The 55,830-nt window shown below is 71.8% G+C and carries 54 protein-coding genes and 1 pseudogene (2 of these 55 cut by a window edge); 19 read left to right on the plus strand and 36 right to left on the minus strand.

What is annotated here, in order from left to right; genetic code table 11:
• The 6 genes from cbiE to ACIGYR_RS22605 all read right to left on the minus strand — a co-directional run.
• A protein-coding gene (cbiE, locus tag ACIGYR_RS22580) for a precorrin-6y C5,15-methyltransferase (decarboxylating) subunit CbiE (protein ID WP_391844609.1) crosses the window boundary here: on the minus strand, window positions 1-811 show its 5' portion. 401 nt of this gene lie to the left of the window's left edge; the window shows 811 of its 1,212 coding nt (coding positions 1-811); the start codon lies at window positions 809-811; the stop codon falls past the left edge of the window.
• Window positions 812-912: 101 nt separating this feature from the next.
• Window positions 913-1,551, minus strand: a complete 639-nt coding sequence (locus ACIGYR_RS22585) for a GNAT family N-acetyltransferase (RefSeq protein ID WP_391844607.1) — start codon at window positions 1,549-1,551, stop codon at window positions 913-915.
• A gap of 301 nt (window positions 1,552-1,852) precedes the next feature.
• On the minus strand, window positions 1,853-2,683 hold the full coding sequence (locus ACIGYR_RS22590) for a MetQ/NlpA family ABC transporter substrate-binding protein (RefSeq protein ID WP_391844605.1): 831 nt from the start codon (window positions 2,681-2,683) through the stop codon (window positions 1,853-1,855).
• A gap of 66 nt (window positions 2,684-2,749) precedes the next feature.
• Window positions 2,750-3,487: a methionine ABC transporter permease gene (locus ACIGYR_RS22595; RefSeq protein WP_399600868.1), complete on the minus strand. Its 738-nt coding sequence runs from the start codon at window positions 3,485-3,487 to the stop codon at window positions 2,750-2,752.
• Window positions 3,484-4,518 (minus strand): methionine ABC transporter ATP-binding protein, encoded by a 1,035-nt coding sequence (locus tag ACIGYR_RS22600; protein ID WP_399600870.1) that lies wholly within the window; start codon window positions 4,516-4,518, stop codon window positions 3,484-3,486. The genes ACIGYR_RS22595 and ACIGYR_RS22600 overlap by 4 nt, the downstream gene beginning before the upstream one ends.
• Window positions 4,519-4,915: 397 nt before the next feature.
• Window positions 4,916-5,566 carry an HAD family hydrolase gene (locus tag ACIGYR_RS22605; protein ID WP_399600872.1) on the minus strand — a complete coding sequence of 217 codons (651 nt, stop codon included), beginning with the start codon at window positions 5,564-5,566 and terminating at the stop codon, window positions 4,916-4,918.
• Between the two features lie 69 nt (window positions 5,567-5,635).
• On the opposite strand from ACIGYR_RS22605, the gene ACIGYR_RS22610 reads away from it, so the two are divergent.
• Window positions 5,636-5,995, plus strand: coding sequence for a hypothetical protein (locus ACIGYR_RS22610; protein ID WP_399600874.1), 360 nt, complete (start codon window positions 5,636-5,638; stop codon window positions 5,993-5,995).
• A 1-nt stretch (window position 5,996) separates the two neighbouring features.
• The gene (locus ACIGYR_RS22615) at window positions 5,997-6,416 is read left to right on the plus strand and encodes a hypothetical protein (RefSeq protein ID WP_391844595.1); all 420 of its coding nucleotides are present in this window, start codon (window positions 5,997-5,999) and stop codon (window positions 6,414-6,416) included.
• Between the two features lie 141 nt (window positions 6,417-6,557).
• Here ACIGYR_RS22615 and ACIGYR_RS22620 read toward each other — a convergent pair whose 3' ends face one another.
• The 3 genes from ACIGYR_RS22620 to ACIGYR_RS22630 all read right to left on the minus strand — a co-directional run bounded on the left by ACIGYR_RS22620 (window position 6,558) and on the right by ACIGYR_RS22630 (window position 8,876).
• Entirely contained in the window at window positions 6,558-7,055 is a 498-nt protein-coding gene (locus ACIGYR_RS22620; RefSeq protein ID WP_391844930.1) for a GNAT family N-acetyltransferase, read from the minus strand.
• 45 nt (window positions 7,056-7,100) lie between these two features.
• Complete coding sequence (locus ACIGYR_RS22625) at window positions 7,101-7,607, minus strand: sigma-70 family RNA polymerase sigma factor (RefSeq protein ID WP_399600877.1); 507 nt, start codon at window positions 7,605-7,607, stop codon at window positions 7,101-7,103.
• A 93-nt stretch (window positions 7,608-7,700) separates the two neighbouring features.
• Window positions 7,701-8,876, minus strand: coding sequence for a glycerophosphodiester phosphodiesterase (locus ACIGYR_RS22630; protein WP_399600879.1), 1,176 nt, complete (start codon window positions 8,874-8,876; stop codon window positions 7,701-7,703).
• Window positions 8,877-9,219: 343 nt separating this feature from the next.
• Here ACIGYR_RS22630 and ACIGYR_RS22635 point away from each other — a divergent pair, with 343 nt between their 5' ends.
• Complete coding sequence (locus tag ACIGYR_RS22635) at window positions 9,220-9,891, plus strand: lysophospholipid acyltransferase family protein (protein WP_391844928.1); 672 nt, start codon at window positions 9,220-9,222, stop codon at window positions 9,889-9,891.
• Between the two features lie 125 nt (window positions 9,892-10,016).
• Window positions 10,017-11,645, plus strand: coding sequence for a multicopper oxidase family protein (locus tag ACIGYR_RS22640; protein WP_391844589.1), 1,629 nt, complete (start codon window positions 10,017-10,019; stop codon window positions 11,643-11,645).
• A 107-nt stretch (window positions 11,646-11,752) separates the two neighbouring features.
• Here the strand turns inward: ACIGYR_RS22640 and ACIGYR_RS22645 are convergent, their stop codons facing one another.
• The 5 genes from ACIGYR_RS22645 to ACIGYR_RS22665 all read right to left on the minus strand — a co-directional run bounded on the left by ACIGYR_RS22645 (window position 11,753) and on the right by ACIGYR_RS22665 (window position 17,958).
• The gene (locus ACIGYR_RS22645) at window positions 11,753-13,276 is read right to left on the minus strand and encodes an MFS transporter (protein ID WP_399600883.1); all 1,524 of its coding nucleotides are present in this window, start codon (window positions 13,274-13,276) and stop codon (window positions 11,753-11,755) included.
• Between the two features lie 132 nt (window positions 13,277-13,408).
• A complete protein-coding gene (locus ACIGYR_RS22650) occupies window positions 13,409-13,957 on the minus strand; it encodes a TetR/AcrR family transcriptional regulator (protein ID WP_399600886.1) in 549 nt (182 codons plus the stop codon).
• Between the two features lie 82 nt (window positions 13,958-14,039).
• Entirely contained in the window at window positions 14,040-15,011 is a 972-nt protein-coding gene (locus tag ACIGYR_RS22655) for an aldo/keto reductase (protein ID WP_391844583.1), read from the minus strand.
• 201 nt (window positions 15,012-15,212) lie between these two features.
• Window positions 15,213-16,646 carry an argininosuccinate lyase gene (gene argH / locus ACIGYR_RS22660; protein ID WP_391844581.1) on the minus strand — a complete coding sequence of 478 codons (1,434 nt, stop codon included), beginning with the start codon at window positions 16,644-16,646 and terminating at the stop codon, window positions 15,213-15,215.
• A 118-nt stretch (window positions 16,647-16,764) separates the two neighbouring features.
• The gene (locus ACIGYR_RS22665; protein WP_399600889.1) at window positions 16,765-17,958 is read right to left on the minus strand and encodes an argininosuccinate synthase; all 1,194 of its coding nucleotides are present in this window, start codon (window positions 17,956-17,958) and stop codon (window positions 16,765-16,767) included.
• A 149-nt stretch (window positions 17,959-18,107) separates the two neighbouring features.
• Here ACIGYR_RS22665 and ACIGYR_RS22670 point away from each other — a divergent pair, with 149 nt between their 5' ends.
• The 8 genes from ACIGYR_RS22670 to ACIGYR_RS22705 all read left to right on the plus strand — a co-directional run bounded on the left by ACIGYR_RS22670 (window position 18,108) and on the right by ACIGYR_RS22705 (window position 28,852).
• On the plus strand, window positions 18,108-18,695 hold the full coding sequence (locus tag ACIGYR_RS22670; RefSeq protein ID WP_399600892.1) for a pyridoxamine 5'-phosphate oxidase family protein: 588 nt from the start codon (window positions 18,108-18,110) through the stop codon (window positions 18,693-18,695).
• 3 nt (window positions 18,696-18,698) lie between these two features.
• Complete coding sequence (locus ACIGYR_RS22675; protein ID WP_399600895.1) at window positions 18,699-19,403, plus strand: L,D-transpeptidase; 705 nt, start codon at window positions 18,699-18,701, stop codon at window positions 19,401-19,403.
• Window positions 19,404-19,772: 369 nt separating this feature from the next.
• The gene (locus tag ACIGYR_RS22680; protein ID WP_391844571.1) at window positions 19,773-20,147 is read left to right on the plus strand and encodes a hypothetical protein; all 375 of its coding nucleotides are present in this window, start codon (window positions 19,773-19,775) and stop codon (window positions 20,145-20,147) included.
• Window positions 20,144-20,758, plus strand: a complete 615-nt coding sequence (locus ACIGYR_RS22685) for a hypothetical protein (protein WP_391844569.1) — start codon at window positions 20,144-20,146, stop codon at window positions 20,756-20,758. The genes ACIGYR_RS22680 and ACIGYR_RS22685 overlap by 4 nt, the downstream gene beginning before the upstream one ends.
• 11 nt (window positions 20,759-20,769) lie before the next feature.
• Window positions 20,770-25,752: a caspase family protein gene (locus tag ACIGYR_RS22690; protein WP_399600899.1), complete on the plus strand. Its 4,983-nt coding sequence runs from the start codon at window positions 20,770-20,772 to the stop codon at window positions 25,750-25,752.
• 109 nt (window positions 25,753-25,861) lie between these two features.
• On the plus strand, window positions 25,862-27,244 hold the full coding sequence (locus tag ACIGYR_RS22695; RefSeq protein WP_391844565.1) for a ferric reductase-like transmembrane domain-containing protein: 1,383 nt from the start codon (window positions 25,862-25,864) through the stop codon (window positions 27,242-27,244).
• 17 nt (window positions 27,245-27,261) lie between these two features.
• Window positions 27,262-28,056, plus strand: coding sequence for an FMN-binding protein (locus ACIGYR_RS22700; protein ID WP_399600902.1), 795 nt, complete (start codon window positions 27,262-27,264; stop codon window positions 28,054-28,056).
• Window positions 28,049-28,852, plus strand: coding sequence for an FAD:protein FMN transferase (locus ACIGYR_RS22705; protein WP_391844561.1), 804 nt, complete (start codon window positions 28,049-28,051; stop codon window positions 28,850-28,852). The genes ACIGYR_RS22700 and ACIGYR_RS22705 overlap by 8 nt, the downstream gene beginning before the upstream one ends.
• Window positions 28,853-29,082: 230 nt before the next feature.
• Here the strand turns inward: ACIGYR_RS22705 and ACIGYR_RS22710 are convergent, their stop codons facing one another.
• Genes ACIGYR_RS22710 through ACIGYR_RS22745 form a run of 8 tightly spaced genes read right to left on the minus strand, consistent with a single transcriptional unit; the run spans window position 29,083 to window position 37,878 of the window.
• A complete protein-coding gene (locus ACIGYR_RS22710; protein ID WP_391844559.1) occupies window positions 29,083-29,628 on the minus strand; it encodes an arginine repressor in 546 nt (181 codons plus the stop codon).
• A 7-nt stretch (window positions 29,629-29,635) separates the two neighbouring features.
• Window positions 29,636-30,835 (minus strand): acetylornithine transaminase, encoded by a 1,200-nt coding sequence (locus ACIGYR_RS22715; protein WP_399600907.1) that lies wholly within the window; start codon window positions 30,833-30,835, stop codon window positions 29,636-29,638.
• The gene (argB, locus tag ACIGYR_RS22720) at window positions 30,832-31,758 is read right to left on the minus strand and encodes an acetylglutamate kinase (RefSeq protein ID WP_399600910.1); all 927 of its coding nucleotides are present in this window, start codon (window positions 31,756-31,758) and stop codon (window positions 30,832-30,834) included. The genes ACIGYR_RS22715 and argB overlap by 4 nt, the downstream gene beginning before the upstream one ends.
• Window positions 31,755-32,906, minus strand: coding sequence for a bifunctional glutamate N-acetyltransferase/amino-acid acetyltransferase ArgJ (gene argJ, locus ACIGYR_RS22725; RefSeq protein WP_391844554.1), 1,152 nt, complete (start codon window positions 32,904-32,906; stop codon window positions 31,755-31,757). The genes argB and argJ overlap by 4 nt, the downstream gene beginning before the upstream one ends.
• The gene (argC, locus tag ACIGYR_RS22730; RefSeq protein ID WP_391844552.1) at window positions 32,903-33,931 is read right to left on the minus strand and encodes an N-acetyl-gamma-glutamyl-phosphate reductase; all 1,029 of its coding nucleotides are present in this window, start codon (window positions 33,929-33,931) and stop codon (window positions 32,903-32,905) included. Before argC ends, argJ begins: the two co-directional genes overlap by 4 nt.
• Window positions 33,932-33,976: 45 nt before the next feature.
• Window positions 33,977-34,357, minus strand: a complete 381-nt coding sequence (locus ACIGYR_RS22735; RefSeq protein ID WP_399600913.1) for a GtrA family protein — start codon at window positions 34,355-34,357, stop codon at window positions 33,977-33,979.
• Window positions 34,357-35,307 (minus strand): glycosyltransferase family 2 protein, encoded by a 951-nt coding sequence (locus tag ACIGYR_RS22740; RefSeq protein WP_399600916.1) that lies wholly within the window; start codon window positions 35,305-35,307, stop codon window positions 34,357-34,359. Before ACIGYR_RS22740 ends, ACIGYR_RS22735 begins: the two co-directional genes overlap by 1 nt.
• 21 nt (window positions 35,308-35,328) lie before the next feature.
• Window positions 35,329-37,878 (minus strand): YfhO family protein, encoded by a 2,550-nt coding sequence (locus ACIGYR_RS22745; RefSeq protein ID WP_399600919.1) that lies wholly within the window; start codon window positions 37,876-37,878, stop codon window positions 35,329-35,331.
• Window positions 37,879-38,270: 392 nt separating this feature from the next.
• On the opposite strand from ACIGYR_RS22745, the gene ACIGYR_RS22750 reads away from it, so the two are divergent.
• Both ACIGYR_RS22750 and ACIGYR_RS22755 read left to right on the plus strand, forming a co-directional pair.
• Window positions 38,271-38,717: a carboxymuconolactone decarboxylase family protein gene (locus ACIGYR_RS22750; RefSeq protein ID WP_399600922.1), complete on the plus strand. Its 447-nt coding sequence runs from the start codon at window positions 38,271-38,273 to the stop codon at window positions 38,715-38,717.
• An 83-nt stretch (window positions 38,718-38,800) separates the two neighbouring features.
• Window positions 38,801-39,289, plus strand: coding sequence for a DUF6314 family protein (locus ACIGYR_RS22755; protein ID WP_399600925.1), 489 nt, complete (start codon window positions 38,801-38,803; stop codon window positions 39,287-39,289).
• On the opposite strand, the gene ACIGYR_RS22760 is transcribed toward ACIGYR_RS22755, so the two are convergent.
• On the minus strand, window positions 39,271-39,864 hold the full coding sequence (locus tag ACIGYR_RS22760; protein WP_399600928.1) for a histidine phosphatase family protein: 594 nt from the start codon (window positions 39,862-39,864) through the stop codon (window positions 39,271-39,273). The two genes, ACIGYR_RS22755 and ACIGYR_RS22760, sit on opposite strands and share 19 nt — an antisense overlap.
• A gap of 69 nt (window positions 39,865-39,933) precedes the next feature.
• Complete coding sequence (locus tag ACIGYR_RS22765) at window positions 39,934-40,353, minus strand: GNAT family N-acetyltransferase (RefSeq protein ID WP_399601354.1); 420 nt, start codon at window positions 40,351-40,353, stop codon at window positions 39,934-39,936.
• A gap of 93 nt (window positions 40,354-40,446) precedes the next feature.
• Here ACIGYR_RS22765 and ACIGYR_RS22770 point away from each other — a divergent pair.
• Both ACIGYR_RS22770 and ACIGYR_RS22775 read left to right on the plus strand, forming a co-directional pair.
• Window positions 40,447-40,720: pseudogene (locus ACIGYR_RS22770) on the plus strand (EamA family transporter); the annotation flags it as partial.
• 19 nt (window positions 40,721-40,739) lie between these two features.
• The gene (locus ACIGYR_RS22775; RefSeq protein WP_391844537.1) at window positions 40,740-40,937 is read left to right on the plus strand and encodes a DUF1918 domain-containing protein; all 198 of its coding nucleotides are present in this window, start codon (window positions 40,740-40,742) and stop codon (window positions 40,935-40,937) included.
• Here the strand turns inward: ACIGYR_RS22775 and ACIGYR_RS22780 are convergent, their stop codons facing one another.
• Window positions 40,938-42,242, minus strand: coding sequence for a glycoside hydrolase family 10 protein (locus ACIGYR_RS22780; RefSeq protein ID WP_399600931.1), 1,305 nt, complete (start codon window positions 42,240-42,242; stop codon window positions 40,938-40,940).
• A 170-nt stretch (window positions 42,243-42,412) separates the two neighbouring features.
• On the opposite strand from ACIGYR_RS22780, the gene ACIGYR_RS22785 reads away from it, so the two are divergent.
• Window positions 42,413-43,288 carry a 3-hydroxybutyryl-CoA dehydrogenase gene (locus ACIGYR_RS22785; protein ID WP_391844533.1) on the plus strand — a complete coding sequence of 292 codons (876 nt, stop codon included), beginning with the start codon at window positions 42,413-42,415 and terminating at the stop codon, window positions 43,286-43,288.
• A gap of 192 nt (window positions 43,289-43,480) precedes the next feature.
• Window positions 43,481-43,741, plus strand: coding sequence for a hypothetical protein (locus tag ACIGYR_RS22790; protein WP_399600934.1), 261 nt, complete (start codon window positions 43,481-43,483; stop codon window positions 43,739-43,741).
• Window positions 43,742-43,757: 16 nt separating this feature from the next.
• Here ACIGYR_RS22790 and ACIGYR_RS22795 read toward each other — a convergent pair whose 3' ends face one another.
• The 10 genes from ACIGYR_RS22795 to infC form a co-directional block, all read right to left on the minus strand.
• Window positions 43,758-44,294: an NUDIX hydrolase gene (locus tag ACIGYR_RS22795; RefSeq protein WP_399600937.1), complete on the minus strand. Its 537-nt coding sequence runs from the start codon at window positions 44,292-44,294 to the stop codon at window positions 43,758-43,760.
• 66 nt (window positions 44,295-44,360) lie between these two features.
• Window positions 44,361-45,701, minus strand: a complete 1,341-nt coding sequence (locus tag ACIGYR_RS22800) for a transcriptional regulator (RefSeq protein ID WP_391844529.1) — start codon at window positions 45,699-45,701, stop codon at window positions 44,361-44,363.
• 195 nt (window positions 45,702-45,896) lie between these two features.
• Complete coding sequence (locus ACIGYR_RS22805; protein ID WP_399600941.1) at window positions 45,897-46,964, minus strand: PP2C family protein-serine/threonine phosphatase; 1,068 nt, start codon at window positions 46,962-46,964, stop codon at window positions 45,897-45,899.
• 269 nt (window positions 46,965-47,233) lie between these two features.
• On the minus strand, window positions 47,234-49,747 hold the full coding sequence (pheT, locus tag ACIGYR_RS22810) for a phenylalanine--tRNA ligase subunit beta (protein ID WP_391844525.1): 2,514 nt from the start codon (window positions 49,745-49,747) through the stop codon (window positions 47,234-47,236).
• Window positions 49,747-50,892 carry a phenylalanine--tRNA ligase subunit alpha gene (gene pheS, locus ACIGYR_RS22815; RefSeq protein ID WP_391844524.1) on the minus strand — a complete coding sequence of 382 codons (1,146 nt, stop codon included), beginning with the start codon at window positions 50,890-50,892 and terminating at the stop codon, window positions 49,747-49,749. Before pheS ends, pheT begins: the two co-directional genes overlap by 1 nt.
• A 129-nt stretch (window positions 50,893-51,021) precedes the next feature.
• Entirely contained in the window at window positions 51,022-52,155 is a 1,134-nt protein-coding gene (locus tag ACIGYR_RS22820) for an ATP-binding protein (protein ID WP_399600945.1), read from the minus strand.
• Window positions 52,156-52,205: 50 nt separating this feature from the next.
• The gene (locus ACIGYR_RS22825; RefSeq protein ID WP_399600947.1) at window positions 52,206-53,066 is read right to left on the minus strand and encodes a TrmH family RNA methyltransferase; all 861 of its coding nucleotides are present in this window, start codon (window positions 53,064-53,066) and stop codon (window positions 52,206-52,208) included.
• A gap of 194 nt (window positions 53,067-53,260) precedes the next feature.
• A complete protein-coding gene (gene rplT, locus ACIGYR_RS22830) occupies window positions 53,261-53,644 on the minus strand; it encodes a 50S ribosomal protein L20 (protein WP_006141703.1) in 384 nt (127 codons plus the stop codon).
• 98 nt (window positions 53,645-53,742) lie between these two features.
• A complete protein-coding gene (gene rpmI, locus ACIGYR_RS22835) occupies window positions 53,743-53,937 on the minus strand; it encodes a 50S ribosomal protein L35 (protein WP_004933563.1) in 195 nt (64 codons plus the stop codon).
• A 113-nt stretch (window positions 53,938-54,050) separates the two neighbouring features.
• Window positions 54,051-54,776: a translation initiation factor IF-3 gene (infC, locus tag ACIGYR_RS22840; protein WP_391844519.1), complete on the minus strand. Its 726-nt coding sequence runs from the start codon at window positions 54,774-54,776 to the stop codon at window positions 54,051-54,053.
• A gap of 394 nt (window positions 54,777-55,170) precedes the next feature.
• Between infC and ACIGYR_RS22845 the strand changes: the two genes are divergently transcribed.
• Window positions 55,171-55,527, plus strand: a complete 357-nt coding sequence (locus ACIGYR_RS22845; protein ID WP_391844517.1) for a DUF1844 domain-containing protein — start codon at window positions 55,171-55,173, stop codon at window positions 55,525-55,527.
• Here the strand turns inward: ACIGYR_RS22845 and ACIGYR_RS22850 are convergent.
• Window positions 55,524-55,830: the 3' portion of an SseB family protein gene (locus ACIGYR_RS22850; protein ID WP_399600952.1), read on the minus strand. Its footprint extends 425 nt past the window's final position; the window shows 307 of its 732 coding nt (coding positions 426-732); its start codon lies off the right edge, out of view; the stop codon is at window positions 55,524-55,526. The genes ACIGYR_RS22845 and ACIGYR_RS22850 overlap by 4 nt on opposite strands.

Consider the following 55,830-nt stretch of genomic DNA (forward strand, 5'->3'; position numbering starts at 1 on the left):
CGGCGGCGAACGCGCCCGAGCCGCAGCCGATGTCCCACACGAGGTCGCCGACCCGGGGCCCGAGGCGGGCGAGTTGGGTGGCCCGCAGCAGTTCCGTCTCGCCCTCGCCGAGTCCGCCGCCGTAGGTCCCGTCGGGCTGCACCCAGCCGCGCGGGCCGGTGGCCGGGTCGCGTCCGGCGATCCAGCCGCCGCCCTCGGCCGCTCCGGCCGGCCCGCCGATGACGATCACCACGTTGGGGTCGCGCCAGGTGTGGTCGGCGGCCTTGTCGGAGGTGACGACGGTGACCTGTTCGCGTCCTGTGCCCAGTTCCTCGCAGATGACGAAGGTGCGGTGGACGCCCTCCAGCAGGAGGCCGAGCTCGGCGGGGCCGGCCCCCGGTGCGGTGAGGACGGCGACCTTGGTGTGGGCGCGGCAGACGTTCACGGCCCGGCGCAGGGTGCGCGGGTGGGCGACGACGACGTGGGCGTCGTCCCAGGGCATGCCGGCGCGGGCGAAGGCGGCGGCGACGGCGGAGACGGCGGGGACGACCTCGACCTCCAGGCCGAACTCGGGGGCCCGCAGGGTGCGTACGATGCCGAAGAAGCCGGGATCGCCGTCGGCGAGCACGACCGCGGTGCCGCGGTGGGCCGCGATGCGGCGCGCGGCCAGGGCGAGGCTGCCGAGGCGGATGCGTTCGGCGCGGGGCGGCACCTCGGGCAGTGCCAGGTGGTGGGCGGCACCGGCCACGAGGGTGGCGGCGCCGAGGGCGGCCCGTGCCGCGTCGGTCAGCGGCGAGCCGTCCCAGCCGATCACCGTGACCCGGTCGGCCATCGTCGTCAGTCTCCAGGAGTTTTGCTCAGGTCTTGGGGGAAAAGCCCGGGGCGGGCTCCGTGAGGGTACCTGGTGAGGCTGGGAGGCTCCGCCTCGCGGGCTCAGTCCCAGTCCGAGTACGAGGTGAAACCACCCGTGTCGGCCAGCTGCTCGCCGACCCCGGCCAGGTCCTCCGGCAGCAGGCTCCAGACGATCACGTCCGTACGCACTTCGGTCCAGGTCCCGTCGTCGGGCCTGGCGCGTGCTATCCAGGCGTTGCGCAGCACGCCCTCGCTGATGCAGCCGATCTTCTGGGCCACCTGCTGGGAGGCGGTGTTGTCGGCGGCGGTGCGCAGTTCGAGCCGCTCGAACTTCTGGTCGTGGAAGAGCCATTGGGCGGTGGCCAGGGCCGCTTCCGAGGCGTATCCCTCGCCGCGGGCCCAGGGGGCGATGACGTAGGCGATCTCGCTCGAGCGCACGCGCCAGTCCGTGTTCCGCAGGTGCACGATTCCGACGAGCCGCTGGGTGAGGAACTCGGTGACGGCGAGGACGATGCCGCGGCCCTCGGTGCGTTCGTCCGGGGCGAGCCGGGTGATCCACTGGCGGGCGTCGGCCTCGGTGTAGGGGTGGGGCACGGTGGTCCAGGCGACGACCTGCTCGTCGTTCATCATGTCGGCCAGGGCGGGGACGTCGTCCTCGTCCAGGGGACGCAGCACCAACCGCTCCGTGCTGATGGAGATGTTGGGGAAGGTGCTCGTCATGCGCCGCTCCGTAACCTTCGGGAAGTGCTCGAAAGACCGTCAGGGCCGTGGGGCCTGCTGAACTGCCCAGCATGCAGCATGGAACCACCGAACCGCACGACGGGGTCCACACCCGGTGAGGGCGCGGACCCCGTGCGTCGCGAAACGCCGTGTACGTGCTGTCGGCCGTGGCGGCTTCCGGCCGGTCTTCAGGTGCCGGGCGCCGGCCGTGACGTCCGAGGGGACGCCTCCGGCGCCGGCGGAGAGGTGGTCCCTTGCGCAGGGGAGCACCTCTGCGCAGGGGAGCACCTCGCCGGTCGGATCAGAAGGACGGGATGACCGAGCCCTGGTACTTGTCCTCGATGAACTTCTTGACCTCGGGCGAGGTGAGGAGCTTGGCGAGCTTCTTGACCCGCGGGTCGTTCTCGTTGCCCTTCTTCACGGCGAGGAAGTTGCCGTAGGGGTTGTTCTTCGGGGACTCCAGGACGAGGGCGTCCTTGGCCGGCTTCAGACCCGCGGAGATGGCGTAGTTGCCGTTGACCACGGCCGCGTCCACGTCGTCCAGGGAGCGCGGGGTCTGGGCCGCCTCGACCTCCTTGAACTTGAGGTCCTTGGGGTTCTTGGTGATGTCCTGCGGGGTGGCCTCGTTGCCGACGCCGTCCTTGAGGGTGATGAGCCCGTTGGCGGCGAGCAGCTTCAGGGCGCGGGCCTCGTTGACGGCGTCGTTCGGGACGGCGACGGTCGCACCGCTCTTGAGGGCGTCGGCCTTCTTGACCTTGTGGGAGTACAGGCCGAGCGGCTCCAGGTGCACCGTGACGACGGGCACGATGTGGGTGCCGCGCTTGTTGTTGAAGTCGTCGAGGTACGGCTGGTTCTGGAAGTAGTTGGCACCGACCGAGCCGTCCTCGGTCGCCGTGTTCGGCGTGATGTAGTCGGTGAACTCCTTGACCTCCAGGTCGAGGCCCGCCTTCTTCGCCAGCTTGTCCTTGACGAAGTCGAGGATCTCGGCGTGCGGGGTCGGGCTCGCGGCGACGACCAGCGGGCCGTCGGTGTCCAAGGAGGCGGAGTCCTTGCCGGAGCCGCAGGCGGTCAGCCCGAGGGTGAGGGCTCCGGCGGCGAGGACGGCGGTGGTGAGCTTGGCGGTGTTACGCACGAAAAGTGCCTTTCCTTAAGGGTGGTGCGACCCCGTGTATGGGTGTACGGGGAGTTCGGGGAGTGCTCAGGCGACCTTGCTGACGTCGGCCGCCGCGGGCTCCTTGGCCTTCAGCAGGCGGAGAGCCGGCATGGGGCCGGAGCGCGCGCCGCGGCCGTGCAGGGCGCGGGCGGCGAAGTCGCCGGCGAACTGGATGAGGGAGATGACGACGGCGAGGATCGCCACGGTGATCCACATCAGCTGGGTCTCGAAGCGCTGGTAGCCGTAGCGGACGGCGAGGTCGCCGAGGCCGCCGCCACCGACCGTGCCGGCCATGGCGGAGTAGCCGATGAGGGCGATGATCGTGGTGGTGGTGCTGGCGATCAGCGAGGGCAGGGCCTCGGGGACGAGGACCTTGCGGACGATCGTCCAGGTGTTGCCGCCCATGGACTGCACGGCCTCGACGAGCCCGTGGTCCACTTCGCGGACGGCCGTCTCGACCAGGCGGGCGAAGAAGGGGATGCCGCCGATGGCGAGCGGCACGATCGCCGCGGTGGTGCCGATCGTCGTCCCGGTGACCCAGCGTGTGAAGGTCATCAGCGCGACCATGAGGATGATGAACGGCATGGACCGGCCGATGTTCACGATCTGGCCGATCACCTTGTTGGCGACGACGTTCTGGAGCAGGCCGCCCCGGTCCGTGAGGACGAGGAGGATGCCGAGCGGAAGGCCGACGACGACGGCGATCAGGGTGGACCAGAGCACCATGGTGAACGTCTCGGAACACGCCTGCGACAGCAGTGGCTGCATCTCCGACCAGGTCACTTGGCACCTTCCTTCACCAGCAGGGCCTCCTGGCCCACTACGTCGATCTGCAGGCCCTGTTCGCGCAGGAAGCCGACCGGCACCACGTTGTCCTCGTAGCGGCCCGGCAGTTCGATGCGCATCCGGCCGACCTGCAGGCCGCCGACGGTGTCGATGGCGGCGCCGAGGATCGAGATGTCGATGTTGTAGGTGCGCGCGAGCTGGGAGATGACCGGCTGGGTGGCGGCCTCGCCGTGGAAGGTGACGTCGAGGACGGTCCGGTCGGGGCCGGTCGCCTCGCCGCCCACCGGGAACAGCGCGGCGGCGAGCTCCGAATCCGGGGTGGCCAGCAGCTCGCTGACCGTGCCGGACTCCACGATCCGGCCCCGCTCCATCAGCGCGGCGGAGTCGCAGATCGACTTCACGACGTCCATCTCGTGGGTGATGAGCAGGACGGTCAGGCCCAGCTGCCGGTTCAGGTCGCGCAGCAGCTGGAGGATGGAGCGGGTGGTCTCCGGGTCGAGGGCGCTGGTGGCCTCGTCGGAGAGCAGCACCTTGGGGTCGCCGGCGAGGGCGCGGGCGATGCCGACGCGCTGCTTCTGGCCTCCGGAGAGCTGGGCGGGGTACGCCTTGGCCTTGTCGGCGAGGCCGACGAGGTCGAGCAGTTCCAGCGCCTTGCGGGAGCGCGCCTTGCCGGACTTGCCGAGGATCTCCAGCGGCAGTTCGACGTTGTCCTGGACGGTCCGCGTGGACAGCAGGTTGAAGTGCTGGAAGACCATGCCGATCCGGCTGCGGGCCTGGCGCAGTTCCCGGCCGGCGCGCGGGCCGCGGCCGGCCAGGGCGGTGAGGTCCTGCCCGGCGACGGTCACGGTGCCGGAGGTGGGGCGCTCCAGCAGGTTGACGCAGCGGATGAGGGAGGACTTGCCGGCGCCGGACTGGCCGATGACGCCGTAGACCTCGCCTTCGCGGACGTGGAGGTCGACGCCGTCGAGGGCGGTGACCTCACGGCCGCGGGAGCGGTAGACCTTGGTCAGGCCCGATGTGGTGATCACGTGGGTTTCCGTCACTGTCGAGTGCGCGGGCGTGGGTGTGCCCGGGCACGGTGCGTTTCGTGCGTTCGTTCAGGGACGCGGCACGGTTCTCGGGTGGCGGTGGAACCGGGGAGAACGTCGTGTGCGCGCGGCGGCCTTCGGTCGCGTACGGCCGGAGTCGGACGCCGGGCGGGCCGCGGCTCTCGCTTCGGGGCGCGAGGCTCGGTTGGTGCGGGGGCCCTCTAGAAGGCGCACATTCGACACGGACACATACAACGAGCACCGGGCGTGAGGGTCGCCTCGGTCGCAAGGGTGCGGCAGCTCGTCGTGGTCATGCGATCAGTAAAGCAGACGGGCGGTCCTGACCGGACGCCGCCGTCCGCATAGTGGACAGCGGCGGACAGGGCCGGCCGGGGGCTCAGCCGCGGACGGCTATCTCCACTCCCCCGTCGGTGGCCAGTGCCGACAAGGCCGACAGGTCCGTCACCACCAGGTCGGCGTCCAGCTCGGTCGCCTGGTGGGTTGTGGCCAACGCCACGGTGGTCATGCCGGCCGCGCGGCCGGCCCGCAGTCCGGCGGGGGCGTCCTCGAAGACGACGCAGTGGGCGGGGTCGACGCCGAGCTGCCGGGCGGCGAGCAGGTAGGGCTCGGGGTCGGGCTTGCCACGGGTGACGTCGTCGGCCGAGATCAGGGCCTTCGGGAGGATGCCGACGGCACCCAGGCGGGCCTCGGCCAGGCGCCGGGTGGCGGAGGTGACGACGGCCCAGCGGTCGGCGGGCAGGGAGTCCAGGAACTCCCGGGTCCCGGGCAGCAGGCGCACGCCGCCGTTCGCCACGTCCTCGACCTCCAGCTGCTCGACCCGGGCGACGGCCTCCGGCACCAGGCGGGCGGGCAGCAGGTCGCCGACGATCTCGACGGCCGTGCGTCCGTGCAGTTCCACGCGCCCGAACTCCTCGGCGGTGATCCCGTACTCCCCGGCCCAGCGGGTCCAGCAGCGCTCGACCGAATCGAGGGAGGAGACAAGGGTGCCGTCGTTGTCGAACAGGAGGGCGTGCGCGTGGATCGTCATGGTCTAGACCCTACGGGGTACGGCGGGGGCGGCGGCCGGCGCCCGATTCCGCCGTAATAAGGTCACGGCATGCTCAATGCCCTGACGCTGGTGACCGGCGTCGCCGCGCTGCTGCTCGCCGCCTGGTGCGGCTGGGCCGCCCATCGTGACCAGCCGACGAAGGACTGGCATTTCATCGCCATGGCCGTGGTGTCGCTGCTGGCCGTCGTCCAGCTGGTTTTCGGGGTCGTGCAGCTGGCGCGGGGCGAGAAGCCGGAGCAGGGCACGACGATCTTCGTGGCGTATCTGCTGGGCGCGTTCGCGTGCGTCCCGGCTGCGGGGCTCATGTCGCTGGCCGAGCGGACCCGCTGGGGCTCGGTGACGGTCGCGGCGGGCGGCGTGGTGCTGGCCGTCCTGGAAGTACGGCTCTACGACATCTGGGGAGGCTGAGGTGACGGCGGTGGAGGAGAAGCCCGTCCGGCTGATCAGCGGGCCGGGCGTCCTGCTCGTCTGGCTCTACGGCGTGATGGTGGTCGGCGCGGTGTCGCGTTCGGCGTACCAGATCGCCACGGAGTTCGACCGGGCGCCGCTCGCGTATTCCTTGTCGGCCGTGGCCGGAGTGGTGTACGCGTTCATCACGTACACGCTGGTCCGGGGTGGCGAGACGGCCCGCAGGGCGGCGCTGGTGTGCTGCGCCGCCGAGTTGGCGGGCGTGCTGATCGTCGGCACCTGGACGCTGGTCGAGCCGTCCGCGTTTCCGGATGCGACCGTGTGGTCGAAGTACGGGGCCGGGTACCTCTTCATCCCCGTCCTGTTGCCGCTTTCCGCCATGCGCTGGTTGCGGAAGGCGTCTGCCGGGCGGGCTGCCTGAGGCAGGCTCACGGGCGCGGGTGCGTCGCCGGTACGCAGGTGCGCCCTGTTACGCGGGTACGTCCCGGTCAAGCGGGTGCGCCCGGTGACGCGGGCGCGCCCCGGTCACCCGCGCGGTCGCCCACGCCCTCGGGGCGCTTTCTCACGCCGTGGCCACGAAGGTGCCCGCCGGCTTCTCCAGGATGATCAGTTCCACTCCGTCCGCACCCTTGGAGCGGCCGACCGCCTCGTAGCCGGAGCGGCGGTACAGGCGGAGGTTGCCCTCGCTGCGGTGGCCGGTGAAGAGACGGAACCTGGTGGCGCCGCGCTCCTCGGCCAAGGACGCTTCGGCCGCGCGCAGCAGCCGCGCGCCGATGCCGTGGCCCTGCAGGCGCGGGTGGACGCAGAGCCTGCCGATGGCCGCCGCGCCGTCCTCGGTGAGCTTGCCGCGCACCGCGCCGACCACCTCGTCACCGAGCCGGGCGACGAAGACGCAGTCGGAGGCGACCTCCTGACGGACGGACTCCAGGCTCTGCACGAGCGGGTCGATGCGGTAGTTGCCGTACAGCGCCGCCTCGCCCTGGAAGCACAGGTACTGGAGCCTGAAGATCTGCTCCGCGTCCTGCTCGGTCGCCACCGAGATGGTCACGCTCATGCCCATGTGCGCACGCCTCCCGCTCACCTGATCACCTGTCGTCCCTCACTCCTATCCCCGTGCTTCGCACGGTGCAACCTCCGGTGTGAGCAATCGGCGCAGACATCCCAGACATCTGGAGCGTTCCGGGCCGAGACTGCCCTGTGAGATACCCAACTCCCCCGCGATTTCCCGGTATGTCAGGTCCCGCGGGGAGAGCAGCGCCTCCATGAGACGGGGACAGCGCCCCGGCAGGCGGCGCACCGCCTCCCGCACAGCGCGGTACCGGGCGGCGGTCAGGGCGTGCTGTTCGGGTCCGGGGCGGAGGTCGTCGGCCGGTTCATCGCCGTACGGCCGTTCGAGGCGCGTGGTACGGCGGCTGCGGCGGGCCTCGGCGCGGACGGCCTTGCGCAGCCAGCCGGGCGGGTCCGACGGCGGCCCGTCGGTCTCCAGCCGCTCCAGCAGCCGCAGCCACACGGCCTGTTCCAGGTCGCCCGGCTCACTTCCGAAGGCATGTGCCTCGGCGGAGGCTTCGGCGGTGAGCAGGGGGCGCAGGGCGGCTACCAGGTCGTGCGTCATACGCGGAACGACGCGCCGCCCCGGCGGCCGGTTGCCGGGGCGGCGCACAGTCACCCCGAACGAGGTGCCGGCCGGTGCGGTGGGTTGACGCCGTCAGCCGTTCAGGAAGTCGGCGCGGGCGAGCAGTCCGGTGTCGGCGTTGTCGGTGAAGACGCCGTCGATGCCGGTCGCGAAGTACGTCTTGAAGGCGCCGAAGACATCGCCGTAGGCGTCGGCGCCGCCGCCCTTGCGGTACTCGGCGGGCAGGAAGGGGTTCTCGTTGCGCATGGTGTACGGGTGCAGGACCAGACCGACCTTGTGCGCGTCGGCGACCAGCGTGGTCGGCTCGGCCAGGGTGCCGTCCGCCTTCTTCGGGATGACCAGGTCCAGGGTCGGGCCGATGCCCTGGGCGTAGCCGGCGATCTCACGCAGGCCCCGGGGCGTGATGAGGTCGGCGACCGTACGCGGGTCGTTCGCCTCGACGAAGTCGTAGGGGCGGCTGTCGGCCGAGGAGAGCAGGACGACGAGCGGGTTGTCGACCAGCTGGTTCAGCTTCTGGATGCTGGTGGGCTCGAAGGACTGGAGGATGACCGGGGAGTTCCGGTTGTCCTTGCCGTACTTGCGCAGCAGCTTCGCCACCCGCTCCTCCAGGCCGAGGCCCAGCTTGCGGAAGTAGGTGGGGTGCTTGGTCTCCGGGTAGATCCAGACCTGCTTGCCGCGCTTGCGGGTCTGCTCGTCCTGCCACTTGAGGACTTCCTCGAAGGTGGGGATCTCCCAGCGGCCGTTGTAGAGGGTGTTGTGCGGCCGGTTGGCGGGGATGCGCTCGACCGCGCGCAGCCGCTTCAGCTCGGCGAGCGTGAAGTCCTCGCTGAACCAGCCGGTGGTGGGGACGCCGTCGAGCACCTTGGTGGTCCTGCGGCCGGCGAACTCCGGATGCGCGGCGACGTCCGTCGTGCCGCCGATCTCCGGCTCGTGCCGGCAGACCAGATGGCCGTCCCTGGTGGGCACCAGGTCGCCCGCCTCGACCACGTCGGCGCCCAGGTCCAGGGCCAGGTTGTACGAGCCGAAGGTGTGCTCGGGGCGGTAGCCACTGGCGCCCCGGTGGCCGATGATCGTCGGCACCGGCAGGCTCCTCAGACCGCGGCCCCCGTGCCCGGCCGTCCGCGCGTCGGCGGCCCGGGCCGCGCCGGGCAGTCCGAGGACCGCTCCGCCCGCGCCGAGCACCGCGGCGCCGAGGAGCGCCCGCCGTCCCGTTCCCTGTGTCCGCCCGTTCGCCTGGTCGCTGCCCATGAGCACTCTCCTGCCGCTTTCGCTCCTTCAGTGCGCGCCGATCGTAGGGGCGTACACATGTCCGGAGGGAGGCCCTCGTTCGAACACCCGGATGATGTCGCGTGTCGACGGGGGGCGAGGTGACGGACCGTCTGCGGGCGGGGCCCCTGTCCGCGCGATGTCCGTCACATCCCCGCAAGGCCGTTACCCGCCGTCCTGCGTGCACCACCGCAGGTAAACCCGCGTCAACACTTCGTAAGACCTCGGTGAACCGGGCGTCCCCGATGTGCGCGCGGACCGGCGCCGCGAGTAATGTCCTCACCTGCACAGACTCATATCGCCCCCCTTGACATCGGAGGACCCGTTGTCCCGCTTCGCGCTCATCAAGGCAGTGCTCGCACCGATCATGCGCCTGATGTTCCGCCCACAGGTGGAGGGTGCGGAGCACATCCCGGGAGACGGGCCGGTGATTCTGGCCGGTAATCACCTCACGTTCATCGACTCGATCGTGCTGCCGATCGTCACCAAGCGCCAGGTGTTCTTCATCGGCAAGGACGAGTACGTCACCGGCAAGGGCGTCAAGGGCCGGCTCATGGCGTGGTTCTTCACCGGCGTCGGCATGATCCCGGTGGACCGGGACGGGGCGAACGGCGGCGTCGCCGCCCTGATGACCGGTCGTCGGATCCTGGAGGAGGGCAAAGTCTTCGGGATCTACCCGGAGGGCACGCGCTCGCCCGACGGCCGGCTGTACCGGGGGCGCACCGGCATCGCGCGGCTGACGCTGATGACCGGCGCGCCGGTGGTGCCGTTCGCCATGATCGGCACGGACAAGCTGCAGCCGGGCGGCCGGGGCATCCCGCGTCCCGGCCGGGTCACCGTCCGCTTCGGCGAGGCCATGGAGTTCTCGCGGTACGAGGGCATGGACCGCGACCGGTATGTGCTGCGGGCCGTGACCGACTCCGTCATGGCCGAAGTCATGCGGCTGTCGGGCCAGGAGTACGTGGACATGTACGCCACCAAGGCCAAGGCCGCCTAGAGCCGTCCGACGGACCGGCTCGGGGCCGGTGTCCGTCCGCCTGCCGGTGGAATCTGACGCCGACACATCGGGCATTCGGCTCTATAAAGGGGCCATATGACCACGCAACATGTCTGATTCAGGACATGTACAAACCTTCTCGGCGTACTCTGCTCCGTACCCCGATCGCCGCGGCCGGCGCGGGGTTCCTGGCAGCCTGCACCAGTTCCGATTCCGAGCCCAGCTCCGGACCCCAAGGCGCGCGCGACGGGGAGAGGTTCGTCCCGGCCGGGCCCAAGGGGTACGTCAACCCGTCGGACCCGGAGGTCCTCGCCGCCGAGCGGAAACGTGGGGCCGGCCGCGTGCGCACCTTTAGGTTCACCGCCGAGGAAGCCAAGCTGGACCTGGGTGGGCGGTCGGTCCGCACCTGGGCGTACAACGAGGAGGTGCCGGGCCCGCTGGTGCGGGTCACCGCCGGTGACGTGCTCGACCTGACGCTCGCCAACCGGCTGCCCGCCACGACCACGCTGCACTCCCACGGGGTCCGGCTGCGCTGCGACATGGACGGCGTCCCGGACCTGACCCAGCGCGCCATCCGCTCCGGGGACGACTTCCGCTACCACTTCACCGTCGCCCACCCGGGGACCTACCTGCTGCACTCCCACGTCGGGATGCAGCCCGACCGGGCCCTGTACGCGCCGCTCATCGTCGAGGACCCCAAGGAGCCCCTCTCCTACGACAAGGAGTGGGTCGTGATGCTGGACGACTGGCTCGACGGCGTGGAGGGCTCCACCCCCGACAACGTCCTGAACCAGCTCAAGCCCGGCGGCTCCATGGACATGGGGGGCATGGCCATGGGACCGGACCACCACAGCGCGAGCCCGAGCCGGCCGACGGGCGGGCACGCGTCGCCGTCCAAGAAGTCCTCGGGCCCCGACCGGGTGCTGCACAACTCCCACAGCCGCATGCTCCACGGCGAGGGCGGCAGCGTCGCCTACCCGCACTACCTGGTGAACGGGCGGCTGCCCGGCAATCCGTCGGTGTTCCGCTGCCGTCCCGGCGACCGCGTGCGGCTGCGCATCATCAACGCCGGTTCGGAGACCGCCTTCCGGGTGGCGCTCGGCGGCCACAAGATGACCGTCACGCACACCGACGGCTATCCCGTGAAGCACAAGGAGACCGACGCCCTCCTCGTCGGGATGGCGGAACGGTACGACGTTCTCGTCACCGTCCAGGACGGTGTCTTTCCCCTGGTCGCGCTCCCCGAGGGCAAGAAGGGCAAGGCCCTCGCCGTGCTGCGCACCGACAAGGGGAACAGGAACCTCCCCCCGGCCGACGTCCGCCCGGACGAACTCGACGGGAACACCGTCCCCGCGCGCCGCCTGCTGCCGGCCGACTCCGTGGCCCTCCGTGAGCGTGACCCCGACCGCGAACTGCGCATCAGGATCACCGGCAGCATGGAGAACTTCGACTGGGGTTTCGACCACAAGGCATACTCCGCGCAGCAGCGCCACCCGGTCCGCGCCGGTGAACGGGTGCGGCTCACCCTCATCAACGCCACGAGCATGTGGCACCCGATGCACCTGCACGGCCACACCTTCTCGGTGACCGGCCTGGACTCCGTGGGCGCGCGCAAGGACACCGCCCTCGTGCTGCCGCACCGCAAGCTGGTGATCGACTTCGACGCCGACAACCCGGGACTGTGGATGCTGCACTGTCACAACCAGTACCACTCGGAGAGCGGGATGATGACGGTGCTCGGCTACAAGAAGTGACCCTCGGGGTGGTTCGCCCCGAACGGGGCGCGGGTGCGGCGCGGCTTGTCGAGCCGCCGCGGCACACCCGCCCGGGACACGGTCCCGCGCCCCTAGCGGACGTCACCTCAGCCGGCGCTGTCCAGCTTCTGGTCCCTCAGCAGGACCCACGCCACCGCGGAGGCCGCCAGCAGGACCGCCGCGCCCGCTCCGGAGGCCAGGTGGAGGCCGTGGACGAAGCTGTCCCGGGCCGCGTCGAGAAGTGCCTGCGCCTGGTGCGGTGGCATGTCCGCCGCGGTCTCCACCGCCGCGCCCAGGGACTCGTGGGCCATGGCCGGGGTGCCGGCCGGCCCCGCGAAGTCACGGTAGGCACCGGTCACGATGGAGCCCAGTAGAGCGATGCCCAGGGCCGCGCCCAGCTCGTAGGCCGTCTCGGAGACCGCCGAGGCGGCGCCCGCCTGATCCTTAGGGACGCTGGAGAGGATGACGTCGGCGGTCACCGTGAAGGAGAAGCCCGCGCCGACGCCCACGACCAGCAGGGCGGCACCGAGCAGCGGGTAGCCGGTGGACTGGCCGAGCGTCGTCAGGGCGGCCAGGGCCCCACCGACCGCGGCCAGGCCGCCCGTGACCACCGTACGGACCGAGAAGCGCCGGGCGGCACGGCCCGCGATCAGACCCGCCGCCACCGCGCCCACCGCCGCGGGCAGTTCGGCCAGCCCCGCCTCGAACGGGTGTCGGCCCTGGACGAGTTGCAGGTACTGGGAGAGGAAGAACACCAGCCCGGACATGCCGAGGACCGTCAGCAGGTCGGCGAGGACCGCTCCGCTGAAGCCGCGGCGCCGGAACAGACGCATGTCCAGCAGCGGGACCGGCATGGTGAGCTGGCGGTGGACGAAGCCGTACAGGGCCGCCGCGCCCAGCAGGCCGGTGCCGAGGGTCGTCCAGGTGAAGCCGTGGGTGGCCGCCTCCTTGACCGCGTAGACGAGGGCGATCATGCCGACCAGCGACAGCAGGACGCCGGGCAGGTCCCACGGGCCCGGGTGGGGGTTGCGGGACTCGGGCAGGGTGCGGATGCCGACCAGGACCAGGACCGCCATCACGGGCAGGTTGATCAGGAAGACCGAGCCCCACCAGAAGTGTTCGAGGAGGAATCCGCCGGCGATCGGGCCGACGGCCGTACCGGCGGAGGCGGTGGCTCCCCAGATGCCGACGGCCAGGCTGCGCTCGCGCGGGTCGTGGAAGATGTTGCGGATCAGGGCCAGGGTGGCGGGCATCAGGGTCGCGCCCGCCACACCGAGCAGCGCCCGGGCCAGGATCATCAACTCGGGTGTCGTCGCGTAGGCGTTGAGCACGGAGATCGCGCCGAACACCGTCGCGCCGACGAGCAGGATCCGCTTGCGGCCGATGCGGTCGCCGAGGCTGCCCATGGAGACCAGCAGACCGGCGATGACGAAGGAGTAGACGTCACCGATCCACAGCAGCTGGGTGCCGGAGGGATCGAGGTCTTCGCTGATGTAGGGGGTCGCCAGGCCGAGGACGGTGGCGTCGACGGCCACCAGCAGCACAGCCAGGACGAGGACGGACAGCGCGAGCCAGCGGCCCGGACGCGTCACCGCCTCGGTCGCGTGTGCCGGCTGCAGGGTGCTGGTCATGATTCCTCTCTTCGTCACGCGTCTTCGTCACGCGTCTTCGTCACGCGCGTCAGTTCACGCGTCTTCTTTACGGGTCTTCGTCACGCGTTTTCGGTACGGAGCTTCGGTACGCGCCTTCGTCACGCGCCTTCGTCACGCGTCGGTGCGTCGGACGCCGCCGAGCAGCAGCTCGACGATCATGTAGGTGAAGTCCTTGGCGGCCACCCGGCCCTCGCTCACGGCCCAGGCGCCGGAGGCCAGCAGGCCGTACAGCGCCTCGGTGAGCCAGGCCGGAGTGAGGTCGATCCGGAACTCGCCGGCCTCCTGGCCGCGCCGGAACAGAGCCGTGAGGCGTTCGTCGATGCGGGCCCAGCCCTGGTTCTGCTGCTCGCCCTCGAAAAGCTGGTTCTCGGTGTAGAGGAAGGCGAGCAGTCCGCCGGCGGGTTCGAGCGCGCGGACGAGCCGGTGTACGGCCTCGGCCGCCGGGCCCTCGTCCAGCCGGGCCGTCTCCAGTGCCGTCTCGCACTCGGCGATGCCGAGCGCCTCCAGGGCCCGGACGAGGGCGTCGCGGCCGGCGAAATGGCGGTGCAGCGTGGCCCGGCTGATCCCGGCGGCCTTGGCGACCTCGTCCATGGTCGCGGTGGACTTGCGCGTCAGCAGGGCGGCTGCGCTGCGCAGCACCTGGTCACGATCGAGAGCCATGAGACAAGGATAGCCCATGTGAGACATCTTTGTCTCACCATAGGCATACGTGACTCATCTCTGCTGGTCAGCACGGTGATCGTCAGTGCCAGGGCAGCTGTCCCCGCCGCTCCCAGTAGGCGCCCGGCTCCTCCTTCAGCGTGGCGAGGCGGGTCAGCTGGTCCACGTCGAGGTCGACGGCGGGGGCGTGCAGGTTGGAGAGGAGCTGCGGGACGGTCGCGGCACCGGAGAGGACCACGCCGGCCCACGGCTGGCGCAGGACCCAGGCGAGAGCCACGGCGTCACAGCCGAGGGAGGTCTCCTCGGCCACCGCCCTCAGCATGTCCGGGGCGTGCGACGCGGCCAGCCGGCCGTTCGCCATGCCCTCCTTGACGATCACGGTGAGCCCGGCGTCGTGCGCCTCGGCGAGGGCGGGGCCGGCCGAGGTCTCCAGGACGTTGTACGTCGACTGGACGGTACGGAAGAGGGGCTCGCCGTCGACCGTGACGGCGAGGGCGGCGCGGATCGCGTCGGCCTGCCCCGGACCGCTGGTGGAGAAGCCGACGGTCAGACCGCCGGCGGCGGCTTCGGCCAGCCTGGCGTGGAGATCCCTGTCGGTGAGGGCCGGGCTGTCTGGGGTCACCGAGTGGATCTGGTAGAGGTCGAGCCGGTCACCGAGCAGGGCGTCGGTCTCGGCGCGCTGCCGGTCGTAGGTGTCGAGGCCGTGGTCCTTGACCTCGTGCGTCTCGGCGTCAGCCGACCAGTCGGCGGTGTAGGTGTAGCCCCATTTGCTGCCCACCACGATGTCGTCGATGTCGGGGTGGGCCTTCAGCCAGTCGGCCAGGAACTCCTCGGAACGGCCGTAGGAACGGGCGACGTCGAAGTAGCGGACGCCCTGGGCGTAGGCGGCGTCGAGGAGTTCGTGTGTGCGCTCCCGCAGGACCTCGACCGTGCGGTCCTCGGGGAGGTCGCTCTCGCGGCCGAGATTGATGTAGCCCGGGCGGCCGACGGCGGCGAGGCCCAGTCCGATGTGGCAGGTGGGGGTTGTCGCTGTGGCCAGTCGGGCGAAGGGCATCGCGGGCTCCGTTCGGTCGGCTCCGGTGCGGCTCCGATGCGGCTCCGGCGCGGCTGCTGACCAACGTAACCCGTGATGACCTTCTCCTCAGGGGTTGGTTCGAGCGGCGGTGCGGCGGGTGCGGGTCGGATGCGGGTCGTCGCGCCCACGCGGTGGAGCCGCACACCGACCGGCCTCGCGCCCCTCGCGGGGGCGCCGCCCTCAGCCCTTCTTCTTGGCGTCCGCCCACCGGTGCTGGGCCGCCACGTCCGCCTTCACCTCCGCCAGCTGCACGGCGACCGCGCTCGGTGCCGTACCGCCGCGGCCGTCGCGGGAGGCGAGGGCACCGGGGACGTTGAGGACCGTACGGACCTCGGGGGTCAGGTGGGCGGAGATCTTCGCGAACTGCTCGTCCGTGAGGTCGTCCAGCTCCTTGCCGTCGGCCTCGGCCACCTTGACGCACTCCCCCGCGACCTCGTGCGCCACGCGGAACGGCACGCCCTGCCTGACCAGCCACTCGGCGATGTCGGTGGCGAGCGAGAAGCCGGCCGGGGCCAGCTCCTCCATGCGCTCGCGGTGGACGGTGAGGGTGGCGATCATGCCGGTGAAGGCGGGGAGCAGTACTTCCAGCTGGTCGCAGGAGTCGAAGACCGGCTCCTTGTCCTCCTGGAGGTCGCGGTTGTAGGCGAGGGGCAGGGCCTTCAGGGTCGCCAGCAGGCCCGTCAGGTTGCCGATCAGGCGGCCGGACTTGCCCCGGGCCAGCTCGGCGATGTCCGGGTTCTTCTTCTGCGGCATGATCGACGAGCCCGTGGAGAACGCGTCGTGCAGGGTGACGAAGGAGAACTCCTTCGTGTTCCAGAGAATGATCTCCTCGGCGATCCGGGAGAGGTTCACCCCGATCATCGCGGTGATGAAGGCGAACTCGGCGACGAAGTCGCGGGAGGCCGTGCCGTCGATGGAGTTGCCGACGCTGCCGTGCTCGAAGCCGAGGTCCTCGGCCACCGCCTCCGGGTCCAGACCGAGCGAGGAGCCCGCGAGCGCGCCGGAGCCGTACGGCGACACGGCCGTCCGCTCGTCCCACTGCCGCAGCCGCTCGGCGTCCCGGGCCAGGGACTGCGCATGCGCGAGGACGTGGTGGGCGAAGAGCACCGGCTGGGCGTGCTGGAGGTGGGTGCGGCCGGGCATCGCGACGTCCGGGTGGGCCTCGGCGAGGCCGATCAGGGCGTCCTGGAGGTCGGCGATCAGGCCGCCGATCGTCCGGGCGTGGTCCCGCAGGTACATCCGGAAGAGGGTCGCGACCTGGTCGTTCCTCGACCGGCCCGCGCGCAGCTTGCCCCCGAGATCCGGGCCGAGGCGCTCCAGCAGTCCGCGCTCCAGGGCGGTGTGGACGTCCTCGTCGGCGATCGTGCCGGTGAAGGAGCCGTCGGCGACGTCCGCCTCCAGCCGGTCCAGCCCGGCGATCATCCGCCGCAGCTCGTCCTCGGTGAGGAGCCCCGCCTTGTGCAGCACGCGCGCGTGGGCACGCGAACCGGCGATGTCGTAGGGCGCGAGCCGCCAGTCGAAGTGGACGGACGCGGACAGCTTCGCCAGGGCCTCGGCGGGACCGTCGGCGAAACGGCCGCCCCAGAGCCGTACGTCACCGCTGTTGCTGCTCACTTGCGTTGCTCCTCGGAAGATGTCTTCGTGCCACAGACGTCTGTGTGCGACCGCCTCCCCACCCTTGCAGGCGAGGAGGCGGCTGTCAGGCTGATGCGTGTGAGGTGACCGGGAAGCCTCAGGCCAGGTCCCGCTTGGCGGCGATCTTCGACGACAGGCTGTAGATGTCGATGAAGCCCTTGGCCGCGGCCTGGTCGAAGGTGTCGCCGGTGTCGTAGGTGGCGAGGTTGAAGTCGTACAGGGACGACTCCGAGCGCCGGCCGGTGACGACCGCGCGGCCGCCGTGCAGGGTCATCCGGATGTCGCCGGTGACGTGCTGGTTGGCCTCGTTGATGAAGCCCTCCAGGGCGCGCTTGAGCGGGGAGAACCACTGGCCGTCGTAGACCAGCTCGCCCCAGCGCTGCTCGACCTGCTTCTTGTAGCGGGCCAGCTCGCGTTCGACGGTGACGTTCTCCAGCTCCTGGTGGGCCGTGATGAGCGCGATCGCGCCCGGAGCCTCGTAGACCTCGCGGGACTTGATGCCGACGAGGCGGTCCTCGACCATGTCGATCCGGCCGATGCCCTGGGCGCCGGCGCGCTCGTTGAGCTGCTGGATGGCCTGAAGGACGGTGACGGGCTTGCCGTCGATGGCGACCGGGACGCCCGCCTCGAAGCTGATGATCACCTCGTCGGCCTCGCGCGGGACGGCCGGGTTGGAGGTGTACTCGTAGATGTCCTCGATCGGCGCGTTCCAGATGTCCTCCAGGAAGCCCGTCTCGACCGCGCGCCCGAAGACGTTCTGGTCGATGGAGTAGGGGGACTTCTTGGTGGTGGCGATCGGGAGCTGCTTGGCCTCGCAGAAGGCGATCGCCTTGTCCCGGGTCATCGCGTAGTCACGGACCGGGGCGATGCACTTCAGGTCGGGGGCGAGGGCGACGATGCCGGCCTCGAAGCGGACCTGGTCGTTGCCCTTGCCGGTGCAGCCGTGGGCGACCGTGGTGGCGCCGTGCTTCTTGGCGGCGGCGACGAGGTGCTTGACGATCGTCGGCCGGGAGAGGGCGGAGACCAGCGGGTAACGGTCCATGTACAGGGCGTTGGCCTTGATCGCCGGGAGGCAGTACTCGTCGGCGAACTCGTCCTTGGCGTCGGCGACCTCGGCCTCCACCGCGCCGCACGCGAGGGCGCGCTTGCGGATGACGCCCAGGTCCTCGCCGCCCTGGCCGACGTCGACCGCAACGGCGATGACCTCGGCGCCCGTCTCCTCGGCGATCCAGCCGATGGCGACGGAGGTGTCCAGACCGCCTGAATAGGCGAGTACGACGCGCTCGGTCACGGGTTTCTCCTCACAGTGCATTCGCTGACATGCATGAGTATGCAGGGTTCCGCATGTTTCGTCAATCAGCGCTCCGGGCGACGCGCGTACACCCGTCGATCGGGTGAATTGTTAGACAGGCGAACGAATCACGGCGATACTCGGCAGACATGGGAAAGACCTACGAGCGCATAGACGGCAGACTCCGCTCCTTCATCGAGCGACAGCCCCTCTTCTTCACCGCGACCGCCCCGCTCACCGCCGACGGCACGGTCAACCTCTCCCCCAAGGGCCTGACGGGATCCTTCGTCGTTCTCGACGAACTCACGGTGGCCTACCTGGACTTCGCCGGGTCCAACGCCGAGACCATCGCCCACCTCAGGGAGAACGGGCGGATCACACTGATGTGGTGCGCCTTCCAGGGCCCGCCGAACATCGTGCGCGTGCACGGCCGGGGCGAGCCGGTCTTCCGCGACGATCCGCGCTTCCCGGAACTTCTCTGCCGGTTCCCGGACATCGACCACACCGCGCACGGCCTGCGCGCGATCATCGTGGTGCACGCCGAGCTGGTGCGGGACACCTGCGGATACGCCGTCCCCTACATGGCGTACGAGGAGGACCGCGACCTGCACGCCAAGCGGTTCGCGCGCGAGGACGACGCCTCGCTGGACGCGTACTTCACCAAGAAGGAGCACGTCGCGACAAGCCTGGACGGCCTACCCGGGCTGCCGTTGCCGTTGCCGCCGTCTACCGTCTGAGCCATGCGCCCCGGTGTGGTCCTCGCCCTCGTCTCCGCCTCCTCCCTCGCCCTGCTCGGCGCCGCGCCCGGTACCGGCCCGGCGCCGCTGCCGGCGGAAATGGCGGACACGGGCGGCGGCAGCCAGCTGATCCTCGCCCAGGCCCCGGACACCAGCGCCACCGAGGGCACGGTCAGCTGGTGGGACCTCCGGGACGGGCAGTGGACCCAGGCCGGATCCGCGCCGGCCCGCTTCGGGTCCGGCGGGCTGGTGGACGGCGACACCCGCAAGCAGGGCACGAACACGACGCCGACCGGGCTGTACGACCTCCCCTTCGCCTTCGGGATCAAGACGGCGCCGGACGGGACGGCGGTCGCGTACCGGGCCGTCAAGGACAGCTCCTGGTGGTGCCAGGACAACGACTCCACCTCGTACAACCGCTGGGTCGATCCCCTGCCCGCGGACTGCCGCGCCGCCGAGTCCGAGCACCTCGTCGACTATGCGGCCCAGTACGCGTACGGCCTGGTCATCGGCTTCAACTACGACCGGCCGGTCCGGGGGCGCGGAGCCGGGATCTTCCTTCACGTCAACGGCGAGGCGGCGACGGCCGGGTGCGTGTCGGTGCCGGAGGACGCGATGCGGCGGCTCCTCACCTGGGCCGATCCCAGGGCGAAGCCTCACGTCGCGATCGGGACGGAGAGCGGGGAAACGGCGCTCACCCGCTACTGAAGCCCGCCCGGCAACGCCACGCTCCACGAACTCCGCGGACCCGAACTCCTCGGCCCGCGAACTCCGCGGACCCGAACTCCTCGCTCCCTGGAACGCGGACCTGAACTCCTCGGTCCATGGACTCCGCGGCCTCCGAACTCCCTTTCCCCGCCGCGTTGTCGGTAGCTGATGCCATCATGGTTCCCTGCTGGTGGGAGGGGACATGGCACGAAGGCACGACGCTGCGCCGGCCGGCGCCGGGCGGGCGCCCGCGACGGCGGGTTCCGGGCCGCTCGCGGATCGCCTCCGCAGCCGCTTCGGCAGCGACAGCCGCAGCCGCAGCCGCAGCCGCAGCATCATGCCCGATGCCTTCCGAGTGGACGACGCCGTATGACCCAAGCCCCTGCCCGGGCCCATGACTTCTCCACGGTCTACGCCGAGGAGGACCTGGGCCCGACGACCGCCCCCTTCACCCGCCGCCGCTCCCCCGCCGGGGACGCCATCGTGGTGGAGGGCGCCTGCCCGCGCTGCCACGGCAGTACCCGGACCGAGTACCGGCACGGCCTGCCCGGTACCGGCACCAAGGGCCTGCTGTCGTGGCTCGCCGGCCGCACAGCGCCCCCGGGGGACGACGCGGAGGCCCTCGCCCGCGAGGTGTACTTCTGCGAGTGCGGACACCCCCACCCGAACCTGCCGCCGGACGCCCCCGCCGGCTGCGGTGCCAGCTGGCGGATCACCACGCTCCTGCAAGGCGGGACCGCGTGAGTGCCCAGACCGACCGCCGGTGGGCGCAGCTCGCCCGGGAGCTGGAGTTCACCCAGCTCCCGGAGCTGCGGCGGCAGGCGGAGGGCTGGCGCAACGGGCTCGCCGGTCTCACCGCGCTGCTCACCGTCCTGGTCACGCTGAAGGGCCGCGACGACCTCGCCCAGCTGCCCGGCACCGCGCGGCTGGCGGCGAGCGCCGCCCTCGGGGCCGCGTTCCTGCTCTTCGTCGCCGGCTCGGTGCTCGCGGTGCGCGCCGCGCACGGCCACCCCGGCGACCGGGTGCTGCTCGCGGGCCAGTCGCTGCGCCGCTGGACGGAACGGGAGATCGTCCGGGTCAGCCGGGCCCTGCGGTACGCCTCGCTGTGCTCCGGGGCGGGGCTCGTCCTGGTGGCCGGCGCGGTCGTCGTGGCCTGGGTGACCACCGAGTCGCCACCGGACCACCTGGTTCGGGTCACGACGACGTCCGGCGAGCGCTGCGGGGAGTTCGTCGGCTCCGGCCGGGACGGGGTCGTACTGGAGATCGCGCGGGACGGCGGCCACGAGCGGCTCGTGCTGTCCGCGCGCACGGTGCTGGCGGTGACTCCGGCCGGCACCTGCGGTTCGGCACAGTGACGGGGGACGGGATGACCACCACACGCACCGCCCTGCTGATCGGGGTGGGCAGCACACCGGACGCCGGCCACCGGTTCGACCCGCTGGAGGATCCGGTCCGCGCGGACCAGCGGCTGCTGGCCGCCTCCCTCACGGCCTCCGGGTACGTGGTGGAGACGCTGTACGACGCGACCCGCGCGGAGATCGTCACCCGGATCGACGAGGTCGCCCGCGGCGTCCCGGCCGACGGAACCCTGCTGCTGCACTTCTCCGGGCACGGGCTGCGCATCGGCGCCACCGACTACCTCGTACCGTCCGACGCCCGTGCCCCGCAGGACGGCGACGGCTGGCGGCCCTCGTACCTGGAGTCCCTGCTGCCCGCCGACATCAGCCCGTACCTGGCCGACTGCCCGGCGCGGACGGTGCTGTGGCTGATCGACGCGTGCCGCGACCAGCACGCCGACACCACGACCGTCTTCGGCAGCAGCGTTCTGCGGGGTCAGCCCGAGGGGCGGTTCGCCGTACTGACCGCCGGCCGGGCGGGCCAGCGCGCCGGCTACACCGCGGAGGGCAGCTTCTTCACCACGGGGCTGGCCGAGGCGTTCGGGCCGATGACCGTGGCGCGCACCGTGCAGGAGGTGTTCGACACGGCCCGGCGGCACGCCATGCGCTCGGCCCGCCGGCTGCTGGGCGAGCAGCAGGAGCCGCAGATCTACTACGGCGGTGAACTGGGCGACGAGGCGCGGGCCACGGTCGTCTGCGAGGGGCGCCGGCTGCTGGAGGCGTGGCGGGAGGCGGTGGCGGAGACCACCCTGTGGGAGCGGGTGCCCCCGGAGGAGGCGGGCTGCGTGCCACGGCTCAAGGAGGCGCTGACACGGCTCGTCGAGGACTGCGCGGTCACCGTCCACCGGGTGCAGGAGCGCATGCCGGACCCGTGGGCCGACGACGACTTCCCCGTACGGCTGCTGCGTGACCGGCTGCCGGACCTGCTGCCGAAGACGGTGTCCCTGTCCGCACTGGAGGCGGCGGCACTGGTCGCGGCGCCCTTCCTGCACGAATCCGCCTGGGCCGGGCGGTTCAGTCACGCGGCCGAGATCTCCGCGTACTCGGTGGGGCGGCAGGAGGACGCCGACGCCTGGCGACGGCACTACGAGCAGGTGGCCGCCGGTCACCCGCACATCGCGCGGAAGGTGTCCCGGTGCGTGGACGACGACCGCCTCGACGACGCGCACGGCGTGGCGCTGTGGCTGGTGCACCGCTGGATCGCCGAGCTGTTCGAGACGGCCGAGGAGCCCGTGCCGGAGGCCGGGTCGTCCGGGCTCGCCGCCGTGTTCCTGGGCCGCGGCGAGAGCGAGCACCCTACGGCCGAGCTGTCCCGGGCCCTGTGCGCCATCGCCGCCGGCATCACCCTGGGCGGCCCCGCGGCCGACGGCCAGGATCTGGAGTTCCCCGTGCCCGGCGGCGGGCGGCAGTCGCTGCGGTCGGCCGAGCTGGCCGCGCTGCTGCACCTGGCCTCGTCCCTGGCCCTGGACGCGCGCCGGCTGCCCGAGGTCTTCGCCGAGCATCTCGCGGTCTTCGACCCGGTCCTCCCGCAGGAGGCGGTGCACGCGGCGCGCGCGGTGCACTGGCGCACCGCCGAAGGGGAGCTGCATTTGGACGCGGCCTGCCGGCACCCCGCGCTGCACGCGGCCCTCGCTCAGGTGGCCGAGCGTGCCGACGAACTCGCGCGCGCCCTGCGGGAGTCGGCGCGCCGCCTGCCGCCGTCCCGTTCCGCCGTGCTGTCCGGGGTGCCGTCGCGCGTCACGGACCGGGGCCTGCGTCCCGTGGAGGAGCGGGGCCGCAGGGCGTACGACGTCCCTCTGCTGCGCTTCCAGCTCGCCCAGACGGAGGTGCGCGAGCTGCTGATGGGTGAGCGTCTCTACGACGGCGAGCCGGCCCTGGCACTGCGCGAGCTGTACCAGAACGCCATGGACGCCTGCCGCTACCGCGCGATGCGGGGCCGCTATCTGCAGGCCAGGGGCGACCGGCCCGGCCCCTGGACGGGGCGGATCACGATCGTCGAGGGCGAGGACGAGCGCGGCCGGTACGTGGAGTGCCGGGACAACGGCGTGGGCATGGGCCTGGAGCAGCTCCGGAGCACGTTCACCATGGCGGGGCGCCGGTTCGAGCAGTCCCGTGCGTTCCGCAAGGAGCAGGCGGACTGGCACCGGCAGGACCCCTCGCTGCGGCTGTATCCCAACAGCCGGTTCGGCATCGGGGTGTTCAGCTACTTCATGCTCGCCGAGGAGATGACGGTCGTCACCCGGCCGGTGGGCGTCGACGGGATACCGGGGCCGAAGGCGCTGCGGGTGGAGATCCCCGGCAGCGCGAACCTCTTCCGGATCCAGGTGCACGAGGACGCGGGCGACAGCCACCTGGAGGGCGGCACCCGCATCCGGCTGTACCTGCGGGACTCGGTCCTGCGGGCCGGGCTGTCGGCGGTGGCGACGCTGCGCCGGCTGGTTCTGATGAGCGAGTACGAACTGGAGGTGCGGGACGGCTCCGGGCGGGGGCACCGCTGGGAACCGGGCCTGCTGCAGTACACCTCCGAGGGCGGCGAGAGGGCCTTCGTGGAGGGCGTGCCGGCGGTGCTGTGGTGGGTCGACGGGGAGGGTGCCGTCCTGTGCGACGGCATCGCGACCGACCAGCGGCCCTTCGGCTACGTCCTCAATCTGACCGGTCCGCACGCGGGCGAGCTGAGCCTGAGCCGCAAGCAGCTCAAGGCGTACGACCGGGCCTGGGAGCGGGAGCAGTGGGCGCGCGGCGCGCCGGCGCTCGCCTCGTGGCCGGGGCTGAGCATGCCGTGGCTGTGGCGGCTGGAGCGGGAGAGTCTTGCCACCGCCCGGGTGCTGTGGGGACAGTGGCGCGGCAAGGGGGTCACCGTGCGGCAGGCACCGGGGGACCCGGCCGTGGACCTGGATGCGGTCGGCTGGTACCAGTTGGACGAGGACCTGGGCAGAACCGGTAACTCGTCCCCGAGTGCGGAACTGCGTCGGCTGACGGCGCCGTGGCGCAGAGCGGTTCTGCGACGGCAACAGCCGTCCCGGCCGTCCGCTGCCCCTCCTGCCGCGCTGGCCGGATTCGCGGTCCCGGGGCCAGGGTGGTCGGGCGCCGCGAAGGACGGACCGGAGGGCTGGGACAGCAACTGGCCCTACCCGGTACGGCCCGAGGACTGGCGCTCGCTCGTCGCGGTCGCCCACGAGCTGGACGCGACGGTTCTCGACGTTCTGCGGGTCCGCCGCGCCCTGCGCCTGGCCCACCCCCGGCTGGGTCCTCCGCCCGTACAGGCAGGAGACCTGGACTGGAAGCCGAACGTGTTCGACCTGTACCTCGTGGAAGCGCTGCTGAGCGTCCCCGCGACCAGGGGCGAATGGAGGTTGCGGGGGCACAACGACTACATCCATCCCGCTGACGACCTCGGCGGCATCGTGCGCGCGTCCCTCGGCCGCCTGACGTTGGGGCAGCTCGTCGAGAGGTGCTCGCGCTACCGGCCCTTCCTGACGGCGCCGGTGCCGTCCGTGCCACCGCACCACAAGGACCATGTCTGCGACGGGAACGACCTGGCGCTTCTGTATGTCCAGGACGAGCTGTCGGGGTGGCGTCCGACGCGGCGGCCGTGGGACGTGCTCGCGGTGGCGCGGGCCCTCGGCATCGACCCCGCGGAGGCCATCGACCGGCTCGCGCGTTTCACGTGGCTGGGCTGGACCGTGCCGGACGTGGACGACGTCGGGCGGTGGGCCACTGTGCCGCCCGCCGTCCTGGCAGTGCTGCGGGAGTTCTGCGTGCCCGACACGTCCGGGGGACTCACGGTGCCCTGGGGAGCGGCCTTCGCCCTGGCGGCCGACCTGCACGACTCGCTGGACAGCGCCGAGCGGGAACTGGGCCGTTGGTCGGAGTCACTCGGTCTGACCCACCGACGGCACCACCAGGGTGGCTCGCAGGCGCATCGCCTGGTGCCGAGCCCGTCGACGGCGGCCATCGTCCGCAGGGCGCAGTCGGCGGGCCTGTACCTCGAAGAGGGCCTGAGCCTTCGCGACCTGGCCTACGTCCAACCGCCACAGGGCATCCCTGCTGCCGTCATCGCCGCCGACGAGTTGCGCGGGGCGGGTGTCGACCTGCCTGCCGTGGCGGGCGAGCTGCTCGGGGCCTGGGGCACCATGCCGATGCCCAGCCGTGCCGCGTTCTCCGCTGCCGACCTGTCCTGGCCGGGTGTCGACTACCCGGTCCTGCCCACGGCGGAGGTGCTCTTCGCGTCGAGCGTCAACCTGAAGACATCCCTGGCCGACGTCTGGGCAACCGCCCGGCGAGAGGCGCAGCGGTTCGGTATCGGCGTCCCCGGCCTCCCGGCCGGACTGCGGGACTTCCGTCCGGGGCCGCACGAACGCGACGCGCTGCTCGACCGGGGGGTCGCCTACGAGGACGACGACTGGTTCGAGTCGCCTCGTTGGGCCCCCCTCACGGGTCAGGCCCTCGCGGTCTACGCCCGCTCCCGGCGTTCCGGCGTCGGAGGGGCCTACCAGCGCCTCGCCCCGTTCAGGGAACTCGGCGCCCTCGTCCCCGGCCTGTCGCCGCGGGACGTGGCACGGCTGCCGTCCGCGGTGCCCGACCCGGCGGACGTCCTTGCCCTCGGGGCCGGGCACCGCGTCTCCGAACGCGGGGACCCGCTCTGCCCCCTGGACCTGGTCAGCCTGGCCGGCCGGCTGGGCGAGCCCGTCGCCCGGACCTGGCGGCGCATCGCCCCCTACCTCCCCTTCGAGCCGCCCCCGGACCTCCCGTCGGACGCCGTGCCCGACGTCCTCCCGCTCTGGCAGGACCTCATCCTGCTGTCCCGGGACGTGGACGGCGCGCTCCCGGCGCTCCACGGACGGGTGGAGGCGGAACACCTACGGTTCGCCGCGCATGCGGTCGGTGAGAGCGAGGGCTGGGCGCGGGAGCGGCTGGCCTTGTACGCCGGCTTCTTCCGGCTGGAGCTGTGACCGGCGTTACCGACGGTCACTCCCGTTCGCGTCCGGCTCCGCAGGGCGCTGAACGCTCCCGTGGCGGCACACGTATCTGAGGGCCAAGGGCCAAGACCCCGGAGGAACCGTGACCACCACGCTCGCAGGCGGACGTGCCGCCCGCCGTCAGACGATGCGCCGCATCCGCCCGCGCCGATCCCCGGCCGTCCCGCTGCTGCTCGCCGTCTGGGCGGGCGCGGCGGCCGTGCTGTGGCTGTGGTGGCACAACACCCCCTCCATCGCCGACGACACCGGCCGGATCCTCAACGCGGGCCGGATCACCGGCCTGCTGGCGGGCTATCTGATGGCGCTGGTCGTGTTGCAGATGGCGCGCGTCCCGGCGCTGGAGCGGCGGGTCGGCTCCGACCGGGTGGCCCGCTGGCACGCGATGAGCGGCCGGTACACGCTCAGCCTGATCGTGGCGCACGTCTTCCTCACCATGTGGGGGTACGCACGCCAGGCCGGCAAGTCGCTCGGCGACGTCGTCCAGCAGACGATCGACTCCGTCGAGCAGCTGCCGGACATGGGGAAGGCGGCGATCGGCACCGGTCTGTTCGTGGTCATCGGGCTCACGTCGGTCGGGCCGGTCCGCCGCCGGCTGCCGTACGACGCCTGGTACCACGTGCACCTGCTGACGTACGCGGCGGTGTTCCTGACGTTCTGGCACCAGATCACCACCGGCAACGACTTCGCCGTCGAGCCCGCCGCCAAGACCTTCTGGTACGGCCTGTACGGCGCGGTCACCGCGCTGGTCGTCTGGTACCGCGTCCTGACCCCGATCCGGCTGAACCTGCGGCACCGCATGCGCGTCGAGGCGGTCGTCGAGGAGACGCCCGGCATCGTCTCGGTGCTGATCGGCGGGCGGAAGCTGCACCGGATGGGCGCGGAGGCGGGCCAGTTCTTCCGCTGGCGCTTCCTCGCGCCGGGGATGCGCTTCAGCTCGCACCCGTACTCCCTGTCGGCCGCTCCGCGCCCCGGCATGCTGCGGATCACGGTGAAGGCGATCGGCGACCACAGCGCCCGGCTGCGGGAGCTGACGCCCGGGACCCCGGTGTGGGCGGAGGGCCCGTACGGCGCGCTCACCGCGCAGCGCCGCAGCCGCGGCAAGGTGCTGCTGGTCGCGGGCGGGGTGGGCATCACGCCGATGCGCGCGCTGTTCGAGACGCTGCCGGGGGCGGCCGGTGACATCACCCTCCTCTACCGGGCGAACACCACCCAGGACCTGGCACTGTGGGACGAGCTGGCGGCGATCGCCGAGGAGCGGGGTGCCCGGCTGATGTACGCCGTGAACAGCCCGGAGGGCGAACGTCCGGACATCTCCGCGGAGAACCTCCAGCGGAAGGTCCCGGACATCGACCGGCACGACGTCTTCATGTGCGGCCCGCCCGGGTTCGCGCAGTCGGTGTACGAGGCACTGCGCGGGGCGGGGGTTCCCGCCCGCCGTATCCACCACGAATCGTTCGAGATGTGAGCGGAGCTGCGAAAGCGATGAGGAAGAGCCAACCCGTCCGACGGGTCGTGCTGGCCACCGCCGCGACCGTGTCCGGTGTCGTGCTGCTGCTGTCGCTGAAGCCGGCGTCGGACCCGGCAGCGGCGGCGGGCGCGGCCCCGCAGCGGACGGCGGCGGGGCAGGAGTCGCCGCAGGGCGGTGCCCAGGCCGCCGCCGGCTCCGGCACGGTGACCGGTGACGCGGCGCAGACGCAGTACGGGGCCGTGCAGGTACGGCTGACCGTGCGCGAGGGCAAGATCACCGAGGCGGAGGCCGTCCAGGCGCCCAAGGGCGGCCTCAGCGACCAGAAGACCCAGCTCGCCGTGCCCAGGCTCAACCAGGAGGCGGTGGCGGCGGGGAGCGCGGACATCGACGCCGTCTCCGGGGCGACGTACACGAGCGAGGGCTACAAGAAGTCGCTTCAGTCCGCGCTCGACAAGGTGAAGCCGGCGGCTTCGGGTTCCTCCGGTTCGCACGCGGGTACGTCCGGCTCCGCCGGGGGCTCCTCCGGCTCGGCGCGGGCGCGTACGGTCACCGGGGAGACGGCGCGGACCCAGTACGGGCCGGTCCAGGTGCGGATCACCGTCAGCGACGGGAAGATCACCCAGGCGGAGGCCGTCCAGGCGCCCAAGGGCGGCCTCAGCGACCAGAAGACCCAGCTCGCCGTGCCCAGGCTCAACCAGGAGGCGGTGGCGGCGGGGAGCGCGGACATCGACGCCGTCTCCGGAGCCACCTACACCAGTACCGGCTACCGGCAGTCGTTGCAGTCGGCCCTGGACCAGGCCGGTGGCTGACACGGTGACCGAGCCGGCGAAGGCACCCGCCGCGGTGCGTCACGCGGAGGAGGTCATGGGGACGGTCTTCTCCTTCGACGTCCGCGGCGGGGAGCCGGCCGCGGTACGGGCGGCGCTCGCCGACGCCGTCGCCGGGCTGCACCGGGCGGACGCGGTCTTCAGCACGTACCGCGAGGACAGCGAGGTGTCGCGGCTGGCGCGGGGGGAGTTGAGTGTCGCCCGGTGCGCTCCCGAGGTGGCCGATGTGCTGGAACTGGCGGCGGAGGCGGAGCGGGTGAGCGAGGGGTGGTTCAGTACGCGGTACCAGGGCTCGCTGGACCCCACCGGCATCGTCAAGGGCTGGGCGGCCGAACGGGCGGCGCGGGCGATCCTGAAGGTCGAGGGGGTGCACGGCGTCAGCGTCAACGGGGGCGGTGACGTGCAGCTGCTGGGTGCTCCGGATCCCCACCGGGCCTGGCGGGTGGGGGTGGCCGATCCGCTCCGGCCCGGCGGGCTGGCGGCGGTGTTCTCTGCGGCGGGCACGCAGGAGCTGGCGGTGGCCACGTCCGGTACGGCGGAGCGGGGAACGCACATCGTGGATCCGCGCACCGGTCGCCCCGCGGTGACGGACCTGCTGGCCGTGACCGTGGTGGGACCCCGACTGACGTGGGCGGACTGCTGGGCCACGGCGGCGTTCGCGATGGGTTCGCGGGCGGGACTCGCCTGGCTGGAGTCCCTGCCGGACGTGGAGGCCCTGCTGATCACGGCCGGGGACGAGGTGCGGTGCACCGGGGGGCTGGCAGCACGCCTCGGCTGACATGCAGCGCCCCGAGCACCACAGGAACCCACAGGACCAGCCACACCGAACCCCGAACGGCACCCCCGAAGGGGCGCGGGGAACGACGCGACCGACCACCCCGAACCCGCACCCGACTCCACCCAAACGGCACCCCAAAGGGGCGCGGGGAACGGCGCGACCGGCCCCCACACACCCGCACCCGACCAGCCGCCCCCGCCATCCCCTCAGCCGTCGTACCGCCGGCGGCGTCAGTGGCCGTTCTGGGCCAGCCGCAGCAAGTGGTCGGCCAGCGCCTGCCCCCCGCTGGGCTCCCGGCTGATCAGCAGCAACGTGTCGTCGCCGGCGATCGTGCCCAGGATGTCGTGCAGCTCCGCCTGGTCGATGGCGGAGGCCAGGAACTGGGCGGCCCCGGGCGGAGTCCGCAGGACCACCAGGTTCGCCGAAGCCTCGGCGGAGATCAGCAGCTCCTGCGACAGGCGCCGCATCCGCTCCTCTTTCGCCGACCCCCCGAGCGGGGCCCGGGGCGTACGGAATCCGCCCTCGCTCGGCACCGCGTAGATCAGGTCGCCGTCGGTGTTGCGGATCTTCACCGCGTTCAGCTCGTCGAGATCCCGGCTGAGCGTCGCCTGCGTGACGCTCAGCCCGTCGTCGGCGAGCAGCTTCGCCAGCTGGCTCTGCGACCGCACCGGCTGCCGGTTGAGGATGTCCACGATCCGGCGGTGCCGTGCGGTGCGGGTCTGCGGTACGGCGGGCCCGGCCCCCATGGCCTGCTCGTGCTCCTGCGCCTCGCTCATCGTCGTCTCATTCTCCGGATCGTCCGTCCCCGTCGACTGCGTCGAGGATGCCGGGCAGCGCCCGGAGCAGCGCACCCGCCTCGTCGTCGCGGAGATTCAGCGGCGGCATGAGCCGCACGACGTCAGGGGCGGGCGCGTTCACCAGGAACCCGGCCTCCTGGGCCGCCTGCTGCACCTGTGGCGCGCGCGGCCCGGTGAGCACGATACCCAGGAGCAGGCCCGCGCCCCGGACATAATCGATCAACGGGTGGTTCAGGGCCTCGATTCCCTCCCGCAACCTCTCGTTCTGCCGCTTGACGTTGTCCAGCAGGCCCTCGCCCTCGATGGTGTCGAGGACGGCGAGCCCGGCGGCGCAGGCGACGGGGTTGCCGCCGAAGGTGGTCCCGTGGTGGCCGGGCCCGAGCAGTTCGGCGGCCCGGCCGAAGGCCACGGTCGCGCCGAGCGGGAGTCCGCCGCCCAGCTGCTTGGCGAGGGTGACGACGTCGGGCAGCACGCCCTCGTGGGCCTGGTACTCGAACCAGGTCCCGGTCCGGCCGATGCCCGTCTGCACCTCGTCCAGGACGAGCAGCGCGCCGGTGGCGGCGGTGATCGCGCGGGCCGCCTTGAGGTAGCCGGCCGGGGGTACGACCACGCCGTTCTCGCCCTGGACCGGCTCGATGACCACGAGCGCCGTCTCCTCGGTGACGGCGGCGGCCAGCGCCTGCGCGTCACCGTAGGGGACGTGGGTGACCTCTCCGGGCAGCGGCCGGAAGGGGTCCTGCTTGGCGGGCTGGCCGGTGAGCGCGAGGGCGCCCATCGTACGGCCGTGGAAGCCGCCGTCGGCGGCGACCATGCGGGTGCGCCCGGTGAGCCGGCCGATCTTGAAGGCGGCCTCGTTCGCCTCGGCGCCGGAGTTGCAGAAGAAGACCCGGCCCTCCCGGCCGAAGAGCGACAGGAGCCGTTCGGCGAGGGCGACGGTGGGCTCGGCCATGAAGAAGTTGGAGATGTGGCCGAGGGAGGCGATCTGCCGGCTCACGGCCTCCACGACGGCGGGGTGGGCGTGGCCGAGCGCGTTGGTGGCGATGCCGCCGACGAAGTCCAGGTACTCCCGGCCCTCGGCGTCCCACACCCTGGTGCCCTCGCCCCGGACGAGGGGCAGGCGCGGGGTGCCGTAGTTGTTCATGAGGGCGCCCTGCCACCGCTGGGTCAACTCCTGGTTGCCGGTCACTGCGCGTCCCCCTCGTGCTCGTCGGGCACGACCATCGTGCCGATGCCTTCGTCGGTGAAGATCTCCAGCAGGATCGAGTGCTGGACCCGGCCGTCGATGACCCGGGCGGTCGTCACACCGCCTCGCACGGCGTGCAGGCAGCCCTCCATCTTCGGCACCATGCCGGAGCTCAGTTCCGGCAGGAGTTTCTCCAGTTGGGACGCGGTGAGGCGGCTGATCACCTCGTCGGAGTTCGGCCAGTCCTCGTAGAGGCCCTCGACGTCGGTGAGGACCATGAGGGTTTCGGCGCCCAGTGCCGCAGCGAGTGCCGCAGCCGCCGTATCAGCATTGACGTTGTAGACATGTCCGTCGTCCTGGGAGCGGGCGACCGAGGAGACGACCGGGATGCGGCCGTCGGCCAGCAGAGCCTCGATCGCGCCCGTGTCGATGGCGGTGATCTCGCCGACCCGTCCGATGTCGATCCGTTCCCCGTCGATCTCGGGGGTGTGCTTGGTGGCGGTGATGGTGTGCGCGTCCTCGCCGGTGAGGCCGACCGCGAACGGGCCGTGCTGGTTGAGCAGGCCGACCAGTTCGCGCTGCACGTGCCCGGCGAGCACCATCCGTACGACGTCCATGGCGTCCTCGGTGGTGACGCGCAGGCCCGCCCTGAACTCGCTGACGATGCCGTGCTTGTCGAGGGCGGCGCTGATCTGCGGGCCGCCGCCGTGCACGACGACCGGCTTGAGGCCGGCGTGCCGCAGGAAGACGACATCCTGCGCGAAGGCGGCCTTCAGGTCCTCGTTCACCATGGCGTTGCCGCCGAACTTGATGACGACGATCTTGCCGTGGTGCCGGGTCAGCCAGGGCAGCGCCTCGATGAGGATCTGCGCCTTGGGCAGGGCTGTGTGTTTGCGCGTCGTACCGCTTGTGCTGGAGTCGGTCATGAGGAGTAGGCGCTGTTCTCGTGGACGTAGTCGGCGGTCAGGTCGTTGGTCCAGATGGTCGCGGTCTCGGTGCCGGCCGCGAGGTCGGCGACGATGTGGACCTCGCGGTAGCGCATGTCGACCAGCTCGCGGTCCTCGCCCACGGAGCCGTTCTTGCAGACCCAGACACCGTTGATGGCGACGTTGAGCTGGTCCGGCTCGAAGGCGGCCCGGGTGGTGCCGATCGCGGAGAGCACGCGGCCCCAGTTGGGGTCCTCGCCGTGGATGGCGCACTTGAGGAGGTTGTTGCGGGCGATGGAGCGGCCCACCTCGACGGCGTCCTCCTCGCTCGCCGCGTTGATCACCTCGACCTGGATGTCCTTGCCGGCGCCCTCGGCGTCGCCGATGAGCTGGCGGCCGAGGTCGGCGCAGACCCGCCGTACGGCCTCGGCGAACTCGTCGTACTCCGGGGTGATGCCGGAGGCGCCGGAGGCGAGCAGCAGGACGGTGTCGTTGGTGGACATGCAGCCGTCGGAGTCGACACGGTCGAAGGTGACCTTGGTGGCGGCGCGCAGGGCCCGGTCCAGCACCTCGCCGTCCAGCTCCGCGTCGGTGGTGAGGACGACCAGCATGGTGGCGAGGCCCGGCGCGAGCATGCCCGCGCCCTTGGCCATGCCGCCGACGGTCCAGCCTTCCCCGGTGACCACGGACGTCTTGTGCACGGTGTCCGTGGTCTTGATGGCGATGGCGGCCTTCTCGCCGCCGTGCTCGGACAGCTGGGCGGCGGCCGTCTCGATGCCCGGGAGCAGCTTGTCCATGGGCAGCAGGACGCCGATCAGCCCGGTGGAGCAGACGGCGACCTCGATGGCGCCCCGGCCGAGCACTTCGGCCACCTTCTCGGCGGTGGCGTGGGTGTCCTGGAAGCCCTTGGGACCGGTACAGGCGTTGGCACCGCCGGAGTTGAGGACGACGGCCGAGACCTGGCCGCTTGCCAGGACCTGCTCGGACCAGAGCACCGGCGCGGCCTTCACACGGTTGGAGGTGAAGACGCCGGCGGCGGCACGACGGGGCCCGTCGTTGACCACGAGGGCCAGGTCGGGGTTGCCGTTCTCCTTGATCCCGGCGGCGATGCCCGCCGCCGTGAATCCCTTGGCTGCCGTGACGCTCACGGTGCGACTCCGATCGTGGAAAGCCCGGTGGTCTCGGGGAGACCCAGGGCGAGGTTCATGCTCTGGACGGCACCGCCCGCGGTGCCCTTGGTCAGGTTGTCGATGGCGCTGATCGCGATGATGCGTCCCACGGCGGCGTCGTACGCGACCTGCACCTGAACGGCGTTGGAACCGTGGACGGACGCCGTGGCGGGCCACTGGCCCTCGGGGAGCAGACGGACGAACGGCTCGTCGGCGTAGACCTTGTCGTAGGCGGCGCGGACGGAGTCCGCCGTCACCCCGGCGACGGCGGTCGCGCTGCACGTGGCCAGGATGCCGCGCGGCATCGGCGCGAGCGTCGGCGTGAAGGAGACGGAGACCCGCTCCCCCGCCGCCGCGCTGAGGTTCTGGATCATCTCGGGGGTGTGCCGGTGGCCGCCGCCCACGCCGTACGGCGACATGGAGCCCATGACCTCGCTGCCGAGCAGATGCGGCTTGGGTGCCTTGCCCGCGCCGGAGGTGCCGGACGCGGCGACGATCACCGCCTCGGGCTCGGCCAGGCCGGCCGCGTACGCCGGGAACAGGGCGAGGGAGACGGCGGTGGGGTAGCAACCGGGCACCGCGATGCGCTTGGACCCCTCCAGCGCGGAGCGGGCGCCCGGAAGTTCGGGGAGGCCGTAGGGCCAGGTGCCGGCGTGCGGGGAGCCGTAGAACGCCTCCCAGTCGGCCGGGTCCTTCAGCCGGAAGTCGGCGCCCATGTCGACCACGAGGACATCGGGGCCGAGCTGCTCGGCGACGGCGGCGGACTGTCCGTGCGGCAGCGCCAGGAAGACCACGTCGTGCCCGGCGAGGACCTCGGGCGTGGTCTCCGCCAGCACACGGTCGGCCAGCGGCAGCAGGTGCGGCTGGAGCGCGCCGAGCCGCTGTCCGGCGTTGCTGTTCGCGGTCAGGGCACCGATCTCGACCTCCGGGTGCGCGAGGAGCAGGCGCAGGAGCTCTCCGCCCGCGTATCCGCTCGCTCCGGCCACCGCCGCACGTACTGCCATGTCCACCCTCCTCTGGATGGCATGACTATACGTATCGCTGCACGTTTATGCAATCGTCTCGCTCTCGGCCCTGGGGAGCATCACCCAGCGGGACACCACGAAGGTGACCGGGATGGCCGCGGCGGAGGCGAGCAGCGGGGCGAAGCGGCTGCCCGCGTGCAGGACGTCGACGATCAGGTACACCCCCGCCGTCGTGATCACGAAGTTCGAGAGGTTCGTCAGCGGAAACAACAGGAATTTCCGCCAGGTGGGCCGCGTCCGATAGGTGAAGCGTGCGTTCAGGAAAAAGGATCCGATCATGCTGAGCGCAAATGCCAGGACGTGCGCGACCAGATAGGGAAAAGCCGTGAGAAAGAGAAGGTAAAGAAAGTAGTAGGTCGCCGTGTTGACCACGCCGACCGCCGCGAAGGCCAGAATCTGCCGCATCAGGGGATGAGATCTTTCGTCCGTTCCACGTTGGTCGCCTTCACCAGGAAGTGCGGGCGCCCCTTCACCTCGTAGTAGATGCGGCCGGTGTACTCCCCGATGACACCCAGCATGACCATCTGAACGCCCGCGAGGGCGGTGACGGCGGTGATGATGGTCACATAGCCGGGGGTCTGGACGCCGTTGACGAGCGCGGCGCCCACGATCCAGGCGGTGTAGAGGCCCGCGCACAGCAGCAGACCCACGCCGAGCCAGAGCGCGGCGCGCAGCGGGCGGTTGTTGAAGGACAGCAGGCCGTCGAGGCCGTAGTTGAGCAGGCCGCGCAGGTTCCAGGAGCTGCGGCCGGCCTCGCGCACGGCGTTCCGGTACTCGAAGGTGGTGCTCGGGAAGCCCACCCAGGCGAACAGCCCCTTGGAGAAGCGGTTGTACTCGGTCAGGCCCAGCACGGCGTCCACCACCCGGCGTGACATCAGCCGGAAGTCCCCCACCCCGTCGACGAGTTCGACGTCGACCAGCCGGTTGACGAGCCGGTAGTACAGGCGGGCGGTGAAGGTCCGGGTGAGCCGGTCGCCGGTGCGGGTGCGCTTGGCGATGACCTGGTCGTAGCCCTGCTCGCGCAGCTCGACCATCCGCTGGATCAGCCGCGGCGGGTGCTGGAGGTCGGCGTCCATGACGATCACCGAGTCGCCCGAGGCGTGCCGCAGGCCGGCGAGCAGGGCCGCCTCCTTGCCGAAGTTGCGGCTGAAGGAGACATAGCGCACCCGGGGATCACCGTCCGCCATCCGTTTCAGGACGGTGAGCGTACGGTCCCGGCTGCCGTCGTCCACGTACACGAACTCCATGTCGTGGCCGAGGGGCAGCAGCTCATCGGCGACCTTCTGGACCTCCTCGTGGAAGCGGGCGACGACGTCCTCTTCGTTGTAGCAGGGCGCGACGATCGATATCAGCATGATGGGCCCCCCTGGGCGCGGTCAGAGCGCGGCGGTCACGCGCTCGCGCGGTGATGTGGTCGTGGGCGGCGCCTGGGCGCGCCGGCGGCGGACGGCGGTCAGGACGGTCAGCAGGACGAGGGTCAGCAGGGAGCCGGCCCCGATCGCCGCCCCCAACCGCAGGCCGGGTGGATGGAAGGTGCAGGTCAGGCTGGTCGAGGCGGTGTCGAGGGGAACGGCGATGAGGCCGTGGTAGTCCCCCGCCGGGCGGGCCGGTCCGTCGCCCGTCGCGCACCGCCAGCCGGCGATCCGGGGCGCGGCGAGGACCGCGATCCCCTTGCTCCCGGCGGGCAGCCGGGCGCGGACGGTGCCGTCGGAGACGGTGACGTCGGTGGCGCCGGTGGCCTTGAGGTGCGCGGCGGCGGTGCGCAGCCGGTGGGTGTCCAGGCAGCCGATCGCGTCGGGCGGGATGTCGCCGGGCCGGGCCGGGGTCAGCCGGATCCGCACCAGCCCGGAGGCGGGCGCCGTGCCGAGCGGTGCCACGGCCGCGCGGTTGCGCGAGGCCCTGGAGTTGAAGTAGGCGGTGGGGCCGCCGGCGAGCCGGGCCTTACCCGCGTAGTGCGCGGCCCACAGGTTGACCTGGGTCCCCGCCGGGCACCGGGCGGTGATCGTCGGCCGGGTCAGGGCGTTCCCGGAGCCGACGCGGCGCGTCGGGATCGGCTTGCCGGAGTCGTCCCGCACGGCGACGCGGGGCACGGTGTAGACGCGGCTGCCGAGCAGCGTCTCCTGGTTGCGGTAGGGCGAGGTGCCGAAGGGGCGGGTGTCCGGGGCGGGCCGCACCGTCACCAGGGGCGGTACGTCCCGCCGGGTCACGCTCATGGGGCGCTCGGCCGGCGGCGCGTGCCGTTGGTGCTGGTCCGGCGGGGAGTGCACCCGGGCGCCGACGGAGAAGATCACGTCCGTGACGGCGTTGTCCAGGCTCTGCACGCTCCGTCCGCGCGAGGTCCAGCCGTCGCCGAGTGCGGTCAGGGTGCGGCTGAGGACGTCGGAGGTGAGGGAGCTGTAGTACTGGGCGCCCTGGCCGCCCACCAGCAGCGGGTCGTTGCCGACGGTCTGCTCGCGGCCGGGGTCGGTGCGGTACCGGGGCCAGTCGCCGGCCTCGGCGATCAGTGCCGACTGCCGTTCCTGCCGCTCGCCCCAGGGCGCGTAGTCGTCCATGTGCGCGAGGCGCAGCCGGGTGGCCACGGCCGAGGTCGCGGCACTCTCCCCGATCTGCGCGCCGAGCAGGAGTACGACGGCCAGCCCGGCGAGTCCGCCGCGGCGCCGGGCTCGGGCCGGCAGGACGAGCCCGGCCAGCGTCCCGGCGACGGCGAGCAGCAGTACGGGCCAGGTGAAGAACCTGACCGCGTCGCTGCGGCCGGCGAGGGCGGTGATCAGGGCCAGCAGCGCCGCCGCCAGGCCGAGGGCCCGCAGGTCGAGCGGGCCGTACGACAGTGCCTGCCAGGCGGCGATGACGAGCAGCCCGCAGACCACGAAGGTCTGCCGGTAGGGGCTGCCCTGCGGCGTGGCGAACGCGTGCCAGACCAGGTGCGTGGGGGCCCACTGGAGGGACAGGGCCGCCGCGAGCACCAGGGCCGTCCAGCCGGCCCGGACCCGGCCGGGGACCGCTCGGTGGAAGGGCAGCGCGAGGGCCGACAACAGCGCGGTGGTGCCGACGTAGAGGGCCGGCGAGCCCCAGCCGTACGCCGTCGGCAGCAGCCGGGCCAGCACGTCCTCGGCCGGTACCGGGCTGAACGTGCTCACCCGGCCCGGGTAGGCGTGCCGGGTGCCGAAGTAGACGACCGTGACCAGCGGGGCGGCGAGGCCCACGCCGAGGGCGACGGTGAGCACGGCCCGGCCCGCCGTCGCGAGGGCCTGCCGGCGGGGTGGTCGGGTGAGCACGAGCCGGAGCAGCAGCACCAGGGCGGCGCCGAGGGTGGCCATGTAGGCGGTGTAGAAGTTGGCGGTCCAGGCGAGGGCGACGATCAGGATCCCGGGCAGGCGCCGGCGTCCGGTGAGGACCCACTCGCCGACCAGGCAGAGCAGGGGCAGGGCGATCAGCCCGTCGAGCCACATGGGGTTGTAGTCGGCGTCGGCGAGGGTCCAGCCGCACAGCGCGTAGGAGGCACCGAGCGACCCGGCCGCCCACCAGCGGCCGGGACGCAGGGTGAGGAGCAGCCAGGCCATGGCCGCGGCGGCGGAGGCGATCTTCAGGACGGTGATGACGTACACCGCGAGGTCGATGTCGTCCCGGGGGAAGAGCGCGACCAGCAGGGCGAACGGGCTGCCGAGGTAGGTGCCGAGGTCGGGCAGGAAGCTGGAGCCGTAGCCCGACTGCCAGTTGATGTAGAGGCCACCCTCGGCCCGGCCGTGCAGCAGGTCCCACAGGTGGGCGTGGAAGGGCACGAACTGGTTGCCGAGGTCGTTGACGCTGCGGGTGCGGGGACCGAACGGATAGCAGCGGGCGAGTACGTCACCGGCGCAGAGGGCGACGACCGTGACGGCGGCGGCGAGCAGGGCGGCGGCCTGCCGCGGCCGGGATATCGCTTTCACGCCCTGTTCCCGTCCGGGTGCCGCCCCGCGTTCCCGTGGGCAATGCCCCGTGCGCCTGGCGGAGTACTGCGGTGCATTTCGGCGGTCCTCACAGAATGTGTCCCCCATCTATTCGCCGACTTAGACGGAGAGCGTTTCCGGATGGTTGTGTGCGCACCGGGAAGTGACGCAACTTCCTCCTGGTACGGGAAACACCGGGTGAATTTCATGGCCGACCGGAAAACACTGGATTTCCGGTCGGTGTTCTCAAGGTGAACCGGCCTCGCGGTCCGCCTGGGGCCCAGGAGGACTTCCGGGCGTGGAGGCGCCACGCCCGACCGGCAGCGCGCCGCGCCCGACCGGGAGAGCGTTCCGGCTCCTGCGGTCCCGTCCTGAGCAATACGGTTTCTGTCATGAGCGATGAGCGGAGCACCACGCGTGAGGAACGTTTCGCCCGCGGACTGGAGGTACTGCGGTCCGTCGACGGCGAGGCGGGGCGGCGGGTCGTCGACTCGCTCGCCGACATCAGTCCCGAGATGGGGCACCAGATCGTGGCCTGGGGCTTCGGCGAGATCTACGCCCGGCCCGGGCTCGCGCCGCGGGACCGCCAGCTGGTCACCCTGGGGATGCTGACCGCGCTCGGCGGCTGCGAGCCCCAGCTGGAAGTGCACGTCGAGGCGGCGCTGAACGTGGGGCTCACGCCCGAGGAGATCGTGGAGGCGTTGCTGCACGCGGCGGGCTACTGCGGTTTCCCGAAGGCCCTGAACGCCACGTTCGTGGCGAAGAAGGTCTTCGCCGAGCGTGGGCTGCTGCCGCTCGGACAGCAGCCCGCGCAGGAGCCTCCGGCCGCTCCCGCTTGATCCGGGGAACGTGACGGAGTCCGCCGGAAGGGTGTAGGAATCGAACCTCTGTCAGCACGTCGAACGACAGGAGGGGAAGGGGTATGAGCACGTCAACGGGGCGGCCACCGACGGCGAAGGGCGCGGCGGCGGACGAGTACCGGCCGGTACCCGACGTGTTCGCGCACCTGGCCGGACGCTGGCGGGTGGAGCGCGACGTGCGGGATCTCGCGGGCGGGCACGAGGGGCACTTCACGGGGGTGACCGTCTTCGGCCCGCTGGACGGCGGCGGGCTGCTGCACGAGGAGTCCGGGATCTTCACCTGGCAGGGCGTGGCGCGGCCGGCCACCCGCACGCTGCGCTTCCTGCCGGGCCCGGCGCCCAGCCGGGCGGTCGTGCGGTTCGCGGACGGGCGGCCCTTCCACGAGCTGGACCTGGCCACGGGCCGGTACGTCGCCGAGCATCCCTGTGCGGCCGACTTCTACCGGGGCGAGTTCACCGTGCGGGACGCCGGCCACTGGCGCACGGTGTGGCGGGTCGGCGGCCCGGCGAAGGACCTCCTCCTCACCACCGACTACGTACGCGAGGACTGAGCACGTACCCCGTCGAAGCGGAGGTTCCAGCGGCCGGAGCGGCCGGTGACGGTCGTGGTGGAGAGCGGGCGGACGTCCAGGTTCCAGTACGCCGTGGGAGGCACCCTCAGGGCGTAGACCAGGGCCGCCCGGATCACCGAGGGCTCGGCCACCGCGAGGATCCGGCCGCCGTCGTCCACCGGCCGCGTGTCCAGCCAGCCGCCGACCCGGGAGATGAACGCCAGCAGGGGCTCGCCGCCGTGCGGCGCGGACCGCGGGTCGGCGAGCCAGGAGTCCACCGCCTGCGGCTCGCGGGCCATCGCCTCACCCAGCGTCAGCCCGCGCCAGCGGCCCATGTCGCAGTCCCGCAGGGCGAGCTGGACCAGCGGGGCGTACCCCAGCGCGTCGCCCGTGGCCCGGCTGCGCGGGGTCGGCGAGCAGTAGCGCAGTTCGGCCGCGGCGAGCGGCAGCAGATCCCCGGCGACGCGCTGCACCTCGTCCCAGCCGGCCTGGTCCAGCGGCCGGTCGTCCTCGAAGCGCTCCGCCGGCAGCTGGGCGCTGCGCGCGGCGGCGACGAACGTCACCCTCAGTGGCATGCGGTGATGGTGAGCCGTACCGGCAGGCAGGTCAAGGGGTGCCGCCCGCCGGTTACGGACGGCGTGCGATCACTCACCGGCCGTTCGCCCGAAGGTATGGACCATCCACCGTTCGGGCCGGTCGAGCGGCCGGAAACCCAGCTTCTCGTAGACACCGTGCGCGTCCTCGGTCACCAGGGCCAGCCGCCGCAGGCCGAGGGGCGCCAGGTGGTCGCGGACGAGGCCGACGAAGGCCGTGCCGAGGCCCTTGCCGCGCAAGGATCGACGTACACATCGGCGAGCCAGGCGAACAGCGCATGGTCGGTGACCACGCGCGCGTACGCCACCTGCTCCCCGGTCGCCGTCGCGTAGACCCCGAAGTTCAGCGAGGACGCCATCGCCCGCTCGTGCTTCTCCCGGGGGCGGCCGATCGCCCAGTACGCCTCGGCCGACAGCCAGCCGTGCACCCGGTCGGCGTCGACACGGGCGGGATCGGCGGAGAACTCGTATCCCTCGGGGAGGGCGGGCGCGTCACTCATCCGGTGATCCTCACAGGCCCGGCCGCTGTGGCGCGACCCGATTTCGCAATACCTCGTCGCACGCGCCGCCGGAGTGGCGCCGGCCCACGAGCCGGTGCACCTCACCGGGCCCGGCATCGCCGGCCTGCTGCGGGTGCCCTCGTCCCGCAGTTCCTGGGGCCGCCCGGTGCCCCGGGATGGCGTTCCTCGGTGTCCCGCGGGCCAGCCAGTTGCAGTCGGCTCAGCCCCTGCTCACACTGGTGTCGTCGGCGCTGCTGCTGGGCGAGCACCTCACGGCGGCCGCTCCCCTGACCGCCGTCGCCGTCCTGGTCCGCATAGCCGTCACACAGCGGTCGTGAACGTGAGGAGGGCCGGCAGATGCATGCATCCAAGGGCGACCGTCTGGTCGTGCACGGCAGAGTGGTCGGCCAGCACGACCATGTCGTGGAGGTCGTCGAAGTACTCGGCACCGAGGGCAATCCGCCGTACCGCGTCCGGTCCGAGAACGGGCACGAGACGATCATGTCCCCCGGGCCCGACTGCCAGGTCAGGCACGGCGAAGAACAGCACCGGTAGTCACCGCGGTGGTTTCGCCGGCTCCCGGTAGTGGTCGGCGACCACCCGTGCCATCGCCCCGGCGGGATCGGCCGCCAGGTCCTTCGCGGCGAAGAACACATGCCCGCGCACCTCGGGACACCTGGCGGCGAGGGTGAGGTGCCGGGACAGCTCGACCGGGTCCTGCCAGGCCGCGGGCTGTCCCGCGGCGCCCGCCCGGTACAGGGCCTCGCCGACGTACAGGTGGGTCTTGGAGCCCTTGGCGACCTCCGCCCACCACGCCACGAGCTCGGCGTAGTCGGCGGCGGCGTTGCCGATGTGCCAGTACAGCTGCGGAACGAGGTAGTCGATCCAGTGCTCGCGCACCCACTTGCGGGTGTCCGCGTACAGATCGTCGTACGTCTCGATGCCCGCCCGGGTGTCGGAGCCGCGCGAGTCGGTCGTCGCGTTGCGCCACACCCCGAAAGGACTGATCCCGAACCGGGTGCCGGGCCGCACCCGCCGGACGCCGGCGGCCATCTCCCGCACCAGCGTGTCGACGTTGTCCCGGCGCCACGCCGCCCGGCCGGGGAAGGCCCCGCCGTAACGGTCGTAGGCGTCGTCGTCGTCGAAGGTCTGCCCGGCCACCGGATAGGGATAGAAGTAGTCGTCGAAGTGGACGGCGTCGACCGGGTACCGGGCGACCGCGTCCAGCATCGCCTGCTGCACGAAGGCGCGGACCTCGGGCAGGCCGGGGTTGTAGTACAGCCGGCCGCCGTACGGCACCGCCCAGGCGGGGTGCTTGCGGGCCGGGTGCGCGGCGGCCAGCCGGCTGGGATCGGTGTGGTGGGCGATCCGGTACGGGTTGAACCAGGCGTGCAGCCGCAGGCCCCGGGCGTGGGCCTCCGTGACGGCCGTGCCGAGCGGGTCCCAGCCCGGGTTCCTGCCCTGCGTGCCGGTCAGGTACTCGGACCAGGGCTCGTACGGCGAGGGCCACAGCGCGTCGGCCGTGGGCCGCACCTGGAGGATCACCGTGTTGAGCCGGTCACGGACGGCGCGGTCGAGGTGGGCGATCAGCTCCTTGCGCTGCCCGGCCGCCGTACGGCCGGGCCGCGAGGGCCAGTCCCGGTTGAGGACGGTCGCGATCCACACGCCCCGCATCTCCGCGCTCGCGCGGGGCGCCCGACCGGGTCCCGCCGCCTGCTGACCTCTTGCGCCGTCCCCGGCCGCGGCCGGGGTGAGGCCGGCGCCCCCGGCCGTCCCTCCCGGGGCCGAGCCGGCGCCCGGCGCCGTGACCAGCGTGGACAGTGCGGCCAGCGCGAAGGCCCGCCGCGACATGCGCCCCATCTGCACCTCCCCGTACGCTCCGGATCCGCTCCATCACGGATCGTTAGGCGCTCCAGGATGCCCCCACCCGGGCGATCGATCATCGATACTTGGCGGTAACGTGCACGATCGGAGCAGACGCCGAACCCGGAGGTCTGCCAGCGAGCCGGACGACCAGCGAAGGGGACGATGTGACGGGCATCCCAGGGGGAGACATTGCGCGCGTCGGAGTCGTGGGCTGCGGCCAGATGGGCGCGGGCATCGCCGAGGTGTGCGCCCGCGCGGGACTGGACGTGAAGGTCGCCGAGACCACCGGCGAGGCTTTGGAGATCGGCCGTACCCGGCTGTTCAACTCCCTGGCCAAGGCCGCCGAACGGGGCAAGATCACCGAGGCGGAGCGGGACGAGACCCAGGCGCGGCTGAGCTTCACCACCGACCTCGGCGAGTTCGCCGACCGGGACCTGGTGATCGAGGCCGTCGTCGAGAACGAGCAGGTGAAGACCGAGATCTTCCAGGTGCTCGACCAGGTGGTGACCCGACCGGACGCGATCCTGGCCTCCAACACCTCCTCGATCCCGCTGGTGAAGCTGGCGGTGACCACCTCCCGGCCGGACCACGTCGTCGGCATCCACTTCTTCAACCCGGCCCCGGTGCAGCAGCTGGTCGAGCTGATCCCGGCGCTCACCACCTCCGAGGGCACCCTCAGCCGCGCCCAGGTCTTCGCCGAGAAGGTGCTCGGGAAACACGCCATCCGCGCTCAGGACCGTTCCGGGTTCGTGGTGAACGCGCTGCTGGTGCCCTACCTGCTGTCCGCGATCCGGATGTTCGAGTCGGGCATCGCCAGCCGTGAGGACATCGACAACGGCATGGAGATGGGCTGCGCCCACCCGATGGGTCCGCTGAAGCTGTCCGACCTGATCGGCCTGGACACCATCGTCTCCATCGCCAACTCGATGTACGCCGAGTACAAGGAGCCGCTGTACGCCGCTCCCCCGCTGCTCCAGCGCATGGTGGAGGCGGGCCGGCTCGGCCGGAAGTCCGGCTCGGGCTTCTACACCTACGGCTGATTACCAAGAGCGACGCCTGCGGGCCCGGCACTCATGTGGGTGCCGGGCCCATCTGTTTCACACACCGTGTGCGCGACGGGCACGCATATGCCCTTCGCACACGCTCCCCACGCGCCCACCTGGCGAGTTCACTCTTGATGCGCATGCAAGGGATGCGGACCATCCACTTCGACTACCGAAAGGAGCGGACCCGTGACCACCGATCCGGAGCATCCCGTGGTCCATGGAGAACTCGCAGAGTTACGGCGCCGCCTCGACGTGGCCTACGCCCGTGTCGAGGGAGGGCTGGCGCTGCTCCGTCACCGCACCGAGGAGACCGCCAAGGAGCTGGACGATCTGAACTCCCGGATGGCCTCGCTGGAACACACACGCTGGCCGCTGCCCTCGCTCGCCGCGCTGAGCGCGCTCGGCGCGCTCGTGGTGACGGTCTGGCAGGCGCTGGCCGCCCACTAGCCCGGCGGCCCGCCGGCTAGCCCTCGTTGAGCCTGAGGTGGTGCAGCAGGAGTAAGGCGGCCGCCATGTTGGCGGCCGGGACCTCCCCACGGGCGATCAGGTCGGGGACGAGTTTGAGAGGGACCCATTCCCGCCGGTCCGACTCGAAGTCGTCCACGGGGGGCCCGACGTACTCGCCCCGGTCGGCCCAGTAGATGTGGTGCCGGGCGTCGGTGAGGCCGTTGGACGGCTCCACGCTCATGAGGTGGTGCAGGGGTCCCGGCCGCCAGCCGGTCTCCTCCTCCATTTCCCTGGCCGCCGCCGTCGCGATGTCCTCGCCGTCCTCGACGACGCCCGCGGCCAGTTCCCATCCCCAGCTGTCGGTGATGAAGCGATGCCGCCACAGCAGCAGCACCTCGTTCGCCTCGTTGACGACCGTGGCCACAGCCACCGGGCGCAGCCGGATCAGGAAGTGGTCCAGGTGCCGGCCGTCCGGCAGTTCGACATCTGCGAGATTGACGCTGAACCAGCGGTTTGCATACACAGTTTGTTCGTTCTGTTTCGTCCACTGCACGGTTCTGCCACCTTCCGCCGAGTAAGTGGCAATATCGCAGCAGGGACGGTCCTCCCCACAGTGGGCCTACAGCGGTACGCGCAGCGCCCCGTCGATCAGTTCGGCGGCCTCGGCGGTGTCCGCCGAGGCGCAGCGGGCCAGATGCTCGCGTACCGCGCGGAGTCTGTCGCGCAGCCGCTGGGACTCCATTCCGCGGGCCTGCTCCGCCATCCGCACGGCGGTGGCCACCGCCTTGTCGGCGTTGCCCTGGCGCAGTTCGATGGTGCTGAGCATGGCCAGCCGGTGCACCCGCCCCCGGTCGTGGGCGGGATTGTCGACGGCCGCCGCCGCGTGCTCCCCGGCGGCGGCGAGTTCCCCGAGACTCAGCAGCGCCTCGGCCACCTGCACGTTGACCAGCCCCGGCTGCACATACCCGGTCTCGTCGGGCTCGTGACCGCGCCGGATCCGCTCGGCCGCCGCCTCCGCGCGCCGGATGCAGGACAGCGCGCTGCCGCTGTCGCCGAGATGGGCGTACGCCTTCGCCTGCATCGCGTACAGGTCGGAGGCGAGCGCCGGGGTGATGTGCCGGCCGGCGGCGCGCAGCGCCGCCTCGGCGAAGGCGACGGCCTGCCGGTACTCCCGCATGAACAGCGACTGGTTGACCAGCAGGGCGATCACATAGGCCCCAAGTCCCCGGTCCCCGCTGGCCTTCGCCAGCCGCAGCGCCTGATGGAAGTAGCGCTGGGCCAGACCGTGGGCATCGGAGTCGTACGCGCAGATGCCCGCGACGGCCACCAACCCGCCCGTCGCGCGGTGCAGTTGACGGCCGGTGGCGTCGGTGTAGCTGCCACGCAGCAGCGGCGCGGCCTCGGCGTCGAGGAATCCGACGATCCGGGTCCGGGTCGCGATCCCGCCGGCCTTCCGGTACATCTGCTCGTAGTGCGTCCGGGCGGCGCGCAGCATCTCGATGTCGGCCGCGGTGACCCGGTGCCGGCCGCCCCGCGAGACGTCGACGTCCTCGGGCGGGTTCTCCCACTCCCACACCGGCATCACCGCCGGCGTCCCGGTGACCGCGGGGGCGCCCAGCACATGGGGCCGCTGCTGTTCGTCCGACCGCCACAACGCGGTGGCCCGCTCCACGAAGCCGGACAGCGAACCGGGGTGCGGCGTACTCGGCTCGCCGGGCACCCCCAGTCCGATGTCGTCCAGCGTGACCGGCCGGCGCAGCCGGGCGGCCAGCACCTCGCAGATCAGGTCGGGCACCTGGCCGCGGGGCCGCTGGCCCTTCAACCACCGTGCCACGGCGGTGTGTTCGTAGCGCAGCGCGAGACCGCGGGCGCGTCCCGCCTGGTTGACGTGGGCGGCGAGACCGGCGTGCGAGATCCCCGCCTCGTCCAGGATGGCGTCGAGCAGAGTGTTGGGCTGCATGGGATGCCCCCCGAGTGGCCTGGTGCGGTCAGCGTAGTGGGTAGGCGTTCACACGGGGTGTGAACCGAGTGTCCGTATCCGGGCTGTGCGCGCGGTGTCGCCCCGCGTGTTCCGCCGGTTGACTGAGCTGCCGGCCAAGCCGCCGGTTCCCCCTCGAAAAGCGGTGGCTTGGCCGGTTGACCGCGCAGGGCGCCGCTAGCGGTGCGGTGCCGGCCGCGAGCGGACGGGGGTCTGGCGCGCGGGGGCCCGCGCCCCGGACAGCTGTACCTCTTTCCGGTCGTTCCGCAGGACCAGGACCGCGATGTCGTCCGCGGGCTTCTCGCCCGTGTGATGCAGGAGGGCGCCGAAGACCTTGCGCAGAACCGTCTGCGGGGACTCGGGGTGGTCGCGCACCACCTCGCGCAGCACGTCCCGCAGGGCGAAGAAATTCCCCCGGCCGTCCCGTGCGTCCTCCGCGCCGTCCGTGAACAGAACGAGGGACTCCCCCGCGAGCAGCCGCCCGCAGGACGGGGCCGCCAGCTCCGCCGGCAGCGGGAACGGCCCCAGCGGCGGGAAGGGTTCCGCGTGTGTCAGCGGGTCGACCCTCGTACCCCTGAGCAGGTACGGCCACGGGTGACCGCAGTTGAGGGCGCGCAGCTCGCCGTCCCGGCCGATCTCCAGGAGCAGGACCGTGACGAACTCCTCGGCGACCGGGTTGTCCGGCTCCGCGGTGCCCTGCGCCGGGTGTTCGGCGCGGGCGCGTTCGCGCAGGTGCCGGGCGAGGGTGCGGTCCAGCCTGCGCAGGACGCGGCCCAGTTCCGGTTCGTCGTGGGCGGCCTCGCGGAAGCTGCCCAGGAGGACGGCGACGGTGCCGAGGGCGGCCAGACCGTGCCCCCGTACGTCACCCATCACCACACGCACGCCGTACTCGGTGGCGACGGCCTCGTACAGATCACCGCCGACGCACGCGCCCCGGTCGGCGGACAGCTGGGCGGCGGCGACATCGAGCCCGTCGAGTCGCGGCGGCGGCGGCCGCAGGACGACACTCTCCGCGACCCGCGCCGCCCGCCGGGCGAGCCGCAGCTCCTGGAGCAGGGTGCGGCGGACATGGAATATGAGGCCGGTGCCGACGGCGAAGAACACGGCACTGGTGACGATGCGCGCCCCGAGCCCGTGCTGCTGGGCGAGTGGGCAGCCGAACTTGTAGCCGACCGCGACGGCTCCCCAGACCGTGGGCAGTACGGCTGCCCGCCCGGTGGGTGCCCGTGCCTTGATGCGGATCATGCCTGAGGTCCCCCATGTGGGCCTGACAGAGCAGCGGACCGACCCCGAAAGGCCGGTCCGATTCTGTCGAGAGGCATGACCCGGGCGGGTCGGATCACCGTTGTTTCCCACCCGAACGAGTGAGGCGGCCTGGGCCGACCCGCATTTATGCGGGTGACCGCAGGGCCGACGCGGCCTCCGAAGGGGCGCGGGGCTGTCCCCCGTGCCGCTCCGCATGGTTCGGCCGGCCACGGGAGACCCGCAGCCGGCCGACACCAGGAGCCGCGCGACTAGCCCCGAAGCACCGCGCCCGTCAGCTCACCGGCGAGAGCCACGGCGGCATCCCGCGCGGCCGATGCCTCGTCCACGGTCAGCGTCCTGTCCGCCGCCCGGAACCGCAGCGCGTACGCCAGCGACTTCTTCCCGTCCCCGAGCTGCTCGGCGTTCTCGTACACGTCGAACAGCCGGATGGTCTCGAGAAGCTCGCCCGCACCCGCGCGCAGCGCCGCCTCGACCTCCGCGGCCGGCACCGGCTTGTCCACGACGAGGGCGACATCCTGCGTGGCGACCGGGAACGTGGAGATCCTCGGAGCCTGCGGAGCGCCGCCGGCCACCGCCTCCAGGGCGTCCAGGTCCAGCTCCATCGCGGACGTGCGCTCGGGCAGCCCCAGGGCCTTGAGGACACGCGGGTGCAGCTCTCCCGCATGGCCCACGACCTGCTCCGTGCCGTCGGCGGTGACCACCAGCTCGGCGCAGCGGCCGGGGTGCCACGGGCCGTACCGGCCCTTGCGGACGATCAGCTCGACCTCGGCCTCACGGGCGACCGTGCGCGCCGCCTCGACGGCGTCGGCCCAGTCGGCCGGGCGGCCCTTGCCCCACCAGCCGGCCTGCTCGCGGGCGCCGGTGAGGACGACGGCGACGTGCCGCGGCTGCTCGGGCAGCGCGGCGTTCAGCGTGGCGATCTCCTCGTCGGTGGGACGCCGGTCGACGGGCAGGTGCACGGCGGTGCGCCGCTCCTCGCGCGGCAGGAAGACCAGGCCGGTCTCGAACAGCGCCAGATCGTGCGAACCCCGGCCGTCGTTGCGCCGCAGGGCACCCAGCAGGCCCGGCAGCAGCGTCGTCCGGAGCGCGGGCTCCTCGTCGCTGAGCGGGTTGACCAGCTTCACGACCCGGCGGGCCGGGTCGTCGGCCGCCAGGCCGAGCTGGTCGAAGACCTGCTCGCCGAGGAACGGGTAGTTCGGCGCCTCGACGTAACCCGCACCGGCCAGCGCCCGGCCGACCCGGCGGTGCAGCCGCTGACGGTGGGTCAGGCCGCGTCCCGAGGGGAGCTTGGGCAGCGTGGAGGGCAGGTTCTCGTAGCCCTCCAGGCGGATGACCTCTTCGGCCAGGTCGTTCGGGTCGGTCAGGTCGGGACGCCAGGACGGGACGGTGACGATCAGCTCGTCCTGCCCGTACACGTCGCAGCCGACCTCCTGGAGACGTCGTACGACGGTCTCCCGGCCGTAGTCGACGCCCGCGACCTTGTCCGGGTGGCCTGCCGGGAGGGTGATGGTGTGCGGGGCCGAGGGCGCGATGATCTCGGTGACGCCGGCCTCCGCCGTGCCGCCCGCGAGGAGCACCAGCAGGTCCACGGTGCGCTGCGCGGCGGCAGCGGCGGCCTGCGGGTCGACGCCCCGCTCGAAGCGGCGGGACGCCTCGGACAGCAGCTTGTGGCGGCGGGCGGTGCGCGCGATCGACACCGCGTCGAAGTGGGCCGCCTCGATGACCACGTCGGTCGTGCCCTGCTCGGTGGCCTCGTGGTCGGCGATCTCCGTGTTGGCGCCGCCCATCACGCCGGCGAGGCCGATCGGGCCGCGCTCGTCGGTGATGACCAGGTCCTCGGAGTGCAGCGTGCGCTCGACGCCGTCGAGGGTGACGAGCTTCTCGCCCTCCTCGGCCCGGCGTACGCCGATCGGGCCCTGGACCAGCTGCCGGTCGTAGGCGTGCAGCGGCTGGCCCAGCTCCATCATCACGTAGTTCGTGACGTCGACGGCGAGCGAGATCGGGCGCATGCCGACCTTCTGCAGCCGGCGCTGGAGCCAGATCGGGGAGCGCGCCTCCGGGTGCAGGCCGGTGACCGTGCGCGCGGTGAAGCGGTCGCAGCCGAACGGGTCGGAGACCTGGACCGGGTAGCCGTAGGCGTTCGGCGCGGGTACGTCGATCAGGGCGGGGTCCCGCAGCGGCAGGCCGTAGCCGATGGCGGTCTCGCGGGCGACACCGCGGATGGACAGACAGTCGCCGCGGTTGGCGGTGACGGCGATGTCCAGGACCTCGTCGACCAGTTCCAGCAGCTCGATGGCGTCCTTGCCGACCTCGGTCTCCGGCGGCAGCACGATGATGCCGTGGTTGCCGTCGTCGCCCATGCCCAGCTCGTCGCTGGAGCAGATCATGCCGTGGGACGTCTTGCCGTAGGTCTTGCGGGCGGCGATGGAGAAGCCGCCGGGGAGCGTGGCGCCGGGCAGGACCACGACGACCTTGTCGCCGACCTGGAAGTTGCGCGCGCCGCAGACGATCTCCTGCGGCTCGCCGGTGCCGTTGGCCTGGCCGACGTCGACCGTGCAGAAGCGGATCGGCTTCTTGAAGCCCTCCAGCTCCTCGATGGTCAGCACCTGGCCGACGACCAGGGGGCCCTTCAGGTCGGCGCCGAGCTGTTCGACGCTCTCGACCTCCAGACCGGCCGAAATGAGCTTGGCCTGGACGTCACGGCCGGTCTCGGTCGCCGGCAGGTCGACGTACTCCCGCAGCCAAGAAAGCGGGACCCGCATCAGATCTCCATCCCGAACGGCCGGGTGAACCGGACGTCACCCTCGACCATGTCTCGCATGTCTTCGACGTTGTGGCGGAACATCAGCATCCGCTCGATGCCGAACCCGAAGGCGAAGCCGCTGTACTTCTCCGGGTCGACACCGCAGGCGGTGAGCACCCGCGGGTTGACCATGCCGCAGCCGCCCAGCTCGATCCAGCCCTCGGACGAGCAGGTACGGCAGGGGCGGTCGGGGTTGCCGACGGACTCGCCCTTGCAGACGTAGCAGAGCATGTCCATCTCGGCGCTCGGCTCGGTGAAGGGGAAGAAGTTCGGCCGCAGCCGGGTCTTCATGCCCTCACCGAACAGCGACTGGACCATGTGGTCCAGGGTGCCCTTGAGGTCCGCCATGGTCAGGCCCTCGTCCACGGCGAGCAGCTCGACCTGGTGGAAGACCGGCGTGTGCGTGGCGTCCAGCTCGTCGGTGCGGTACACGCGGCCGGGGCAGATCACGTAGACCGGCAGCTCTCGGTCGAGCAGCGAGCGGATCTGCACGGGCGAGGTGTGGGTGCGCAGCACGACACCGGACTCGGTGCCGCCGGACCCCGCGGCGGAGCCGCTGCCGGATTCCGTCTGCACGAAGAAGGTGTCGGCCTCGCCGCGGGCCGGGTGGTCCGGGCCGATGTTGAGGGCGTCGAAGTTGAACCACTCGGCCTCGAGCTCCGGGCCCTCGGCGACCTCGTAGCCCATGGCCACGAAGATGTCCTCGATGCGCTCCGAGAGCGTGGTCAGGGGGTGGCGGGCGCCGGCCGGGACGCGGTCGTACGGCAGCGTGACGTCGACGTCCTCCTCGACCAGCACGCGGGCGTCGCGCTCGGCCTCCAGCTCGGCCTGACGGACGGCGAGAGCCTTGTTCACGGCGCCGCGGGCCATGCCGACGCGCTTGCCCGCGTCGGCCTTCGCGTGCGGGGGCAGGGCGCCGATCTCGCGGTTGGCGAGGGCCAGCGGCGAGGCGGGTCCGGTGTGCGCGACCTTGGCCTCGTGGAGCGCGTCGAGGGAGTCCGCGGCGGCGAAGGCGGCGAGCGCCTCGTCCCGCATGCGCTCGATCTCTTCCGGTTTCAACGCCTCGACCTCTACAGGGTCGTACGACTTATTGGGTGCCGACATCTCTTCCCGTACTTCCGATTGCTGGCGGATGGTCCCCGTCACCGACTCGCGAGGGCCGCGTGAAGGACACAAAGGTGCCAAAGGCCGAGTCTAACGGGGTGAAGGAACGCGAATGCGCCCGCGGGGCGCTCAGGCCAGGTAGGCCGGGGCCGCCACGGGCAACGTAAATCGGAACTCGGCGCCGCCGCCCGGGGCACGGCCGACCGTGATGGTGCCGCCGTGGGCCTCCACGATGCCCTTGACGATATACAGCCCGAGACCTGTGCCGCCGCGTTTGCTGCCCCGCCAGAAGCGGGTGAAGACGCGGTTCATGGACTCCTCCGGGATGCCGGGCCCTTCGTCGCTCACCGTGACCGATGTGCCGGTTTCCTCGCCCTCGCGCGGGGATGCCGAGGGCGTGACGTCAATGGTGACGGTTCCCTCGCCGTGCCGCACGGCATTTTCGATGAGGTTGCTGAGCACCTGGTCGATCTTGTCGGGGTCGGCCCACAGGGCGGGCAGCGGCTGTTCGATGCGGAGCAGGAAGCGGCCGGCGGACTGGCCGGCGGCGACGTACGCCTGGATGTGCCGGGAGACGGCGGCCCCGATGTCGACGGGCTGGCGGCGCACCTCCAGCCGGCCGGAGTCGATCCGGGAGATGTCCAGCAGCTCGGCGATGAGGCGGGTGACCCGGTCGGCGTCGGCGTCGACGGTCTCCAGCATGAGCCGCTTCTGGTCGTCGGTGAACCGTTCCCACTTGGCGAGCAGGGTGGCGGTGAAGCCCTTCACGGAGGTCAGCGGGGAACGCAGCTCATGGGCGACGGTGGCGATCAGCTCCGCGTGACTGCGCTCGGTACGGCGCCGGGCCTCGGTGTCCCGCAGGGAGACGATCACGCACCGCACCGGCCCCAGCGGCTCGGCGCGTACGTAGCGGGCCGCGACGAGCACCTCCCGGCCGCCCGGCAGCAGCAGGTTGCGCTCCGGCTGCCGTACCCGGATGGCGAGCCCGCCGTAGGGGTCGGTGAGCTGCCACCAGCGGCGCCCCTCGAGGTCCTCCAAGGGCAGCGCCTTCTCCAGGGACTGCCCGAGCGCGTCGGCGGGCCGCACCGCGGTGATGCGCGCGGCGGCGGCGTTGAAGCAGGTCACGCGGCCGTGCTCGTCGGCGACGACGAGGCCGTCGGGCAGCTGGTCCGGGTCGAGGCCCGCAGGATCGCCCTGCCCGGGCAGGGGCGTGTGCCGCGCGTCCCTGCCCTCCGGCGCGGTGCTCGTGCCGGCCACACTCATCCCCGTACCCCACCTCTCAGACGGCGCAGGGCCCCGAGTTGGTCACCCTACTAGCTCTCGGTGACAGAGCGGCACCCTCCGGAGGCGCGCTGTGCACGGGCCGACGCGTAGAGACATACGGCGGCGGCCGTGGCGAGGTTCAGACTCTCGGCCTTGCCGTGGATGGGAACGCGCACCACGGCGTCGGCGAGGGCGCGGGTCTCCTCCGGCAGTCCCCATGCCTCGTTGCCGAACACCCAGGCGGTGGGTCCGCCCATGGTGCCCTTGTCCAGTTCCTCGTCCAGGTCGCGGTCGCCCGCACCGTCGGCGGCGAGGATGCGCACCCCGGCCTCCTTCAGGCCGGACACGGCCCGCTCGACGGGGACGCCGACGGCCACGGGCAGGTGGAAGTGCGAGCCGACGGAGGCCCGGACCGCCTTGGGGTTGTACAGGTCGACGGAGGCGTCGGTGAGGATCACGGCCTCCGCGCCGGCGGCGTCGGCGCAGCGCAGCACGGTGCCGGCGTTGCCGGGGTCGCGCACATGGGCGAGGACGGCGACCAGCCTGGGCCGGGCGGCGAGGATGTCCTCGAAGGGGGTGTCCAGGAACCGGCAGACGCCGACCAGCCCCTGCGGGGTGACGGTGGTGGAGATGTCGGCGATGACCTCTTCGGAGGCGAGGTGCACATGGGCGCCCGCGGTCCGGGCCTCACCGATGATCTCGGCGTACCGCTCCGCGGCCTCGACCGTGGCGAAGAGCTCGACGAGCGTCGCCTCTCCCCCGGCCCGATGCCCGGCGGCCTCCCGGACGGCCTGCGGCCCCTCCGCGAGGAACAGCCGGTCCTTCCCCCGGAAGTTCCGCTTGGCCAGCCGGCGGGCGGCGGACACACGGGCGGAGCGGGGGGAGATCAGCTCGGGGCTGACGGGGGGCATACGCTTCTTCACCTTCACAAGGGTCTTCTTGTCCAACACCGGCGGCGTGCGCGCGCCCCGGGGGCGCGGGGAACCGCGCGACGAGCCACGACGGACCCGCGGCCGAAGACGGGCCCCGCGCCCCCAACAGCAGGACCCGCAAGCCAGGCAGCCTGCGGGTCCTCAGTGAACGTCGGCTTCGAGCCAGCGCGGCGTCACGCAGCCTTGGGGGCGTTGACGTCCGACGGCAGCGCCTTCTGCGCGACCTCGACGAGCGCCGCGAAGGCGTTCGCGTCGTTCACGGCCAGCTCGGCCAGGATCTTGCGGTCGACCTCGACGTTCGCGGCCTTCAGACCCTGGATGAAGCGGTTGTAGGTGATGCCGTTGGCGCGGGCAGCGGCGTTGATGCGCTGGATCCACAGCTGACGGAAGTCGCCCTTGCGCTTCTTGCGGTCGTTGTAGTTGTAGACCAGCGAGTGGGTGACCTGCTCCTTGGCCTTGCGGTACAGGCGCGAACGCTGACCGCGGTAGCCGGAGGCCTGCTCGAGGATCGCCCGGCGCTTCTTGTGGGCGTTGACTGCCCGCTTGACGCGTGCCACTTGTTAACTCCTTGTAGCGGGGTCGTGGTGGTACTCACACGACCCGGAAACGATTCGGTCCCGGTCCAGACGCACGGCGCTCAGTCGGCGCCGCGGCGTCACTTGCCGAGAAGCTTCTTGATCTTCGCGGCGTCGCCCGGGGCCATCTCGGCGTTGCCGGTGAGGCGACGCGTGACGCGGGACGACTTGTGCTCGAGCAGGTGGCGCTTGCCGGCGCGCTCACGGAGCACCTTGCCGGAGCCGGTGACCTTGAAGCGCTTGCTGGCACCGCTGTGCGACTTGTTCTTCGGCATAGCGCCGTTATCTCCTCGTCGGTGGCGCTCCGGTGCCCGGTCGTGAAACCGGGCACGGTGGAGCGTCGCTCTCTTGTTTCGGTTACATCCTCGGGGACGTACGTCCCCCGGGATCACGCCTCGGCGGAAGCCTCGGCAGGGGCCTCGTCAAGGACCTCGTCGTGGGCCTCGTCAAGGACCTCGTCGTGGGCCTCGGCGTTCACAGCGTCCGGGTCCGCGGCGTTCTGCGACTTACCGGGGTTCGCCTTCGCTTCGGCCTTGCGGGCCTCCTGCGCCTGGCGGGCCTCGGCCATCGCCTCGGTCTTCTTCTTGTGCGGACCGAGGACCATGATCATGTTGCGGCCGTCCTGCTTGGGATTCGACTCGACGAAGCCGAGGTCCTGGACGTCCTCCGCGAGACGCTGCAGCAGTCGGTAGCCCAGCTCGGGGCGGGACTGCTCGCGACCACGGAACATGATCGTGATCTTGACCTTGTCGCCCTGCTTGAGGAACCGGACGACGTGACCCTTCTTGGTGTCATAGTCGTGCGGGTCGATCTTCGGCCGGAGCTTCATCTCCTTGATGACCGTGTGCGCCTGGTTCTTGCGCGCCTCACGGGCCTTCATGGCCGACTCGTACTTGAACTTCCCGTAGTCCATGAGCTTGCACACGGGCGGACGGGCGTTCGCCGCGACCTCGACCAGGTCCAGGTCGTACTCCTGCGCAAGCTCCAGTGCCTTAGCGAGCGGGACAATGCCCACCTGCTCGCCACTGGGACCGACAAGTCGCACCTCGGGAACGCGAATCCGGTCGTTGATGCGGGGCTCGGCGCTGATGGATCCTCCTCGGTAGCACCACACGGCAGTCTGGCGGACAGCCGCGTAACGTCTGCAATTCCTTAGACCTAACCGCGCCGAAGCACAAAAAATGCCCCGGACGATCACATGCGGGGCTCCAAGCACTACCGGAGCACCGCCGCGATGTCGCGGGGCGCGCTTTCGGGCGACTCCATCGTCCGTACGGAACGATGGTGGCCGCCTGACCGGAGACCCGCCGTCCCGGAGGACAGTCAGGTGGGAGATCGGAGCCTCCACTTGTGGGCTGGGCACTTCAGGTCCAGCCGGTCGTTACACGAGGTTACCAGCAACGGTGGGGAAGGGCTAATCGAAGGGCCCCCGCCCGCCCTGCGTGCCCGGTCCGCGTACCGCCGCCCGCAGGACGGGCGCCCTCCGCGCACCGCTTATCGTGTGGGACATGAGTGACACCCCTCCTGAGTCCCCCGACTTCGACGCGATGACCCGGGACATCGCCGAGGTCCCCGCCGTCGAGGTGATCGTGACGGTCGCCGTCAACCTGATGAGCGCCGCCGCCGTGAAGCTCGGGCTGAGCGAGGAGGGCGAGAAGTACAAGGACCTCGACGAGGCCCGGAAGCTGATCACCGCGCTCGCCGGCCTGCTGGACGCGGGCGCGACCGAGGTCAGCTCCTTCCACGCGGCCCCGCTGCGCGACGGCCTGAAGTCGTTGCAGCTGGCGTTCCGCGAGGCGTCGATCGTCCCGGACGACCCGGGCCAGGGGCCGGGCGAGAAGTACACCGGCCCGGTCTACGGCTAACCCTTCAGGTACAGGGGCTCGCCCGGAGGCGTGGTCCCGGCCGGCAGCAGTGCCAGGTCGAGGCCGCGCACCAGGCGGGCCCTCAGTGTTTCGTCGGCGGCGAGACGCTCGGCGACCGCGCGGGCGGCCTCGGCGGGCGGCGCGGCCGGGTCCAGGACGAGAGCGAGGGTGCCGTCGGCCTGTCCGGGTCCGAGGTGGGCGCGGAGCACGGCGGGCTCCGCCGCCACCGCCGCGCGGACGGCTTCCACCACCGCGGGGTCGGCGAGCGGGTCGGTGCTGGTGCGGCCCTCGGCGAGGGCGAGC

It is taken from the genome of Streptomyces sp. NPDC053076, from assembly GCF_044546845.1.
Classification (GTDB): domain Bacteria; phylum Actinomycetota; class Actinomycetes; order Streptomycetales; family Streptomycetaceae; genus Streptomyces.

What these genes read in the sequence shown, in the direction of transcription:
- ACIGYR_RS22780 (WP_399600931.1), bottom strand. Translation starts at nt 42,242, where the DNA reads ATGGGGCGCATGTCGCGGCGGGCCTTCGCGCTGGCCGCACTGTCCACG.
- ACIGYR_RS22605 (WP_399600872.1), bottom strand. Translation starts at nt 5,566, where the DNA reads ATGACGATCCACGCGCACGCCCTCCTGTTCGACAACGACGGCACCCTT.
- ACIGYR_RS22760 (WP_399600928.1), bottom strand. Translation starts at nt 39,864, where the DNA reads ATGCCACTGAGGGTGACGTTCGTCGCCGCCGCGCGCAGCGCCCAGCTG.
- ACIGYR_RS22845 (WP_391844517.1), top strand. Translation starts at nt 55,171, where the DNA reads ATGAGTGACACCCCTCCTGAGTCCCCCGACTTCGACGCGATGACCCGG.
- ACIGYR_RS22650 (WP_399600886.1), bottom strand. Translation starts at nt 13,957, where the DNA reads ATGGCTCTCGATCGTGACCAGGTGCTGCGCAGCGCAGCCGCCCTGCTG.
- argB (WP_399600910.1), bottom strand. Translation starts at nt 31,758, where the DNA reads ATGACCGACTCCAGCACAAGCGGTACGACGCGCAAACACACAGCCCTG.
- ACIGYR_RS22585 (WP_391844607.1), bottom strand. Translation starts at nt 1,551, where the DNA reads ATGACGAGCACCTTCCCCAACATCTCCATCAGCACGGAGCGGTTGGTG.
- ACIGYR_RS22670 (WP_399600892.1), top strand. Translation starts at nt 18,108, where the DNA reads ATGGGAAAGACCTACGAGCGCATAGACGGCAGACTCCGCTCCTTCATC.
- ACIGYR_RS22740 (WP_399600916.1), bottom strand. Translation starts at nt 35,307, where the DNA reads ATGCTGATATCGATCGTCGCGCCCTGCTACAACGAAGAGGACGTCGTC.
- ACIGYR_RS22630 (WP_399600879.1), bottom strand. Translation starts at nt 8,876, where the DNA reads ATGGGCAGCGACCAGGCGAACGGGCGGACACAGGGAACGGGACGGCGG.
- ACIGYR_RS22640 (WP_391844589.1), top strand. Translation starts at nt 10,017, where the DNA reads ATGTACAAACCTTCTCGGCGTACTCTGCTCCGTACCCCGATCGCCGCG.
- ACIGYR_RS22700 (WP_399600902.1), top strand. Translation starts at nt 27,262, where the DNA reads ATGAGGAAGAGCCAACCCGTCCGACGGGTCGTGCTGGCCACCGCCGCG.
- ACIGYR_RS22655 (WP_391844583.1), bottom strand. Translation starts at nt 15,011, where the DNA reads ATGCCCTTCGCCCGACTGGCCACAGCGACAACCCCCACCTGCCACATC.
- ACIGYR_RS22755 (WP_399600925.1), top strand. Translation starts at nt 38,801, where the DNA reads ATGAGCACGTCAACGGGGCGGCCACCGACGGCGAAGGGCGCGGCGGCG.
- ACIGYR_RS22620 (WP_391844930.1), bottom strand. Translation starts at nt 7,055, where the DNA reads ATGGGCATGAGCGTGACCATCTCGGTGGCGACCGAGCAGGACGCGGAG.
- ACIGYR_RS22625 (WP_399600877.1), bottom strand. Translation starts at nt 7,607, where the DNA reads ATGACGCACGACCTGGTAGCCGCCCTGCGCCCCCTGCTCACCGCCGAA.
- ACIGYR_RS22775 (WP_391844537.1), top strand. Translation starts at nt 40,740, where the DNA reads ATGCATGCATCCAAGGGCGACCGTCTGGTCGTGCACGGCAGAGTGGTC.
- pheS (WP_391844524.1), bottom strand. Translation starts at nt 50,892, where the DNA reads ATGTCGGCACCCAATAAGTCGTACGACCCTGTAGAGGTCGAGGCGTTG.
- ACIGYR_RS22675 (WP_399600895.1), top strand. Translation starts at nt 18,699, where the DNA reads ATGCGCCCCGGTGTGGTCCTCGCCCTCGTCTCCGCCTCCTCCCTCGCC.
- ACIGYR_RS22750 (WP_399600922.1), top strand. Translation starts at nt 38,271, where the DNA reads ATGAGCGATGAGCGGAGCACCACGCGTGAGGAACGTTTCGCCCGCGGA.
- ACIGYR_RS22710 (WP_391844559.1), bottom strand. Translation starts at nt 29,628, where the DNA reads ATGAGCGAGGCGCAGGAGCACGAGCAGGCCATGGGGGCCGGGCCCGCC.
- ACIGYR_RS22690 (WP_399600899.1), top strand. Translation starts at nt 20,770, where the DNA reads ATGACCACCACACGCACCGCCCTGCTGATCGGGGTGGGCAGCACACCG.
- rpmI (WP_004933563.1), bottom strand. Translation starts at nt 53,937, where the DNA reads ATGCCGAAGAACAAGTCGCACAGCGGTGCCAGCAAGCGCTTCAAGGTC.
- ACIGYR_RS22735 (WP_399600913.1), bottom strand. Translation starts at nt 34,357, where the DNA reads ATGCGGCAGATTCTGGCCTTCGCGGCGGTCGGCGTGGTCAACACGGCG.
- ACIGYR_RS22800 (WP_391844529.1), bottom strand. Translation starts at nt 45,701, where the DNA reads ATGCAGCCCAACACTCTGCTCGACGCCATCCTGGACGAGGCGGGGATC.
- argC (WP_391844552.1), bottom strand. Translation starts at nt 33,931, where the DNA reads ATGGCAGTACGTGCGGCGGTGGCCGGAGCGAGCGGATACGCGGGCGGA.
- ACIGYR_RS22610 (WP_399600874.1), top strand. Translation starts at nt 5,636, where the DNA reads ATGCTCAATGCCCTGACGCTGGTGACCGGCGTCGCCGCGCTGCTGCTC.
- pheT (WP_391844525.1), bottom strand. Translation starts at nt 49,747, where the DNA reads ATGCGGGTCCCGCTTTCTTGGCTGCGGGAGTACGTCGACCTGCCGGCG.
- ACIGYR_RS22825 (WP_399600947.1), bottom strand. Translation starts at nt 53,066, where the DNA reads ATGCCCCCCGTCAGCCCCGAGCTGATCTCCCCCCGCTCCGCCCGTGTG.
- ACIGYR_RS22680 (WP_391844571.1), top strand. Translation starts at nt 19,773, where the DNA reads ATGACCCAAGCCCCTGCCCGGGCCCATGACTTCTCCACGGTCTACGCC.
- ACIGYR_RS22820 (WP_399600945.1), bottom strand. Translation starts at nt 52,155, where the DNA reads ATGAGTGTGGCCGGCACGAGCACCGCGCCGGAGGGCAGGGACGCGCGG.
- ACIGYR_RS22805 (WP_399600941.1), bottom strand. Translation starts at nt 46,964, where the DNA reads ATGATCCGCATCAAGGCACGGGCACCCACCGGGCGGGCAGCCGTACTG.
- ACIGYR_RS22645 (WP_399600883.1), bottom strand. Translation starts at nt 13,276, where the DNA reads ATGACCAGCACCCTGCAGCCGGCACACGCGACCGAGGCGGTGACGCGT.